The 56,076-nt window shown below is 72.6% G+C and carries 51 protein-coding genes, 1 tRNA gene and 1 pseudogene (1 of these 53 only partly in view); 29 read left to right on the plus strand and 24 right to left on the minus strand.

All coding sequences use genetic code 11. From position 1 onward, the window contains the following. Positions 1-240: 240 nt before the first annotated feature. Complete coding sequence (locus tag IE330_RS12385; RefSeq protein WP_190135995.1) at positions 241-681, plus strand: hypothetical protein; 441 nt, start codon at positions 241-243, stop codon at positions 679-681. Between the two features lie 105 nt (positions 682-786). Here the strand turns inward: IE330_RS12385 and pgl are convergent, their stop codons facing one another. The 5 genes and pseudogenes from pgl to tkt all read right to left on the minus strand — a co-directional run bounded on the left by pgl (position 787) and on the right by tkt (position 7,707). Continuing rightward, positions 787-1,611, minus strand: coding sequence for a 6-phosphogluconolactonase (gene pgl, locus IE330_RS12390; RefSeq protein WP_190135996.1), 825 nt, complete (start codon positions 1,609-1,611; stop codon positions 787-789). Positions 1,612-2,008: 397 nt separating this feature from the next. Further along, positions 2,009-2,933, minus strand: a pseudogene (gene opcA, locus IE330_RS12395) (glucose-6-phosphate dehydrogenase assembly protein OpcA); the annotation flags it as partial. Further along, positions 2,930-4,462 carry a glucose-6-phosphate dehydrogenase gene (gene zwf, locus IE330_RS12400; RefSeq protein ID WP_190135998.1) on the minus strand — a complete coding sequence of 511 codons (1,533 nt, stop codon included), beginning with the start codon at positions 4,460-4,462 and terminating at the stop codon, positions 2,930-2,932. The gene zwf and the pseudogene opcA, both read right to left, overlap by 4 nt. Positions 4,463-4,467: 5 nt before the next feature. Continuing rightward, positions 4,468-5,586, minus strand: coding sequence for a transaldolase (tal, locus tag IE330_RS12405; RefSeq protein WP_190135999.1), 1,119 nt, complete (start codon positions 5,584-5,586; stop codon positions 4,468-4,470). A gap of 33 nt (positions 5,587-5,619) precedes the next feature. Further along, a complete protein-coding gene (gene tkt / locus IE330_RS12410; protein WP_190136000.1) occupies positions 5,620-7,707 on the minus strand; it encodes a transketolase in 2,088 nt (695 codons plus the stop codon). Between the two features lie 394 nt (positions 7,708-8,101). On the opposite strand from tkt, the gene IE330_RS12415 reads away from it, so the two are divergent. Then, positions 8,102-9,052: a heme o synthase gene (locus IE330_RS12415; protein WP_190136051.1), complete on the plus strand. Its 951-nt coding sequence runs from the start codon at positions 8,102-8,104 to the stop codon at positions 9,050-9,052. A 35-nt stretch (positions 9,053-9,087) separates the two neighbouring features. On the opposite strand, the gene IE330_RS12420 is transcribed toward IE330_RS12415, so the two are convergent. Next, the gene (locus IE330_RS12420) at positions 9,088-10,314 is read right to left on the minus strand and encodes a class I adenylate-forming enzyme family protein (protein ID WP_190136001.1); all 1,227 of its coding nucleotides are present in this window, start codon (positions 10,312-10,314) and stop codon (positions 9,088-9,090) included. Positions 10,315-10,437: 123 nt separating this feature from the next. On the opposite strand from IE330_RS12420, the gene IE330_RS12425 reads away from it, so the two are divergent. Continuing rightward, on the plus strand, positions 10,438-10,857 hold the full coding sequence (locus IE330_RS12425; protein ID WP_229925586.1) for a hypothetical protein: 420 nt from the start codon (positions 10,438-10,440) through the stop codon (positions 10,855-10,857). A gap of 99 nt (positions 10,858-10,956) precedes the next feature. Further along, the gene (locus tag IE330_RS12430) at positions 10,957-12,045 is read left to right on the plus strand and encodes an amidohydrolase family protein (RefSeq protein ID WP_190136002.1); all 1,089 of its coding nucleotides are present in this window, start codon (positions 10,957-10,959) and stop codon (positions 12,043-12,045) included. A gap of 75 nt (positions 12,046-12,120) precedes the next feature. Here IE330_RS12430 and IE330_RS12435 read toward each other — a convergent pair whose 3' ends face one another. The 4 genes from IE330_RS12435 to IE330_RS12450 all read right to left on the minus strand — a co-directional run bounded on the left by IE330_RS12435 (position 12,121) and on the right by IE330_RS12450 (position 15,908). Then, complete coding sequence (locus tag IE330_RS12435) at positions 12,121-13,140, minus strand: COX15/CtaA family protein (protein ID WP_190136003.1); 1,020 nt, start codon at positions 13,138-13,140, stop codon at positions 12,121-12,123. 96 nt (positions 13,141-13,236) lie between these two features. Then, positions 13,237-13,953 carry an ABC transporter permease gene (locus tag IE330_RS12440; RefSeq protein ID WP_190136053.1) on the minus strand — a complete coding sequence of 239 codons (717 nt, stop codon included), beginning with the start codon at positions 13,951-13,953 and terminating at the stop codon, positions 13,237-13,239. 119 nt (positions 13,954-14,072) lie between these two features. Further along, a complete protein-coding gene (locus IE330_RS12445; RefSeq protein WP_190136004.1) occupies positions 14,073-14,999 on the minus strand; it encodes an ABC transporter ATP-binding protein in 927 nt (308 codons plus the stop codon). A 102-nt stretch (positions 15,000-15,101) separates the two neighbouring features. Next, entirely contained in the window at positions 15,102-15,908 is an 807-nt protein-coding gene (locus IE330_RS12450) for an AAC(3) family N-acetyltransferase (RefSeq protein WP_190136005.1), read from the minus strand. A gap of 161 nt (positions 15,909-16,069) precedes the next feature. Here IE330_RS12450 and IE330_RS12455 point away from each other — a divergent pair, with 161 nt between their 5' ends. From IE330_RS12455 to IE330_RS12490, 8 genes are all read left to right on the plus strand, one after another. Next, complete coding sequence (locus IE330_RS12455; protein ID WP_190136006.1) at positions 16,070-16,849, plus strand: helix-turn-helix transcriptional regulator; 780 nt, start codon at positions 16,070-16,072, stop codon at positions 16,847-16,849. Then, the gene (sufB, locus tag IE330_RS12460; RefSeq protein WP_190136007.1) at positions 16,846-18,267 is read left to right on the plus strand and encodes a Fe-S cluster assembly protein SufB; all 1,422 of its coding nucleotides are present in this window, start codon (positions 16,846-16,848) and stop codon (positions 18,265-18,267) included. The genes IE330_RS12455 and sufB overlap by 4 nt, the downstream gene beginning before the upstream one ends. A 61-nt stretch (positions 18,268-18,328) precedes the next feature. After that, the gene (gene sufD / locus IE330_RS12465) at positions 18,329-19,513 is read left to right on the plus strand and encodes a Fe-S cluster assembly protein SufD (RefSeq protein WP_190136008.1); all 1,185 of its coding nucleotides are present in this window, start codon (positions 18,329-18,331) and stop codon (positions 19,511-19,513) included. Then, positions 19,510-19,839 carry a bifunctional 3-phenylpropionate/cinnamic acid dioxygenase ferredoxin subunit gene (locus tag IE330_RS12470; RefSeq protein ID WP_190136009.1) on the plus strand — a complete coding sequence of 110 codons (330 nt, stop codon included), beginning with the start codon at positions 19,510-19,512 and terminating at the stop codon, positions 19,837-19,839. Before sufD ends, IE330_RS12470 begins: the two co-directional genes overlap by 4 nt. 7 nt (positions 19,840-19,846) lie before the next feature. Then, positions 19,847-20,611 (plus strand): Fe-S cluster assembly ATPase SufC, encoded by a 765-nt coding sequence (sufC, locus tag IE330_RS12475; protein WP_190136010.1) that lies wholly within the window; start codon positions 19,847-19,849, stop codon positions 20,609-20,611. Further along, entirely contained in the window at positions 20,608-21,864 is a 1,257-nt protein-coding gene (locus IE330_RS12480; protein ID WP_190136011.1) for a cysteine desulfurase, read from the plus strand. The genes sufC and IE330_RS12480 overlap by 4 nt, the downstream gene beginning before the upstream one ends. A gap of 13 nt (positions 21,865-21,877) precedes the next feature. Continuing rightward, complete coding sequence (gene sufU, locus IE330_RS12485) at positions 21,878-22,348, plus strand: Fe-S cluster assembly sulfur transfer protein SufU (protein ID WP_190136012.1); 471 nt, start codon at positions 21,878-21,880, stop codon at positions 22,346-22,348. Next, the gene (locus IE330_RS12490) at positions 22,345-22,683 is read left to right on the plus strand and encodes a metal-sulfur cluster assembly factor (RefSeq protein WP_030687191.1); all 339 of its coding nucleotides are present in this window, start codon (positions 22,345-22,347) and stop codon (positions 22,681-22,683) included. Before sufU ends, IE330_RS12490 begins: the two co-directional genes overlap by 4 nt. 45 nt (positions 22,684-22,728) lie before the next feature. Here the strand turns inward: IE330_RS12490 and IE330_RS12495 are convergent, their stop codons facing one another. Together IE330_RS12495 and IE330_RS12500 are read right to left on the minus strand one after the other, a co-directional pair. After that, the gene (locus IE330_RS12495; RefSeq protein WP_190136013.1) at positions 22,729-22,887 is read right to left on the minus strand and encodes a hypothetical protein; all 159 of its coding nucleotides are present in this window, start codon (positions 22,885-22,887) and stop codon (positions 22,729-22,731) included. Between the two features lie 158 nt (positions 22,888-23,045). Beyond that, positions 23,046-25,349, minus strand: coding sequence for a sel1 repeat family protein (locus IE330_RS12500; RefSeq protein ID WP_190136014.1), 2,304 nt, complete (start codon positions 25,347-25,349; stop codon positions 23,046-23,048). 100 nt (positions 25,350-25,449) lie between these two features. Here IE330_RS12500 and IE330_RS12505 point away from each other — a divergent pair, with 100 nt between their 5' ends. The 9 genes from IE330_RS12505 to IE330_RS12545 all read left to right on the plus strand — a co-directional run bounded on the left by IE330_RS12505 (position 25,450) and on the right by IE330_RS12545 (position 32,583). Next, a complete protein-coding gene (locus tag IE330_RS12505) occupies positions 25,450-25,770 on the plus strand; it encodes a DMT family transporter (protein WP_190136015.1) in 321 nt (106 codons plus the stop codon). Beyond that, positions 25,770-26,360, plus strand: coding sequence for a TetR/AcrR family transcriptional regulator (locus IE330_RS12510; RefSeq protein ID WP_190136016.1), 591 nt, complete (start codon positions 25,770-25,772; stop codon positions 26,358-26,360). The genes IE330_RS12505 and IE330_RS12510 overlap by 1 nt, the downstream gene beginning before the upstream one ends. A 306-nt stretch (positions 26,361-26,666) precedes the next feature. Continuing rightward, positions 26,667-27,656 carry a 2,3,4,5-tetrahydropyridine-2,6-dicarboxylate N-succinyltransferase gene (gene dapD, locus IE330_RS12515; protein WP_190136017.1) on the plus strand — a complete coding sequence of 330 codons (990 nt, stop codon included), beginning with the start codon at positions 26,667-26,669 and terminating at the stop codon, positions 27,654-27,656. A 150-nt stretch (positions 27,657-27,806) separates the two neighbouring features. Further along, positions 27,807-28,364 carry a SigE family RNA polymerase sigma factor gene (locus tag IE330_RS12520; protein ID WP_190136018.1) on the plus strand — a complete coding sequence of 186 codons (558 nt, stop codon included), beginning with the start codon at positions 27,807-27,809 and terminating at the stop codon, positions 28,362-28,364. Beyond that, a complete protein-coding gene (locus tag IE330_RS12525) occupies positions 28,361-29,578 on the plus strand; it encodes a WD40 repeat domain-containing protein (protein WP_190136019.1) in 1,218 nt (405 codons plus the stop codon). The genes IE330_RS12520 and IE330_RS12525 overlap by 4 nt, the downstream gene beginning before the upstream one ends. Positions 29,579-29,824: 246 nt before the next feature. Beyond that, entirely contained in the window at positions 29,825-29,971 is a 147-nt protein-coding gene (locus tag IE330_RS12530; RefSeq protein WP_190136020.1) for a hypothetical protein, read from the plus strand. Then, positions 29,968-30,630, plus strand: coding sequence for a hypothetical protein (locus tag IE330_RS12535; protein ID WP_190136021.1), 663 nt, complete (start codon positions 29,968-29,970; stop codon positions 30,628-30,630). The genes IE330_RS12530 and IE330_RS12535 overlap by 4 nt, the downstream gene beginning before the upstream one ends. Before the next feature lie 192 nt (positions 30,631-30,822). Then, a complete protein-coding gene (locus IE330_RS12540; protein WP_190136022.1) occupies positions 30,823-31,611 on the plus strand; it encodes an SGNH/GDSL hydrolase family protein in 789 nt (262 codons plus the stop codon). 339 nt (positions 31,612-31,950) lie between these two features. Then, complete coding sequence (locus IE330_RS12545) at positions 31,951-32,583, plus strand: antibiotic biosynthesis monooxygenase (RefSeq protein ID WP_190136023.1); 633 nt, start codon at positions 31,951-31,953, stop codon at positions 32,581-32,583. Positions 32,584-32,605: 22 nt separating this feature from the next. On the opposite strand, the gene IE330_RS12550 is transcribed toward IE330_RS12545, so the two are convergent. Continuing rightward, positions 32,606-34,444, minus strand: a complete 1,839-nt coding sequence (locus IE330_RS12550) for a DUF8508 domain-containing protein (RefSeq protein WP_190136024.1) — start codon at positions 34,442-34,444, stop codon at positions 32,606-32,608. Between the two features lie 382 nt (positions 34,445-34,826). Here IE330_RS12550 and IE330_RS12555 point away from each other — a divergent pair, with 382 nt between their 5' ends. Then, complete coding sequence (locus IE330_RS12555; RefSeq protein WP_190136025.1) at positions 34,827-36,332, plus strand: hypothetical protein; 1,506 nt, start codon at positions 34,827-34,829, stop codon at positions 36,330-36,332. A gap of 2,206 nt (positions 36,333-38,538) precedes the next feature. Here the strand turns inward: IE330_RS12555 and IE330_RS12560 are convergent. The 4 genes from IE330_RS12560 to IE330_RS12575 all read right to left on the minus strand — a co-directional run bounded on the left by IE330_RS12560 (position 38,539) and on the right by IE330_RS12575 (position 41,475). Next, a complete protein-coding gene (locus IE330_RS12560) occupies positions 38,539-38,991 on the minus strand; it encodes a hypothetical protein (RefSeq protein WP_190136026.1) in 453 nt (150 codons plus the stop codon). A 25-nt stretch (positions 38,992-39,016) separates the two neighbouring features. Beyond that, complete coding sequence (locus IE330_RS12565) at positions 39,017-40,162, minus strand: chymotrypsin family serine protease (RefSeq protein WP_190136054.1); 1,146 nt, start codon at positions 40,160-40,162, stop codon at positions 39,017-39,019. A gap of 70 nt (positions 40,163-40,232) precedes the next feature. Further along, a complete protein-coding gene (locus IE330_RS12570; RefSeq protein ID WP_229925588.1) occupies positions 40,233-40,469 on the minus strand; it encodes a hypothetical protein in 237 nt (78 codons plus the stop codon). A gap of 238 nt (positions 40,470-40,707) precedes the next feature. Further along, positions 40,708-41,475 (minus strand): SDR family NAD(P)-dependent oxidoreductase, encoded by a 768-nt coding sequence (locus tag IE330_RS12575; RefSeq protein WP_190136027.1) that lies wholly within the window; start codon positions 41,473-41,475, stop codon positions 40,708-40,710. Between the two features lie 393 nt (positions 41,476-41,868). Between IE330_RS12575 and IE330_RS12580 the strand changes: the two genes are divergently transcribed. From IE330_RS12580 to IE330_RS12610, 7 genes are all read left to right on the plus strand, one after another. Next, positions 41,869-43,329 (plus strand): alkaline phosphatase PhoX, encoded by a 1,461-nt coding sequence (locus tag IE330_RS12580; RefSeq protein WP_190136028.1) that lies wholly within the window; start codon positions 41,869-41,871, stop codon positions 43,327-43,329. A gap of 111 nt (positions 43,330-43,440) precedes the next feature. Further along, positions 43,441-43,520 (plus strand) — tRNA-Ser (locus tag IE330_RS12585). Positions 43,521-43,696: 176 nt separating this feature from the next. After that, positions 43,697-45,277, plus strand: coding sequence for a TROVE domain-containing protein (locus tag IE330_RS12590; RefSeq protein ID WP_190136029.1), 1,581 nt, complete (start codon positions 43,697-43,699; stop codon positions 45,275-45,277). 211 nt (positions 45,278-45,488) lie between these two features. Beyond that, complete coding sequence (locus IE330_RS12595; protein WP_190136030.1) at positions 45,489-46,229, plus strand: DUF6879 family protein; 741 nt, start codon at positions 45,489-45,491, stop codon at positions 46,227-46,229. Next, entirely contained in the window at positions 46,226-47,074 is an 849-nt protein-coding gene (locus IE330_RS12600; protein WP_190136031.1) for a helix-turn-helix domain-containing protein, read from the plus strand. The genes IE330_RS12595 and IE330_RS12600 overlap by 4 nt, the downstream gene beginning before the upstream one ends. A gap of 297 nt (positions 47,075-47,371) precedes the next feature. Beyond that, positions 47,372-47,560, plus strand: a complete 189-nt coding sequence (locus IE330_RS12605; RefSeq protein WP_190136032.1) for a hypothetical protein — start codon at positions 47,372-47,374, stop codon at positions 47,558-47,560. Further along, positions 47,557-47,901, plus strand: coding sequence for a DUF6415 family natural product biosynthesis protein (locus tag IE330_RS12610; RefSeq protein WP_190136033.1), 345 nt, complete (start codon positions 47,557-47,559; stop codon positions 47,899-47,901). The genes IE330_RS12605 and IE330_RS12610 overlap by 4 nt, the downstream gene beginning before the upstream one ends. A gap of 354 nt (positions 47,902-48,255) precedes the next feature. Here IE330_RS12610 and IE330_RS12615 read toward each other — a convergent pair whose 3' ends face one another. The 7 genes from IE330_RS12615 to IE330_RS12645 all read right to left on the minus strand — a co-directional run. Beyond that, a complete protein-coding gene (locus IE330_RS12615; protein WP_190136056.1) occupies positions 48,256-49,479 on the minus strand; it encodes a TerD family protein in 1,224 nt (407 codons plus the stop codon). A 175-nt stretch (positions 49,480-49,654) separates the two neighbouring features. After that, positions 49,655-50,644, minus strand: a complete 990-nt coding sequence (locus IE330_RS12620) for a zinc-dependent alcohol dehydrogenase family protein (RefSeq protein ID WP_190136034.1) — start codon at positions 50,642-50,644, stop codon at positions 49,655-49,657. After that, a complete protein-coding gene (locus tag IE330_RS12625) occupies positions 50,641-51,498 on the minus strand; it encodes a carbohydrate ABC transporter permease (RefSeq protein ID WP_190136035.1) in 858 nt (285 codons plus the stop codon). Before IE330_RS12625 ends, IE330_RS12620 begins: the two co-directional genes overlap by 4 nt. Further along, positions 51,495-52,448: a carbohydrate ABC transporter permease gene (locus IE330_RS12630; protein ID WP_190136036.1), complete on the minus strand. Its 954-nt coding sequence runs from the start codon at positions 52,446-52,448 to the stop codon at positions 51,495-51,497. Before IE330_RS12630 ends, IE330_RS12625 begins: the two co-directional genes overlap by 4 nt. Then, entirely contained in the window at positions 52,445-53,815 is a 1,371-nt protein-coding gene (locus tag IE330_RS12635) for an ABC transporter substrate-binding protein (protein ID WP_190136037.1), read from the minus strand. Before IE330_RS12635 ends, IE330_RS12630 begins: the two co-directional genes overlap by 4 nt. Positions 53,816-53,910: 95 nt before the next feature. Then, positions 53,911-54,672 carry a DeoR/GlpR family DNA-binding transcription regulator gene (locus tag IE330_RS12640; protein WP_190136038.1) on the minus strand — a complete coding sequence of 254 codons (762 nt, stop codon included), beginning with the start codon at positions 54,670-54,672 and terminating at the stop codon, positions 53,911-53,913. 294 nt (positions 54,673-54,966) lie between these two features. Continuing rightward, a protein-coding gene (locus IE330_RS12645) for an alpha/beta hydrolase family protein (RefSeq protein WP_190136039.1) crosses the window boundary here: on the minus strand, positions 54,967-56,076 show its 3' portion. 75 nt of this gene lie beyond the right edge of the window; 1,110 of the gene's 1,185 nt are visible here — the last part of the coding sequence; its start codon lies off the right edge, out of view — the gene reads right to left on this strand; it ends in the stop codon at positions 54,967-54,969.

Consider the following 56,076-nt stretch of genomic DNA (forward strand, 5'->3'; position numbering starts at 1 on the left):
GTCGAACCGGCCCTGACCGAGGGTGCCGACGTCCCCGGCCTGGACCCCTCCACCACCGCACTGGTGAACAAGTACCGGGAGCTGCGGGGGCGTTGAGCCGGAGCGGGGCCGGGCGCCCGCGTCCGTACACGGGCGCCCCACTCGCCATCGGTGTCGCGTCAACACCTGCCGTCACCCGTTCGGCTGAGTCGCCGACGGTCCGGGTGATGCACGTGCCTGCTCCGCTGAAGCATGACGGACATGACACAACAGCAGGGCTGGGCCGCCCCCGTACCGCCGCCGCAGACGAAGAAGCGCCGAAAGTGGCCCTGGGTCCTCCTGGTGCTGGCTCTGCTGATGGTCGGTGGCTGTGCGGCACTGATCGCGAGTATCGGACACGAGGTCGACAAGGAGTCGAAGCGCGAGATCGTCGTCCGGTACGAGGTCACGGGCGACGCGAAGGGCGTCACGGTCACGTACTCCGCGTACAGCGACGACGACCTCTCGCAGAACCAGGTCAGCGACGTCGACCTGCCCTGGCGCAAGGAGGAGAAGGCGAAGGGCTTCGTCAAGGGCGGGACGCTCGTCGTCACCACCGGAGCCTCCGGCGGGACCGTTCGGTGCAAGGTCACGGCCGACGGCACGACCCACACCGCCACGGCCGACGGCCGCTTCGCCACCGCCACCTGCGACGGCTTCTGACGGCGATGCGCCGGTGATCCACCACGCGGACGGGCCCCGGACGTGAGAACGTCCGGGGCCCGTCCGCGTGCGCGGGCAGCCGAGATCCGTGAGCCGGTCCCGGCGTCAGGGAGACGCCGGCGGATACAGGTCGCGCGGCAGTTGCGACGCCGCCGCCGCGTCCAGGAGCCACAGGGTGCGGGAGCGGCCGCGGGCGCCCGCCGCGGGGGCCTGGACCTCGCCCGCCCCGGACAGGGCGATCGCCACCGCCTTCGCCTTGTCCTCGCCCGCCGCGAGCAGCCACACCTCACGGGCGGAGCGGATCGCGGGGAGCGTCAGCGAGACGCGCGTGGGCGGCGGCTTCGGCGCGCCGTGGACGCCCACCACCATGCGCTCCGTCTCGCGGACCGCGGGCAGCTCCGGGAAGAGCGAGGCCACGTGCGTGTCCGGGCCGACGCCCAGCATGAGCACGTCGAACGCGGGCACCGGGCCGCCCGCGTCGGCGGTCGCCGAGCGGTAGTGCTCGGTCCCGGCCGCCGCGGCCAGCTCGGCGGCGTACGCCTCGGCGGCCGCGTCCGCGCCGTCCCCGGCGGAGCCGACGGCGTAGGGGCCGTCGGAGGCGGGCATCGGGTGCACCCGCGCCGGATCCAGCGGGACGGCGTCGAGCAGGGCCTCGCGGGCCTGCGTGTAGTTGCGCTCGGGGTGGCCCTCGGGCAGGAACCGCTCGTCGCCCCACCACAGGTCGAGCCGCGACCAGTCCACCGCGTCGCGGGCGGGGGCCGAGTGCAGCGCCGCGAGCAGGCCGTTGCCGTTGCGGCCGCCCGTGAGGACCACGGAGGCGGAGCCGCGGGCGGCCTGCGCGTCGACGATCTTCGTGATGAGCCGGGCCGCGGCGGCCTGGGCCATCAGCTCCTTGTCGCGGTGGACGACGAGCTGGGGAGGCGTGGTCACTTCGCGGCCGCCTTCTTCGCCGTGGCCTTCTTCGTCGCCTTCTTCGCCGGGGCCCTGTCCGATGACGACTTGTCCGGCGACGAGTTGTCCGGCGACGCGTTGCCCGACGACGACTTGTCCGATGACGCGTTGCCCGACGCCGACTTGTCCGACGCCGACTCGCCCAGCGACTTGTCCGACGACGGCTCGTCCGCCGTGGCCTTCCTCGCGGGGGCCTTCCTGGCGGGAGCCTTCTTCTCGGCCTTGCCGCCGGAGGAAGCCGCCTTCGCCTCGGAAGGCGCCTCGGAGGCTGCCTCCGAGCCGTTGTCCCGCGCTCCGACGCCCTGCTCCCCGGCCCCGGGGGCCGAGCCCTCGTCCCCCGACCGCCGCAGCGACGACGACGTGTCCGCCCGTGTCGCCTCGCCCAGCCGGTCCACGCCGTACCGCAGCGCCGACGCGTACGTGTCGTCCGGGTCCAGGCGCCGCAGCTCCTCCGCGATCAGCTCCGACGTCTCGCGGCGCTTGAGCGCCACCGCGCGGTCGGGCTGGCCCTGGATGGAGAGCGTGGCGAGCGAGCCGTCCGCGCGGTCGAGCACGATCGGGCCGCAGGTGGTCTCCATGCGGACGCCGGTCAGGCCGGGCCCGGTGGACAGGGTGCGCTCGACCGGCACGGAGAGCCGGTCGGCGAGCCACATCGCGAGCAGCTCGACGCTCGGGTTGAACTCCTCGCCCTCCACCTCGGCGGCGGTGACCTCGCAGGTGACCTGGTCCAGGGCGGCCGCGAGCATGGAGCGCCACGGCGTGATCCGGGTCCAGGACAGGTCGGTGTCGCCGGGGTGGTAGGCCTCGGCGCGCGCGGTCAGCTCCTCGATCGGCCGCTCGGCGGCGTACGTGTCGGTGACGCGGCGCTGGGCCAGCGTGCCCAGGGGGTCCTGGGCCGGGTCGAGCGGGGCGTTCACCGGCCACCACACCACGGTCGGGGCGTCCGGCAGGAGCAGCGGGAGCACCACCGACTGGGCGTGGTTCACGACCTCGCCGTACAGCCGGAGCACCACCGTCTCGCCGGTGCCCGCGTCGGCGCCCACGCGCACCTCGGCGTCCAGGCGCGAGGACGTGCGGTCGCGCGGGGAGCGCGAGACGCGCTTGATGACGACGAGCGTGCGCGAGGGGTGCTCGCGCGAGGCCTCGCTGGCCGCCTTCAGGGCGTCGTAGGCGTTCTCCTCGTCGGTGACGATGACGAGGGTGAGGACCATGCCGACCGCCGGGGTGCCGATCGCGCGGCGGCCCTGCACGAGCGCCTTGTTGATCTTGCTGGCGGTGGTGTCCGTAAGGTCGATCTTCATGGCCGGCGCCAGCTCCGTCCGTCTCGTGCGAGCATCTCGTCCGCCTCGACCGGGCCCCACGTGCCGGCGGGGTACTGCGCGGGCGTGCCGTTGGCGTCCCAGTACTCCTCGATCGGGTCGAGGATCTTCCAGGACAGCTCGACCTCCTCCGTGCGCGGGAAGAGGTTGGCGTCGCCGAGCAGGACGTCCAGGATCAGCCGTTCGTACGCCTCCGGGCTGGACTCCGTGAACGACTCGCCGTACGCGAAGTCCATCGACACGTCCCGGATCTCCATCGACGTGCCCGGGACCTTGGAGCCGAAGCGGACCGTGATGCCCTCGTCGGGCTGGACGCGGATGACGATGGCGTTCTGCCCGAGCTCCTCCGTCGCCGTGTGGTCGAAGGGGGAGTGCGGGGCGCGCTGGAAGACGACGGCGATCTCGGTGACGCGGCGGCCCAGGCGCTTGCCGGTGCGCAGGTAGAAGGGGACGCCCGCCCAGCGGCGGTTGTCCACCTCCAGTTTGACGGCGGCGTAGGTGTCGGTCTTCGACTGCGGGTCGATGCCCTCTTCCTGGAGGTAGCCGACGGCCTTCTCGCCGCCCTGCCACCCGGCGGAGTACTGTCCGCGCACGGTGTCGCGGCCCAGGTCCTTCGGCAGCCGTACGGCGCCGAGCACCTTGGCCTTCTCCGCGACCAGGGCGTCCGCGTCGAAGGAGGCGGGCTCCTCCATGGCGGTGAGGGCCATGAGCTGGAGCAGGTGGTTCTGGATGACGTCGCGGGCGGCGCCGATGCCGTCGTAGTAGCCCGCGCGGCCGCCGATGCCGATGTCCTCGGCCATGGTGATCTGCACGTGGTCCACGAAGGACCGGTTCCAGATCGGCTCGAACATCTGGTTGGCGAAGCGGAGCGCCAGGATGTTCTGGACGGTCTCCTTGCCCAGGTAGTGGTCGATCCGGAACACCTGGTCCGGGGCGAACACCTCGTGGACGATCGCGTTCAGCTCGTGGGCCGACTTCAGGTCGTGGCCGAAGGGCTTCTCGATGACGGCCCGGCGCCAGGAGCCCGCGGGCGCGTCCGCGAGCTCGTGCTTCTTGAGCTGCTGGACGACCTGGGGGAAGAACTTGGGGGGCACGGAGAGGTAGAAGGCGAAGTTGCCGCCCGTGCCCTGCTGCTTGTCGAGGTCCTGGATGGTGGCCTTGAGCTGCTCGAAGGCCTCGTCGTCGTCGAAGTTGCCCTGGACGAAGCGCATGCCCTGGATGAGCTGCTGCCAGACCTCCTCGCGGAAGGGGGTGCGCGCGTGCTGCTTGACCGCGTCGTGCACCTCCTGCGCGAAGTCCTCGTCCTGCCACTCGCGGCGGGCGAAGCCGATCAGGGCGAAGCCCGGTGGCAGCAGGCCGCGGTTGGCCAGGTCGTACACGGCGGGCATCAGCTTTTTTCGGGACAAATCGCCCGTAACGCCGAAAATGACCAGGCCCGACGGCCCCGCGATACGCGGGAGCCGTCGGTCCGCGGCGTCACGCAGCGGATTCGCACCTTGAAGTGCGCTCACTGGTGTCAGCCCTCCGAAGGGGTCAGTCGCTTGAGCTCGGCCTCGGTCGACTTCAGCAGGTCGTTCCAGGACGCCTCGAACTTCTCCACGCCCTCGTCCTCGAGGAGCTGCACGACCTCGTCGTAGGAGATCCCGAACCGCGCCAGCGCGTCGATGTCGGCGCGCGCCTGCTCGTACTGGCCGGCGATGGTGTTGCCGGTGATCTGCCCGTGGTCGGCGGTGGCCTCCAGCGTGGCCTCCGGCATGGTGTTCACCGTGCCCGGCGCGACCAGCTCGTCGACGTACATCGTGTCCTTGTACGCCTTGTCCTTGACGCCCGTCGACGCCCACAGCGGGCGCTGCTTGTTGGCGTGCGCCTTGTCGAGGGCGGCCCAGCGGTCGGAGCCGAAGACCTCCTCGTACGCCTGGTAGGCGAGCCGGGCGTTGGCGAGGGCGGCCTTGCCGCGCAGCGCCTTGGCCTCGTCGGTGCCGAGCGCGTCGATGCGCTTGTCGATCTCGGTGTCCACGCGGGACACGAAGAACGACGCCACCGAGTGGATCTTCGAGAGGTCCAGGCCGCGCTCCTTGGCCTTCTCCAGGCCCGCCAGGTAGGCGTCCATGACCGCGCGGTAGCGCTCCAGGGAGAAGATCAGCGTGACGTTGACGCTGATGCCGAGGCCGATGACCTCGGTGATCGCCGGCAGGCCCGCCTTGGTGGCCGGGATCTTGATGAGGGTGTTGGGCCGGTCCACCAGCCACGCGAGCTGCTTGGCCTCGGCCACCGTGGCGCGCGTGTCGTGCGCGAGTCGCGGGTCGACCTCGATGGACACCCGGCCGTCCTGGCCGTCGGTCGCGTCGAAGACCGGCCGCAGGATGTCGGCGGCGTCACGGACGTCCGCCGTCGTGATCATGCGGATGGCCTCTTCGACGGTCACCCTGCGCGCGGCGAGGTCGGTGAGCTGCGTGTCGTAGCCGTCGCCCTCCGAGATCGCCTTCTGGAAGATCGACGGGTTGGTCGTGACGCCCACGACGTGCTGCTGGTCGATCAGCTCGGCGAGGTTGCCGGACGTGATCCGCTTGCGCGACAGGTCGTCCAGCCAGATCGCGACGCCTTCGTCGGAGAGGCGCTTGAGTGCGTCTGTCATGGAATTACATCTCCTACTCGTCTGGTACGGGCGTCAGCGCTGCGCGGCGGCGAGCGAGTCCCGGGCCGCCGCGGCCACCGCGTCGGCAGTGAAGCCGAACTCGCGGAAGAGGACCTTGCCGTCCGCCGAAGCGCCGAAGTGCTCCAGCGAGACGATGCGGCCCGCGTCCCCGACGTACTTGTGCCAGGTCAGGCCGATGCCCGCCTCGACGGCCACGCGGGCCTTGACGGACGGCGGCAGCACGCTGTCGCGGTACCCCTGGTCCTGCTCCTCGAACCACTCGACCGACGGCATCGAGACCACCCGCGTCGGCACGCCCGCCGCCTGGAGCTGCTCGCGCGCCTCCACGGCGAGCTGCACCTCGGAGCCGGTGCCGATGAGCACGACCTGCGGCTCCCCGCCGTCGGCCTCGAACAGCACGTAGCCGCCCTTCGCGGCGTCCTCGTTCGCCTCGTACGTCGGCACGCCCTGACGGGTCAGCGCGAGGCCGTGCGGGGCGCCCTTGCCGAACTCCTTGGTCCAGCGGCGCAGGATCTCGCGCCAGGCGATGGCCGTCTCGTTGGCGTCCGCCGGACGGACCACGTTCAGGCCGGGGATGGCCCGCAGCGACGCGAGGTGCTCGACCGGCTGGTGGGTCGGGCCGTCCTCGCCGAGGCCGATGGAGTCGTGCGTCCACACGTACGTCACCGGCAGGTGCATCAGCGCGGACAGGCGCACGGCGTTGCGCATGTAGTCCGAGAACACCAGGAACGTACCGCCGTAGATGCGCGTGTTGCCGTGCAGCGCGATGCCGTTCATCTCCGCGGCCATGGAGTGCTCGCGGATGCCGTAGTGGATCGTGCGGCCGTACGGGTCCGCCTCCGGCAGCGGGTTGCCCGCGGGCAGGAACGACGACGTCTTGTCGATCGTGGTGTTGTTCGAGCCCGCCAGGTCCGCGGAGCCGCCCCACAGCTCGGGGATGACCCCGCCGAGCGCCTGGAGGACCTTGCCGGACGCGGCGCGCGTCGCGACGGCCTTGCCCGTCTCGAAGACCGGGAGCTTCTCCTCCCAGCCGGCGGGCAGCTCGCCCGCGGCGATGCGGTCGAACTCCGCGGCGCGCTCGGCGTTGGCGCTCCGCCACTCCTGGAACGACTTCTCCCACGCGTCCCGCGCCGCGCGGCCGCGCTCGTGCGCGCCCCGCGTGTGCTTCAGGACCTCCTCGGAGACCTCGAAGCTCTGCTCCGGGTCGAAGCCGAGGACGCGCTTGGTGGCCGCGACCTCCTCGTCGCCGAGCGCCGAGCCGTGCGCGGCCTCGGTGTTCTGCGCGTTCGGCGCCGGCCAGGCGATGATCGAGCGCATCGCGATGAAGGACGGCTTGTCGGTGACCGCCTTGGCCTGCTGGATCGCCTCGAACAGGGCCCGCGGGTCGAGGTCGCCGTTCTCCTTCGGCTCCACGCGCTGGACGTGCCAGCCGTAGGCCTCGTACCGCTTCATGGTGTCTTCGGAGACGGCGGTCTCGGTGTCGCCCTCGATCGAGATGTGGTTGTCGTCCCACAGCAGGATGAGGTTGCCGAGCTGCTGGTGCCCGGCCATCGACGATGCCTCGGCGGAGATGCCCTCCTGGAGGCAGCCGTCGCCGGCGATCGCGTAGATGTAGTGGTCGAACGGGGAGGTGCCGGGGGCCGCCTCCGGGTCGAACAGACCGCGCTCGTACCGGGCGGCCATCGCCATGCCCACGGCGTTGGCCACGCCCTGGCCCAGCGGGCCCGTCGTCGTCTCGACGCCGACCGTGTGGCCGTACTCCGGGTGGCCCGGGGTCTTCGAGCCCCAGGTGCGGAACGCCTTCAGGTCGTCCAGCTCCAGGCCGAAGCCGGCCAGGTAGAGCTGGATGTACAGGGTCAGTGACGAGTGGCCCGCGGAGAGCACGAATCGGTCACGGCCGGTCCAGTCGGCGTCCGCCGGGTCGTGCCGCATCACCTTCTGGAAGAGGGTGTACGCGGCGGGCGCGAGGCTCATGGCCGTACCGGGATGGCCGTTGCCGACCTTCTGTACGGCGTCCATGGCCAGGACCCGGACGGTGTCGACGGCCCGCTGGTCCAGTTCGGTCCACTCGAGGTCTGTGGTGGTCGGCTTGGTGCTCACCCTGGGTCAGGGCTCCTCTCCACATGTCGAATGCCGGCGGCGTAGGAATCGCCCCGGCCGTTGTCGAGCCTACCCTTGTAAGAACGTGCGTTTTTTCGAGTCATTCCAGACTGCCGGGACCCGTTGGGATCCGCCTCCTGAACGCTCCGCGCCGCTTTCACCATGTGAATACGGGACCGCTCATCTGGGTGTCCTTCCGAGGCGTGATTCGGCTCGTTCTCTCCGTGTGCCCGACCTGCCCGCCAACACCCCTCGTCTGGCCGCCCAACACGAACCCACCCCCGCGAAGGGCCAGGTATGGGCAACGTCTACAGTGGCGTGGTACGCGTGAGCCTTTACCGGAACTTCATGTCTGAAGGTCTGCCGTGGGCTCGCTGGGATGTCTCTGTCAGGGGTGTGCGTGACGGCCGTTGAATCCCGTCCAGTGGGGACGCTTGGGAGCCGGAGCCCGAGCCACCGGCCGTTCGGGGCCCGAGTCAAGGCGTTCGTGGCGCTGACGAAGCCGCGGATCATCGAGCTGCTGCTGATCACCACCGTTCCGGTGATGTTCCTCGCCGAGCAGGGGGTGCCGGACCTCAAGCTGGTGCTGCTCACCTGCGTCGGCGGCTACCTCTCCGCCGGCGGGGCCAACGCGCTCAACATGTACATCGACCGCGACATCGACGCCCTCATGGAGCGCACGTCGCAGCGGCCGCTCGTCACCGGCATGGTCAGTCCCCGCGAGTGCCTGGTCTTCGGCATCACCCTCGCCGTCGTCTCCACGCTGCTCTTCGGCCTCGCCGTCAACTGGCTCTCGGCCTGGCTCTCGCTCGGCGCCCTGCTGTTCTACGTGGTCGTCTACACGATGATCCTCAAGCGGCGCACCTCCCAGAACATCGTCTGGGGCGGCATCGCCGGCTGCCTGCCCGTCCTCATCGGCTGGTCGTCCGTGACCAACTCGATGTCGTGGGCTCCCGTCATCCTCTTCCTGGTGATGTTCTTCTGGACGCCGCCGCACTACTGGCCGCTGTCCATGCGGGTCAAGGAGGACTACGCGCGCGTGGGCGTGCCGATGCTGCCGGTCATCGCCTCCAACAAGGTCGTCGCCCGGCAGATCGTCCTCTATAGCTGGGTCATGGTCGCCGTCTCGCTGCTCCTGCAGCCGCTCGGCTACACCGGCTGGTTCTACACCGTCGTGGCCCTCGCCACGGGCGGCTGGTGGCTGTGGGAGGCGCACGCGCTGCAGAACCGCGCCAAGGCCGAGGCCACCGGCACCAAGCTCAAGGAGATGCGCCTCTTCCACTGGTCCATCACCTATGTGTCGCTGCTGTTCGTGGCCATCGCGGTGGACCCCTTCCTGCGCTGACCCGGCAGCCCGCCGTACGGAGCGGCCCCGTCGCCTCAGGGTGACGGGGCCGCTCCGCGTTCGCGTTCCGCCCGGCGGCGCCCGGTGAGGTACAGGTAGCCGTCCTCGTCGCGCCGCGCCGCGCGGCCGGTGCGGTACCAGCCGTCGCGCAGGGCCGCGTCCGTGGCCCTCTTGTCCCGGAAGTACCCGTCGAACAGCAGGGGCCCGCGCACCCACAGCTCCCCGCGCGCGAGCCGGACCCGCACCCCCGGCACGGGCGTTCCGCAGGTGCCGGCCCGGGCCCGGACGTCGGCGGGCTCCCACGCGGTGAGGTCGCCCGTCTCCGGCGTAGCGAAGACGGCGCGGACCCGCGCCCCCGGCGTCGCCGTGCGGATCGCCTCCAGGAGACGCGGGGGAGCGGCGCCGGGCTCCGCGGTCTCCACGTCGGCGCAGCGCAGGGCCGCGAGGTGGTGCGGTGCCGTGTCCAGGACGCCCTCCCATACGCGGGGCGTGCCCAGGAGGCGCGCGGCCCGGTGCTCGCGCACGGCCGCGCAGACCGCCGCCGGACCCGGCTCCTGCGGCAGGACCACGGTGCCCCGGGCCTGCCACTGCCGCAGCACGGCGGTCCAGGCGCCCCAGTGCCCCGCCGGCAGGCCGCACACCAGGACGCCCGGCGGCTCCGGCCGGGCCCCGCAGTGGGCCCGCAGGACAGCCGCGCGCTGGGAGACGACCACGCCGCGGGCGCGGCCGGGCCCGGTGAACAGCAGGAGGTGCGGGTCGCCCTCCGCGGGGGCGGGCTCCGCGGGGGTGCCCTGCTCGGGGGCGGGCTCCGCGAGGACAGGCTCCGGCGGGGCGGCGGCTCGGGGCTCGGCCGATGCCGGAGCCGGAGCGTGGGCGAGGGCCGGTGTCAAGGCCGCAGCCGAGGCCGGGGCCAGGGCCGGGGCCGGGCACACCTCCGCCAGCTCCGCCTCCGTCAGGACCAGGCACGGTGCCACCGCCCCGGGCGGGCGCGCCGGGGCGGTCGCCCGCTCCAGCGGTACGAACACCGCGCCCGCGCGCGCGGCCCCGATGTACACCGGCAGGGCCGCGGCCAGGCTCCGCGCGGGGCACGCCACGCGGTCGCCGCGCCGGACGCGCCGCGCGGCGAGGAGGCGCCCCGCCCGGTCCCAGGCGGCGTCCAGCTCCGCGAAGGTGAGCGCCCGTGCGCCGTGGACGAGCGCGGTGCGGCGCGGGGCGGCCTCGGCGGCGGACCGGACGACCTCGCCGATCAGGAGACCCGACATGTCCACGTCCTACCACGGCGCGGCGTGGGGCGGAACGGGCGTGCGAGGCACGGCGGGACCGTGGCCGAGACCACGCCCCCCGGCCGTCGCCGAATGATCTACCCGTCGGTAGCATCCTGTGCCATGGCAGACACGGAGCAGGGCACCGACGGCACGGCGGCGCCGGGCGAGCAGGCGTCGCACGGCGAGCAGGCATCGCACGGCGAGCAGGCGGCGACGGCGGCCAAGGACGCCGCGCGCGCCGAGCGCAGGGCCGCCAAGCTGGCCAAGCACATCACCGGGTTCGCCCGGGCCCACGGCGGCGCCGAGGGACAGCTCGCGTACCTCGGGCAGCGGGGCACCCGGATCGTGCTCGTCGGCGAGGACGGCGGCTGGGGCGACCTCGTCGCGCCCACCCACGCGATCGCGCTGAGCGCCGTCGAGAAGGCCGGGATCACCGTCCGCGAGGCCTTCGACGGCGACCTCGCCGCCAAGGTGCGGACCGGTCCGTACGAGTGGTCCCGCATGGCGGGCATCCAGATCGGCGGCTCCGCGCGCGGATGAGACACGCCCGGGGCGGGCACGGGTGACAAGGCGAGCAACACCTGACGCCGGGGTCACCCGTTAGGACCGTGGAAGAGCGGTCCACACAGGGGAGCGAGGATGATCGAGACGCCGTCCCTGGTGGACCAGCACTGCCACGGGGTGCTCCGTACGGAGCTGGGCCTCGGCACCTTCGAGGCGCATCTGGGCCGCAGCGAGGGCCCGCCCGCTCCCGGCACCACCTTCTTCGACACCCAGACCGGGTTCGCGGTGCGCCGCTGGTGCCCGCCGCTGCTCGGCCTGGAACCGCACTGCCCGCCCGCCCGCTACCTGGCCCGCCGCCGCGAGCTGGGCGTCCTGGAGGCCGGGCGGCGCCTGCTGCGCGGCAGCGGCATCACCACGTACCTCGTCGACACCGGGCTGCCCGGTGACCTCACCGGGCCGGGGGAGCTGGCCTCGGCCGGAGCCGCCGAGGCGCACGAGATCGTCCGCCTGGAGTTACTGGCCGAGCAGGTCGCCGACACCTCCGGCACCGTCGACTCCTTCCTCGCCAACCTCGCGGAGTCCGTGCACGGGGCCGCGGCCGGGGCGGTCGCGTTCACCTCGGTCGCGGGCCTGCGCCAGGACCGGCCGCTGCCCGCGGAGCCGCCGGGGCCGGGCGAGGTGCGCGGCGCCGCGGGCCGCTGGCTCGCCGGACGCGAGGTGGGCGGCGAGCTCACCGACCCGCTGCTGCTGCGCCACCTGCTGTGGATCGCCGTGGCCTCCGGGCTGCCGCTGCAACTGCACACCGGGTCCGCCGACCCGCAGCGGTCCTTCGGCGCCTTCGCCCGCGCGACCGCAGGCCTCGGCACCGACCTCGTACTCCTGCACGGCTACCCCCACCACCGCGCCGCGGCCCACCTCGCGGGCATCTTCCCGCACGTGTACGCCGATCTGGGGCCCGCCCTGGTGCGCACCGGGGCCCGGGCGGCCGCCGTCCTCGCGGAGATCCTGGAGCTGGCCCCCTTCGGCAAGCTCCTCTTCTCCAGCGGCGCCCACGGCCTGCCGGAGCTGCACGTGATCGGCGCCCACCTGTTCCGCGAGGCGCTCGGCCGGGTGCTCGCCACCTGGGTGGCCGAGGGCGCGTGGTCCCTCACGGACGCGCAGCGGGTGGCGGGGATGATCGCCGCGGAGAACGCGTGCCGGGTGTACGGGCTGGCGGAGGAGTAGCGCTGAGGCGAGGCCCGCCGGACCCCAGACCCCAGACCCCAGACCCAAGACCCCGGACCCCCGTACCCGAGGCGCTCAGACCGCGGACAGCTCCGCGTCGGTCCGCGCGGGGACCTCGGAGGCCGTCGCCGGACGCTCGCGCAGCGAGAGCGCCACCCGCAGCACCGCGATCCACACCAGGCACGAGCCCAGCATGTGGGCCGCGACCAGCGCCTCCGGCAGGTCCGTGAAGTACTGGACGTAGCCGATGACGCCCTGGGCCAGCAGCACCAGGAACAGGTCGCGGGTGCGGGCCAGCGGGCCGCGCGGGGCGTCGACCGCCTTGAGGACGAACCACAGGGCGAACGTCAGCGTCACCACGATCCACGCGAGCACGGCGTGCAGCTTGCTGACGCCCTCCCAGTCGAGGCCCACCGCGCCCACGTCCATGCGCGGCACGTCGCTGGAGTCGCCCGCGTGCGGCCCCGCGCCGGTCACGACCGTGCCGACCGCGATGAGCAGGACCGTCACCCCGGTGAGGACCCAGACGAGCTGCGCCACCGACTTGCCGACCAGGGGGCGCGTGGGGGCGTCGCCCTCGCGGGTGCGCTGCCACGTCGCCGTGGCGACCGCGATCAGGGCGGTGGAGAGCAGGAAGTGCGCCGCGACCGTGTACGGGTTCAGGCCGACGAGCACGACGATGCCGCCGAGCACGGCGTTGCCCATGACGATCCAGAACTGCGCCCAGCCGTACCGCGTCAGGCTGCGCCGCCACGGCTTCTGCGAGCGCGCGGCGATGATCGCGAACCCGACGGCCGCGCACAGGACGTACGTCAGCAGCCGGTTGCCGAACTCGACGACGCCGTGGAAGCCCATCTCGCTGGTCGCGGTGAGCGAGTCGTCGGTGCACTTGGGCCAGGTCGGGCAGCCGAGGCCCGAGCCCGTGAGCCGGACGGCGCCGCCGGTGACCACGATGACGACGGTCATCACCAGCGAGACGAGCGCCGCGGTCCGGACGGTCCGCTGCGTCGGGGTCCAGCGCTCGGCGATGTAGGCGAGCGGGTTGCGCGCGAAGTGAGCGACATCGGCTCGGGTCACGTTTGGCACGGGCCCCATCGTAGGGGGCCGCTTGTGCACGGCTTCACGAGGGGGACGTATCCGCTCCAACTGTGACGGCGGTTACGTCCCGCGGCCCGCCGCGGTGGGGCCCGCTCACTCCCAGCGGAAGAACCGCGCCGCCGCGCCGAGCCCGAGCACCGCCCAGACCGCGAGGATGCCGAGGTCCCCCCAGGGCATCGCGGCGCCGTCCCGGAGCACGTCCCGCAGGCCGTCCGAGAGGGCCGAGACGGGCAGCAGGGCGAGCGCGGCCTCCACGCCGCCGGGGAACTTGTCGAGCGGCACGATGACGCCGCCGCCGACGAGGAGGAGCAGGAAGACGAGGTTCGCGGCGGCCAGTGTGGCCTCCGCCTTGAGGGTGCCCGCCATCAGCAGGCCGAGCCCGGAGAACGCCGCCGTACCGAGGACGAGGAGCAGCAGCACGGCCAGCGGATTGCCGTGCGGCGACCAGCCGAGCGCCAGCGCGATCACGGTGAGCAGGAGGACCTGGAGCACCTCGGTGACGAGGACCGACAGCGTCTTGGCGGCCATCAGGGCCCAGCGCGGCAGCGGCGAGGCACCGAGGCGCTTGAGGACGCCGTAGCGCCGCTCGAAGCCGGTGGCGATGGCCTGCCCGGTGAAGGCCGTCGACAGGACGGCGAGCGCCAGGACGCCGGGCGTGAGGAAGTCCACGGCCTTCCCCTCGCCGGTGTCGACGACGTCGACGGCGCTGAACAGGACGAGCAGCAGCGTCGGGATGACCACGGTGAGCAGGAGCTGCTCGCCGTTGCGCAGCAGCATCTTCGTCTCCAGGACGGCCTGCGCGCGGATCATGCGGGGCAGCGGCGCGGCCCCCGGCCTCGGGCTGTACGTGCCGGGCGTGCCGGGCGTGCCGGGAGTGCCGGGACTGTTCGATGTGCCCGACGTGCCGGACGTACCGCCGGTGGTGCTGGTCACGACCGCAGCTCCTTACCCGTGAGCTCCAAGAAGACGTCCTCCAGGGTGTGCCGTTCCACGGAGATCCGGTCCGGCATGACGCCGTGCTGCGCGCACCAGGAGGTGACGGTGGCGAGCAGTTGCGGGTCGACGGTGCCGCTCACGCGGTACGCGCCCGGGGTGACCTCGGCGGCCGCGGAGTCCGGGGGCAGCGCCTTGAGCAGCGAGCCGACGTCGAGGCCGGGGCGGCCGGTGAAGCGCAGGGTGTTCTCGGCGCCGCCGCGGCACAGCTCCTCGGGGCTGCCCTGGGCGACCACCTTGCCGGCGTCGATGATGGCGACGTCGTCGGCCAGCTCCTCGGCCTCGTCCATGGCGTGCGTGGTGAGGACGACGCCGACCCCGTCGGCGCGCAGGTCGCGCACGAGGCCCCAGGTGGCGTGGCGGGCCTGCGGGTCGAGCCCGGCGGTCGGCTCGTCGAGGAAGACCAGCTCGGGGCGGCCGACGACGGCCAGGGCGAGCGCGAGGCGCTGCTGCTGGCCGCCGGAGAGGCGGCGGTAGGTGGTGCGGCCGCAGGAGCCGAGCCCGAGCCGTTCGACGAGGGCGTCAACGTCGAGCGGGTGGGCGTGCAGCGTGGCGACGTGCCGCAGCATCTCCTCGGCGCGGGCGCCGGAGTAGACGCCGCCGGACTGGAGCATCACGCCGATGCGCGGGCGCAGCGCGGCGGCCTGGGCGACCGGGTCGAGGCCGAGGACGCGGACCGTGCCCGCGTCGGGCGTGCGGTAGCCCTCGCAGGTCTCGACGGTGGTGGTCTTCCCGGCGCCGTTCGGGCCGAGCACGGCGGTGACGGTGCCTGCGCGGACGTCCAGGTCGAGGCCGTCCACCGCGGTCTTCGCCCCGTACCGCTTGACCAGGCCCCTGACCTGGACGACGGACTCATTTCCCATGACGGGAAGTCTAGAGAGGGCCGGAGGGGGCCCGGCCTCCGGGCTCGAAGGCCGCCCGGCCCCCGCTCGCGAAGGCCCCCGGTCGCCGGGAAGGGAGCGCGCTCAGGCGCCCGCCGGAGGCCGGTGTTCCGCCAGCCACCCCCCGGCGTACGCGACGGCGTCCGGCAGCGCGAAGAGGCGGGCCGTGGCGGCCCCGACCGCCCCGCGCGTGACCGGGCGGTCCCGCTCGAAGGCCGCGCCCAGCTCGTCGAAGCGGTCCTCGCTGATCGCGGGCTCGCGCACGGTCGTCCAGCGGCGGCCGTGCTCGGTCAGCACCGCGAAGGAGTTCTCCACCAGCGGCGCGGGCAGGCGGTACTCCGCCAGGTGGAAGGCCGTGCAGGAGTCGAAGCCCGCGCCCAGGAGCAGCACGCGCGCGCCCGCCTCCTCCAGCCGGGCCAGCGGGCTGCGCTCGCCCAGGCGGCAGTCCAGGGCGTGGCCGGCCATCAGCTCCCGCGCGCGGGGGCCCACGGCAGCGAACGACGTCTGCGGATGGGCGCTGCGGACGGCTCCGGGCCAGGTGCGGACGGTCTCCGGGACCACGCCGACACCGCGGGTGCGCGCGGTGCGCGGGTCGTACGCCGGCATCGTCTTGCGGATCACCGGCCACCACTCCTCGGGCACGGGAGGGTGCTGCCACTCCGCCGGGTCGGAGTTGTCGGAGGACTGGGTAGGCACGACGAGGGTGCCCTCGTCGCCGAGGGCGTCGAGCAGCGCGAGGACCACCGTTTCGGCGCCGCCGCAGACCCAGCCGAGGGAGCTGAGCGAGGTGTGCGCGAGGAGCGTGTCACCCTGTCGCACGCCGAGGGCGCGCAGTTCTTCCGCGAGGGTCGCGCGCGTGCACAAAGGGCCGGTCACAGGGGGTGTCGACATGGTCCCGGAGTCTTCTGCACCGCCTACGGGGGCGCCACCGATTTGTTGGGCCGGTGATCGTTTCCGCAGGTCAGCTTAGGTTTGCCTAAGTGATGCACGGCACCGCCGGGTGATCCGGACGTGGCTTGTCAGGCTCTGAGGAATTACGCAACAATGGCGTTGTGAAAAACGTCGGCGAGGCTCAGGAGACCCCCACCGGGGCTCCTCAGGAAGAGCTCGCGACCGGTGAGCGGTCCACGCGCAACCGCGTCGCGCGCTCCATCCTGGACCACGGCCCCTCGACGGTGGCCGACCTCGCGGGCCGCCTCGGCCTCACCCAGGCCGCCGTCCGCCGCCACCTCGACGCCCTCGTCCAGGAGAACGTGGTGGAGCCCCGCGAGAAGCGGGTCTACGGCGCCCGGGGGCGCGGCCGCCCCGCCAAGGTCTTCGCGCTCACCGACTGCGGCCGGGACGCCTTCGACCAGTCGTACGACAAGCTGGCCGCCGAAGCCCTGCGCTGGATCGGGCAGACCCACGGCGAGGAGGCGGTCGCCGCGTTCGCCCGCGCCCGCGTCGCCGAGCAGGCGAAGGCCTACCGCGCGGCCGTGGAGGCGGCGTCCCCCGAGAACCGCACCCGGGCGCTGGCGAAGGCGTTGACCGCCGACGGGTACGCTGCTACGGCGCGTAGCGCACCCCCGCCGCGCAGCGGCGAGCAGCTCTGCCAGCACCACTGCCCGGTCGCCCACGTCGCCGAGCAGTATCCGCAGCTCTGCGAGGCGGAGACGGAGATCTTCTCCGAGCTGCTCGGGACGCACGTCCAGCGGCTCGCCACCATCGCGCACGGCGACGGCGTCTGCACGACGTTCATCCCGCGCGGCGAGGTCCCGCAGGGCACCCCGCAGACCACCCCACGAACCGCCAACCACGCATCAGCAAGCACGGCCGGGAGGAACCCCGCATGACTCTCCCCACGGAGACTGCCCACCCTGAGCTCGAGGGCCTGGGCAATTACGAGTACGGCTGGGCCGACTCCGACGAGGCCGGTGCCGCCGCCAAGCGCGGCCTGAGCGAGGACGTCGTCCGCGACATCTCGGGCAAGAAGTCCGAGCCGGAGTGGATGACGAAGCTGCGCCTCAAGGGCCTGAAGCTCTTCGAGAAGAAGCCCATGCCGAACTGGGGCTCGGACCTGTCGGGCATCGACTTCGACAACATCAAGTACTTCGTGCGGTCCACCGAGAAGCAGGCCGAGTCCTGGGAGGACCTGCCGGAGGACATCAAGAACACGTACGACAAGCTCGGCATCCCCGAGGCGGAGAAGCAGCGCCTGGTCGCCGGCGTCGCCGCGCAGTACGAGTCCGAGGTCGTCTACCACCAGATCCGCGAGGACCTGGAGGAGCAGGGCGTCATCTTCCTGGACACCGACACCGCGCTCAAGGAGCACCCGGAGCTCTTCAAGGAGTACTTCGGGACCGTCATCCCCGCCGGTGACAACAAGTTCGCCGCGCTGAACACGGCCGTCTGGTCCGGCGGATCGTTCATCTACGTCCCCAAGGGCGTGCACGTCGAGATCCCGCTCCAGGCCTACTTCCGCATCAACACGGAGAACATGGGCCAGTTCGAGCGGACGCTGATCATCGTCGACGAGGACGCCTACGTCCACTACGTCGAGGGCTGTACCGCCCCGATCTACAAGTCGGACTCGCTGCACTCCGCCGTCGTCGAGATCATCGTCAAGAAGGGCGGCCGCTGCCGCTACACGACGATCCAGAACTGGTCGAACAACGTCTACAACCTGGTCACCAAGCGCGCCGTGGCGTACGAGGGCGCGACCATGGAGTGGATCGACGGCAACATCGGCTCCAAGGTCACCATGAAGTACCCGGCCGTCTACCTGATGGGCGAGCACGCCAAGGGCGAGACCCTGTCCATCGCCTTCGCGGGCGAGGGCCAGCACCAGGACGCGGGCGCCAAGATGGTCCACATGGCGCCGAACACGTCGTCCAACATCGTCTCGAAGTCCGTGGCCCGCGGCGGCGGCCGGACGTCGTACCGCGGCCTGATCGAGATCGGCGAGGGCGCGCCGGGCGCGAAGTCCAACGTGCTCTGCGACGCGCTGCTCGTCGACACGATCTCCCGCTCGGACACGTACCCGTACGTGGACGTCCGCGAGGACGACGTGTCCATGGGGCACGAGGCCACCGTCTCCAAGGTCTCCGAGGACCAGCTCTTCTACCTGATGAGCCGCGGTCTGACCGAGTTCGAGGCGATGGCGATGATCGTGCGCGGCTTCGTCGAGCCGATCGCCAAGGAGCTCCCCATGGAGTACGCCCTGGAGCTGAACCGGCTGATCGAGCTGCAGATGGAAGGCGCCGTCGGCTAGTACCGCCCCGCCACCGACGCAGCGACCGACTGACACGCAGAGAGAGAGCACGACGACAGCCATGGCTGAGGCCCAGAACATCCCGGTGGGGTCGACCACCGCCGGTTCCATCGCGGTGGCAGCGGAGTCCACCGTCGCCACGCGCATGAGCGCGCCGCCGTCCTTCGACGTGGCGGACTTCCCGGTGCCGCACGGCCGCGAGGAGGAGTGGCGCTTCACCCCGCTGGAGCGCCTGCGCGGGCTGCACGACGGCACGGCCGTCGCCACCGGCGAGGGCGTCAAGGTCGAGGTGGAGGCGCCCGAGGGCGTCACCGTGGAGACCGTCGGCCGCGACGACGCCCGGCTCGGCAGGGCCGGCACCCCGGTGGACCGCGTGGCCGCGCAGGCGTACTCGGCCTTCGAGAAGGCCTCGGTCGTGACCGTCCCCAAGGAGACGGTGCTCGCCGAGCCGATCCGCATCGCCGTGCACGGCGACGGCGGCACCGCCTTCGGCCACCAGGTCATCGAGCTGGGCGCGTTCGCCGAGGCCGTCGTCGTCATCGACCACTCCGGTGACGCGGTCCTCGCCGCCAACGTCGACTACGTCCTCGGCGACGGCGCCAAGCTGACCGTCGTCTCCGTGCAGGACTGGGACGACAAGGCCGTGCACGTGGCGCAGCACAACGCGCTCGTGGGCCGCGACGCCTCCTTCAAGTCCGTCGTGGTGACCTTCGGCGGCGACGTCGTCCGCATCCACCCGCGCGTGGCCTACGCCGGCCCGGGCGGCGAGGCGGAGCTGTTCGGCCTGTACTTCACCGACGCCGGCCAGCACCAGGAGCACCGCCTTCTGGTCGACCACAACGTCCCGCACTGCAAGTCCAACGTCGTCTACAAGGGCGCGCTCCAGGGCGAGCAGGCGCACGCCGTGTGGATCGGCGACGTCCTCATCGAGGCCAAGGCCGAGGGCACCGACACCTACGAGATGAACCGGAACCTGGTCCTGACGGACGGCGCCCGGGTCGACTCGGTGCCGAACCTCGAGATCGAGACCGGCGAGATCGTCGGCGCCGGTCACGCCTCGGCGACCGGCCGCTTCGACGACGAGCAGCTCTTCTACCTGATGGCCCGCGGCATCCCGGAGCGCGAGGCCCGCCGCCTCGTGGTCCGCGGCTTCTTCGCGGAGCTCGTCCAGCAGATCGGTGTCGACGACATCCAGGAGCGGCTCATCGCGAAGATCGAAGAGGAGCTGGAGGCGTCCGTCGCATGACGTACGTACGCGCCTGTGGGCTGGGCGAGCTGGAGGAGGACACCCCGAAGCGGGTGGAACTCGACGGCACGCCGGTCTCGCTCGTCCACACCGAGGGCGAGGTGTTCGCGATCCACGACATCTGCTCGCACGCGAACGTCTCCCTCTCCGAGGGCGAGGTGGAGGACTGCCAGATCGAGTGCTGGCTGCACGGCTCCGCCTTCGACCTCCGCACCGGCAAGCCGTCCGGCCTTCCCGCGACGCGCCCCGTCCCCGTATACCCCGTAAAGATCGAAGGGGGCGACGTCCTTGTCGACGTACGCGCCTCCGTCACCCAGGAGTCCTGAGGCACCCATGGCAACGCTTGAAATCCGCGACCTGCACGTGACCGTCGAGGTCGAGAACGGCACCAAGGAAATCCTCAAGGGTGTCGACCTGACCGTGAAGCAGGGCGAGACGCACGCCATCATGGGCCCCAACGGCTCCGGCAAGTCGACCCTCGCCTACTCCATCGCGGGCCACCCCAAGTACACGATCACGCAGGGCACCGTCACTCTCGACGGCGAGGACGTCCTGGCGATGGAGGTCGACGAGCGTGCCCGCGCGGGCATGTTCCTCGCCATGCAGTACCCCGTCGAGGTCCCTGGCGTCTCCGTCTCCAACTTCCTGCGCACGTCGGCGACGGCGATCCGCGGCGAGGCCCCCAAGCTGCGCACCTGGGTGAAGGAGGTCAAGGAGTCGATGGCCGGGCTCCAGATGGACCCGTCCTTCGCCGAGCGCAACGTGAACGAGGGCTTCTCCGGCGGTGAGAAGAAGCGCCACGAGATCCTGCAGATGGAGCTCCTCAAGCCGAAGATCGCGATCCTCGACGAGACCGACTCCGGCCTGGACGTCGACGCCCTGCGCGTCGTCTCCGAGGGCGTCAACCGCGTCCGCGAGACGGGCGAGGTGGGCACCCTGCTCATCACGCACTACACGCGCATCCTGCGCTACATCAAGCCCGACTACGTCCACGTCTTCGCGAACGGCCGCATCGCCGAGTCCGGCGGCCCCGAGCTCGCCGACAAGCTGGAGAACGAGGGCTACGAGGCGTACGTGAAGGGAGGCGCGTCCGCGTGACAGCACTGCCGGGCCTCCTCGACACCGAGACGCTCCGCAAGGACTTCCCGATCCTGGAGCGCGCGCTCCACGACGGCAAGAAGCTCGTCTACCTGGACAACGCGGCGACCTCGCAGACGCCGCGCCAGGTCATCGACGTGCTCAGCGAGTACTACGAGCAGCACAACGCCAACGTCCACCGCGGCGTGCACGTCCTCGCCGAGGAGGCCACGGCGCTGTACGAGGGCGCCCGTGACAAGGTCGCGGAGTTCATCAACGCGCCCAGCCGCGACGAGGTGATCTTCACCAAGAACGCCTCAGAGTCGCTCAACCTCGTGGCCAACATGCTCGGCTGGGCCGACGAGCCCTACCGCGTGGACCACGAGACCGAGATCGTCATCACGGAGATGGAGCACCACTCCAACATCGTGCCGTGGCAGTTGCTCTCGCAGCGCACGGGCGCGAAGCTGAAGTGGTTCGGCCTCACCGACGACGGCCGCCTCGACCTGTCGAACATCGACGAGGTCATCACGGAGAAGACGAAGATCGTCTCCTTCGTCCTGGTCTCCAACATCCTCGGCACGCACAACCCGGTCGAGGCCATCGTGCGCCGCGCCCAGGAGGTCGGCGCGCTGGTCCTGGTCGACGCCTCGCAGGCCGCGCCGCACATGCCGCTGGACGTGCAGGCGCTCCAGGCCGACTTCGTAGCCTTCACCGGCCACAAGATGTGCGGCCCGACGGGCATCGGCGTGCTCTGGGGCCGCCAGGAGCTCCTGGAGGACCTGCCCCCGTTCCTCGGCGGCGGCGAGATGATCGAGACGGTGTCCATGCACTCCTCGACCTACGCGCCCGCGCCGCACAAGTTCGAGGCGGGCACCCCGCCGGTCGCGCAGGCCGTCGGCCTCGGCGCGGCGGTGGACTACCTGACCGCCATCGGCATGGACAAGATCGCCCAGCACGAGCACGCGATCACCGAGTACGCGGTGAAGCGGCTCCTGGAGGTCCCTGACCTGCGGATCATCGGCCCCGGCACGGCCGAGGACCGGGGCGCGGCGATCTCCTTCACGCTCGGGGACATCCACCCGCACGACGTGGGCCAGGTCCTCGACGAACAGGGCATCGCGGTACGGGTCGGCCACCACTGCGCCCGCCCCGTGTGCCTCAGGTACGGAATTCCCGCGACCACGCGAGCGTCGTTCTATCTGTACTCCACGCCCGGCGAGATCGACGCCCTCGTCGACGGCCTGGAGCACGTCCGGAACTTCTTCGGCTGAGGGGCTGCTCGCAGTGAAGCTGGATTCGATGTACCAGGAAGTGATCCTGGACCACTACAAGCATCCGCACGGCCGCGGTCTGCGCCCGGGCGACGCGGAGGTGCACCACGTCAACCCGACGTGCGGTGACGAGATCACACTGCGCGTGAAGTACGACGGCTCCCGCATCGAGGACGTCAGCTACGAGGGCCAGGGCTGCTCCATCAGCCAGGCCAGCGCGTCCGTCCTGAACGACCTCCTGGTCGGCAAGGACCTGGCCGAGGCGCAGAAGATCCAGGAGGTGTTCCTGGAGCTGATGCAGTCCAAGGGCAAGCTGGAGCCGGACGACGCGATGGAGGAGGTCCTGGAGGACGCGGTCGCGTTCGCCGGGGTCTCCAAGTACCCCGCCCGCGTCAAGTGCGCCCTGCTGAGCTGGATGGCGTGGAAGGACGCGACGGCGCAGGCCCTGGGGGCCGGCACCGACGCCGAAAGGAAGACGGCATGAGCGAGAACGAGACTCTCACGACGAAGCCCGCATCGGAGGAGGAGGTCCGCGAGGCGCTCTACGACGTCGTCGACCCCGAGCTGGGCATCGACGTGGTCAACCTCGGCCTGATCTACGGCATCCACGTCGACGACGCCAACATCGCCACCATCGACATGACGCTCACCTCGGCGGCCTGCCCGCTGACCGACGTCATCGAGGACCAGGCGAAGTCCGCGACGGACGGCATCGTCAACGAACTCAGGATCAACTGGGTCTGGATGCCGCCGTGGGGCCCCGACAAGATCACCGACGACGGCCGCGAGCAGCTCCGGGCGCTGGGGTTCAACGTCTGACAGGTCTACATGAAGGGCCCGGCGCGCAGCGCCGGGCCCTTCGCATTACCGGCGGCGCCTCACCGCGTCGGTGAAGACCTGGAAGGCGGCCACGCGTTGACCGCCCCGCAAACCTCGCAGGGTCGCGAGGTGCCCGATGAGCAGTATGAGGCTGAGGGCCAGCGGGATGCCTGCGAGGAGGAGTAGTTCGTGGGTGAAGGGCATGGAGAGGGCCTTCCGTCGTAGGGCAGTTGCCGCGATCGCGTGGCACCACGTAACCGAACCCTGTGCCGACGCGGCCACCAGGCTTGCGGTGCTGATGCACGATTCTCCAGGTCACGGCACGTGAGCGGGCTTTCCCGGCGGGACGGCGGGACGGAGGCTCAGCGGCGAAATCCTCGCTCCGGGTCGCGTGCGGTCTCTTTGTAGAAGGGTTTGAACCAGTCCTCCGCCTCAAGGTTCGCGATACCCATGAACTGGTTGAGGTGGTGGTCGGAGTCCTCGATGCCCTGGGACCAGGGCTCGTACAGGAACAGCACATCGGTGTCTTCCAGAAGGACATCCAGACAAAGGTCCCAGTCCCAGTCGTCGTGGTGCGCCGGGAGTCCCTCTATCAATGAGGTGACCAGCTCGGAGTCGTCGATCACCATGCTTGATGCGTGATCTACGGCTATGTGCAGGGCCATCTCCTCGCCTGTACAGGTGGGCCTTGGCCACTTCCCGGCCCTGATGTCATCGGCCAAGTCATCGAAACAGCGCGTCATTCGTCGACGCCAATGACTGTTCTGTCGCCACGTCAGGACCGGGAGGTCGCTGAAGGTGAAGGCGTAGTTGTCACCGAGATCGACTGGTCGGTCGCCGATCTCTTCGAGTGTGTCGTATGAATAGTCAGCCAGGATGTCGCAAGCCGCTCCCAGTACCTTCAGCGTGCGAGCAGTCGGACCGTAGTCCCGGTCTTCGTCCCAGTCCGCTTCTTCGTCCGCCTCGTTTTCGGGCGCGGGCGGTGGAGCCAACTCGTCCGGGACGGCTCTGCGGTCCACGCCCGGATAGTTGTAGTACGACTCGGAAACCTCGTCTCCTGCTTCCGCTGCCTGCCTGTACCACTCGCTCGCGGTCTGGCGGTCCTGCGCCCGGAAATGGAGATTGCCCATGAGGCGGAGGGACAGGACGTCTCCGGCATCGATGGCGCGCTGAAGCCACCGGATCGCTTCCTGTGCGTCGCTCCGCTCGTAGAGGAGTCCCAGCGCGCGGAAGGTGTCCACATCTCCCGTCTCAGCGAGGGGCAGCAAGGCGCGTCTGCCGATGTCCATCCGGTCGTTGGCGTGAGCGGCCAGAGCGATGCCGAAGCGCTGATGCTTGCGGGAGCCCTGTGCGAGGGCGACTTCCCAAATCTCGTCAGGGATGAGTTCCGGTGATGGGCCTCGATCTCTCAGGTGGGCGTCCAAGAGGTAGTCGAACGGCCTGAGGCCCTCCTCCTCGGGGATCAGCAGCCTTGTCACGGCATCCCGGGGGCTTGTCGCCCAGGACAGTGCGGTGTCAAAGGGCTCCGGGGAGATCAGCTGCTTGTTGCGCCCCGGCAGATACTGCTCGTGCAGTTCCTTGAGCAGTTCCACGGGCAATGGATCGGTGAGTCCCGCCAGCGCCAAGTCGATCGCGGCCCAGACCAGCGCGGCTCCCCTGGGGTTGCCATTCACCACTGACGCGCTGCGCAGCTCCCGCCATAGCTGGGGGCCTGTGGCAAGTGTCTCCGCGATGCCGAAGTCGTCTGCCTGGTCGAGAGCCAGCCGTAGCCGTTCGTCGCGGCGGGCCCGAAGCTGCTCGCGAGCGCGTTCGAGTTCCTTTGAGGACCACAGCCGCCCGACCTCGAACTCTTCGGCAAGGCGCACCAGTTCGTGGGAAGGGAGGTCATTGCGGATGCGGGAACGCATCGTGCCGAGCACTACGGTTCGCGCCGCGCGCAGGGCGCGTATGTCGTTGAGTGCCAGCCCTTCCGGCCCCAGGTACTGCTCCATGTCGTTGAGCCACAGGACGCAGGGTGTTCCCGTCTTCGCTGCACGAACCGCTTCGCTGACCGCGTTCGGAAGGTCGGTGACATGGTGAGGCACGATCAGGCTGTGATCCGGCAACGTTGCCGTCATCGCCTCATAGGCACACCGCGTCTTACCGGCCGTGGAGGGGCCGGTGAGGAGGATGACGCCACCGTCGTCGCCCATCCGGGACAAGGCATCGCGCACCGCGGAGTCGATATCGCGGGGAATGTACACAGGGAGGGCGTTACCGTCCGCTGTGGTGCGTGCTCGGTGCACCTTGAGTTCGAGAGGGTCGGCGTCCCGCACGAGAAACATCGCCACTCCTGGGTGCTCAGAGGCGACGGGTTCTCTTTGCGCTTTCGTGTAGAGCCGCTCCCAGGAGCGTCGGTCGAACTTTCCCCTGGGCAGCGAAGCCGCCTTCTCCAAGGCGCTGAGAAAGGATTCCAGCACGGACCAGGAGGAGGGGACGCGTTGTCCCGTCTTCCATGCGCTGATCGCCGACGTGCTGATGCTCGGGCGATCGCCTCCCTGGCTGGCATGGGCGATCTTCTGCAACGTAGGCCTTGTGCTGCCCTCGCGAGCCGCCTCGGCCATGGCTGACTGGATGGCTCGCGCGAAGTCCGCTCTGACATCCGATTCATGTGCGGAGTGCTCCATGCCGCGATGATGCCTGACAGTACTGACAGTAGAGGCCGTCGCGCCTTGCCACCGGTCGCTGTGTGTACACCCGTACGCATCGTTGTGTACGCTAGTACGCATGGGATACGGACTGCTGGCCGCGGCCATCGCGGCGGAGGTGGCCGGGACGACGGCCATGAAGTACAGCGAGGGGTTCAGCAAGCTGTGGCCCTCGCTGGTCACCGTCGTGGGGTACGTGCTGGCCTTCACGCTCCTCGCGCAGACGCTCAAGACGCTCTCGGTGGGCACCGCCTACGCCATCTGGGCCGGGGTCGGGACCGCCGCCGTCGCCGCCATCGGGATGGTGTTCCTGGGGGAGTCGACGAGCCTGGTGAAGGTGGCGGGGATCCTGCTGGTCATCGTCGGCGTCGTCGTGCTCAACCTGGGCGGTGCCCACTAGTGGCCCGGCGCTACGACCCCGAGCGGCGGCAGCGGATCATCGACGCGGCGCTGCGGGTCGCGGGCGAGAAGGGCATAGCGGGCCTCAGCCACCGGTCCGTGGCGGCCGAGGCCGATGTGCCGCTGGGCTCGACGACGTACCACTTCAAGACGCTCGACGACCTGCTCGTGGCCGCCCTGCGGCAGGCCAACGAGGGGTTCGCGCAGCTCGTACGGGAGCGCGGGGTGCTGGACGACCCGGACGCCGACCTGGCCGCCGAGCTCGCGGCGCTGCTCGGCGAGTGGGCCGCCCGGGGGCGCGAGGGGGTCGAGCTGGAGTACGAGCTGTATCTGGCCGCGCTGCGCCGCCCCGCGCTGCGGCCGGTCGCCGCCGAGTGGTGCGAGGGCGTCGGCGCGGTGCTGCGGGAGCGGACGGACCCCGCCACCGCGCGGGGCCTGGTCGCGCTGATGGACGGCATCTGCCTGCAGGCGCTGCTCACGGGGGGCGAGTACGACGAGGCGTACACGCGGGAGATGCTCGGCAGGGTGCTGGGCGCCGGCTCCGGCGCTGGCTCCGGCTCCGGTTCTGGCTCCGGTTCCGGGGGGCGTTGACGGGTCCGGGGCGGGGGTGTCCGCCCTTCGCCGGGCGCGCGGCTTCCGCTTCTGCCCGAGCGCGCGGCCCCGAGCATGTGGACCTGTGCGCGCGGCCTCTGCTGCGAGGCACTGCTCCGGGCGGGCCGGGGAGCGGCAGGGTGGGTGCCGGTAGGCCGGGGACCCGTGGGGTTGGGGACCGGCAGGGTTCGGGGCTGTGGGGTGGGGGCCCAGTAGGCCCGGGGGCAGGGCGGGCGGCGGTGGGTGAGGGCTGTGGGGCGGGTGCCGGTTGGCTTCCGTGTCGTCGGCCCGGTTAGGTTTTCACCCATGACCGATACGACTGCTTCCCGCACCACCGGCGCCGTTGCCGCCGGGCTCGCCACCATCGCCGCCGACGGCACCGTGCTCGACACCTGGTTCCCCGCTCCCGAGCTCGCCGACGGGCCCGGCCCCGCGGGCACCGAGCGGCTGGGCGCCGAGCGTGCCGTGGAGCTGCTCGGCGAGGGTGCCGCGAAGGCGATCGGGCCGGACGCCCGCCGGGGCGTGGAGGTCGTCGCCGTCCGCACGGTCGTCGGCTCGCTGGACGAGAAGCCGGTGGACGCCCACGACGTCTACCTGCGCCTGCACCTGCTCAGCCACCGCCTGATCAAGCCGCACGGCGCCAACCTGGACGGCATGTTCGGCTTCCTCGCCAACGTCGCGTGGACCTCGCTCGGCCCGGTCGCCGTGGACGACCTGGAGAAGGTGCGCCTGAACGCCCGCGCCGAGGGCCTGCACCTCCAGGTGACCTCCGTGGACAAGTTCCCGCGCATGACGGACTACGTCGCGCCCAAGGGCGTCCGCATCGGCGACGCCGACCGGGTGCGGCTCGGCGCGCACCTCGCCGAGGGCACCACGGTGATGCACGAGGGCTTCGTGAACTTCAACGCCGGCACGCTCGGCACCTCCATGGTCGAGGGCCGCATCTCCGCCGGCGTCGTCGTCGGCGACGGCTCGGACATCGGCGGCGGCGCCTCCACCATGGGCACCCTCTCCGGCGGCGGCAACGTCCGCATCGTCATCGGCGAGCGCTGCCTGATCGGCGCCGAGGCCGGCGTCGGCATCGCGCTCGGCGACGAGTGCGTCGTCGAGGCGGGCCTGTACGTCACGGCCGGTACGCGCGTGACGATGCCCGACGGGCAGATCGTCAAGGCCCGGGAGCTGTCCGGCGCCTCGAACATCCTCTTCCGCCGCAACTCGGTCACCGGCACCGTCGAGGCCCGCCCGAACAACGCGGTCTGGGGCGGCCTGAACGACATCCTGCACAGCCACAACTAGCACCACCCGCCTCGTGGGGCGCCTCTCCCGGACCGCCGGGACAGGCGCCCCACGCGTGTCTCCGCCCGCCACCAGGCATAGCGGCACGGGTCCGCGCACGTCATCCGGGACAGAGGGGGCGACAAGGCCGCCGGAGAAGAGAAGGTGACGATGGATGCCGAGAGCCAGGAACGCTTCCGGGAGTTCGTGGAGAGCAGGTCCTCCGCCCTGCTGAGGACCGCCGTGCTGCTGTGCGGCGGCGACCGGCACGCCGCCGAGGACCAGCTCCAGAACGCGCTGGTCAAGGTGGCGGACAGATGGCGCGGGATCGACGACCCGGAGGCGTACGCCCGGCAGGTCCTGTACCGGCAGCAGATCAGCAGATGGCGGCTGAAGTGGCCGCGCCGCGAGGTCGCCGTGGCCGAGCCGCCCGAGCGGGCGAGCGACGGCGAGCAGGGCGCCGCCGAGCTGCGCGTCCTGATGCGCGGCGCGCTCGCCCGGCTCACCCCGCGCCAGCGCACGGTGCTCGTCCTGCGGTACTTCGAGGACCTGCCGGAGGCGGACGTCGCCCGCGTCCTCGGCTGCTCCGTCGGCACGGTCCGCAGCACCACGCACCGCTCCCTCGCCCGGCTGCGCCGGCTCGCGCCCGAACTCGCGGCCCTCGCCCCGGCCGCCGCCCGGCCGGCGGCACCGTCCCGTGACATCTCGCCCGTGGAGGTACGACCGTGAACGTTGACCAACTGGTGCGCCGGACGCTCCAGGAACAGGCCGCCGAGCACGTCCGGGCACCCGGCGACCTCGCGGACCGGGTGCTGCGGACCCGACGGCACCGCCGTACCGCCCGCGGCCTCGCCGGCGGCGCCGTCGCCGTGGCCGCCGTGGTCGCCACCGCGGTGACCGTGACGGTCTCCGACCCCAGGGGCGTCCAGGCGACGCCCGCCAGCGAGACCCGCACCGCCGACGTCGAGGCGCACCCCGACCAGTCGCCGCCGCGCGAGCTGATCGCGGCCGGGAACGCCGCGGTGTCCGGGTTCTACACCGGCCGCACCGTCAAGGAGGACGACGGCGACGAGCTGTTCCTGCGCCGGTACCACCTCCTCGACCAGAAGACCGGCGGATACGCGCCCGCCGACGAGAAGTGGGCCTGGGTGGACGTCGCCCCCGGCCTGCGCACCGCCGCCGTCCTGGAGGGTGAGCTGCCCGCGTCCCGCATCGGCCTGCTCGACCTCATGACGGGCCGGGTGACGCGCTGGATCACCGTGGAGCGCCCGGTGGCGGCCGTCACGTGGTCCCCCGACGGGCGCAGGCTCGTCGCGACCGCGTACAGCAGGAACCCGGACCGGCTGATCGACCGGCCGGACGACCACCCGGCGAACGGGCCGCGGCAGCACAGCAGCCGCACCGGCTTCTACGTGATCGACGCCGCCACGGGGGACGTCGGCCCCTTCCGCGCCCTGCCGCGGTCCGAGCCCGACACCTGGGGCGCCCCCCTCGGCGTCAGCCGCACGGACCTGGTGTGGGGGCGCGACGGGACCGTGCTGTACGCCGAGAAGAGCGACGGGACCCGCGACTGGTACACCCCGGACGGCGAGAAGACCCGGACACCGGCGGGGGAGCGGTACGCGGGCGCGTCCCGGGCCGGGCTCTCGCCGGACGGCGCGTACGCCGCGGCCGACGGCGACGTGAACGGCTCGCCCGTCGTGGACGCGCGCACCGGCAAGAAGGTCGCCACGGTCCCCGGCATGCAGCCGCTCGCCTGGGCGGACGGCAAACGGCTCATCGCCCTCGGCTGCGACCCCAAGAAGTGCGGCGGCCGGAACGAGTTCCGCACCCAGCTCCTCCTCGTCACGGTCGGCAGCGGCAAGGCCGTGCCGCTGAGCGGCTTCCGCAAGGGCGCCGAGGGGGGCGCCGGGCGCTGGGTCCCGATGGTCACGGGCCGCTGAGCCCGCCCCGGCCGGTGCCCGCTCCGCGGGGCACCGGCCCCGGCACGCCACCAGGCGCGGCGGCGGACAGGGAAAGAAACGCGGACACCGGTGTCAACTCCGCCCGGAATGCGTCACCATGGCGGGAGCCGGGCGCACCGCGCGCCGGGCCCTGTCGCACGTACCGTCCGTCGTTTCTGTCCGTTCTGTCCGTCGTTCCGTCCCTCGGCCGGCTGGTCCGCCGACGGGCCGTTCACAGGAGGCAGCATGAGGCTGGGCAAGGCACTCGCCACCGGAATCGCCGAGGAGGAGCCGCGCGACACCGCCGCGGCCGACGACCTCACCATCGAACGCGTCCTGGAGACCGAGGAGTCGGAGCCCCGCGCTCCGCTCGAGGTGCCCGTCGGCCGATGAGTCTCCGGCTTCCCTCGGAACGCCCGGAGGAGCCGCCGACCGGATACAAGATCGCCCACCCGATGCTGTCCCAGGACGGCACCCGGGCCGGCTTCACCGGCGTCTCCCTGGGCGGCAGCCTGCCCTACGGCGTGCTCGACGCGGCCCGCTGCGCCTACGGCAGACGGCACCGCGCGCCGCACCGCCGCTGCGACTGCGGCTTCCACTGCGTGCACGCGCGCGCCGAGGCCGAAGGGCTGCTGTGCACCGCCGAGCACCGCACGGCCGCGCTCCTGGAGGTGACGGTGCTCGGCGCGTACATCCGCTTCGAGCGCGGTTTCCGCTACGCCCGGCAGCGGGTCCGCTCGGTGACCGTGCAGCCTTGCGGCTGCGGCGCCGCGGCCACGGGCCTCGCCGACGCGGGCTGGGGCAGGCCCGGCTGGCGCGCCCTCGAAGGGGTGTGCGGCGCGTGCGGGCGCGGCACCGGGCGCCGGGCCTTGGCGCTCGGCCGGTTCGCGGCGGTGGCCGGGGAGGGGTTGCGGCTCACCGCGGCCGCCGCGGTGGCGGCCGGGACACCCACCGGCCTCGGACTGCCGGAGCTCGCCGCCGAGGCGGCGCTGCTCCAGGCCCGGCTCGACTGGTTCCAGAGCGAGTTGGGGCGGCTGCGGGACCGGGGCTAGCGCCCCGCGGCGGGCCCGGCGCGGGCGGGTCCGGACCCGGGCCTGATGGGGCCCGCCCGGGCCCGCCGCGGTGCCGTTCGGTGGCGCGCGGAGGGGGCAGGGGCGCGTGACGGGGCGCGGTGTGGCCGGAGTGCGCCTCGGGGCGCCGACGCCTCGTTGACGGAGGGCTTGCCTCCGCAGGACCCTCGGGCCATGACCTCGCATCCGTACGCGCGGTACGTCGCGGTCGGAGACAGCCGGACCGAAGGGCTCGGCGACGGTGACGAGCACCGCGGCTACCGCGGCTGGGCCGACCGGCTCGCGGAGATCCTCGCCGCAGGACACCCGGACTTCACCTACGCCAACCTCGCGGTGCGCGGCCGCGTCGCGGAGCAGGTCAAGGACGAGCAACTGGGCCCCGCCCTGGACCTCAAGCCCGACCTGGCGACCGTCGTGGCCGGGGTCGAGGACCTGATGGGGCCGGGCTACGACGCGGCGCGCACGGCACGTGCCATGGAGGAGATGTTCGCCGAACTCACCGGCGCGGGGGCGCGCGTAGCCACCGTCACGATCCCGGACATCGGCCGCATCGCCCCGCTGGCGCGGCGTGCGCAGCCCCGCGTCATCGACCTGAACGCCCGCATCCGCGCGGCGGCCGACCGGCACGGCGTCGTCGTCCTCGACCTGTTCCCGCGGCGGATCGCCGCCGACCCGCGGCTGTGGAGCCGCGACCGGATGCACGCCAGCCCGGTCGGGCACGCCCGGGTCGCCGCCGGTGTGGCCGACGCGCTCGGCGTCCCCGGGTACGCCGACTGGGCCCGGCCGCTGCCGCCGCTCGCCCCGGTCTCCGCGCTGGGCGGCGCGGCGCAGGAGGTGTGGTGGCTGGCGGGGGCGGCGGGGCCCTGGGTGCGGCGCCGGACCCCGTGGTGGCCGGCGCGGCACGACGGGCACACGGCGAAGCGGCCGGGCCTGGTCGCGGTGACGCTGCCGGAAGGGGCGTGAGGGCTCGACGGAAGGGGCGGGTTCAACGGGCCCGGCGGAAGGGGCGGGTGCAACGAGCTCGACGGGACGGGCTCAGCGCCGTGACGGGCCCGGCGGCCTTGACGGGCTCAGCGGCCGTGACGGTGACGGGCGCTACGGCCTTGACGGGCTCAGGGGCCGTGACGGGCTCGACGGCCGTGACGGGCGTGACGGACCGGACGTGAAGGACTGAGCGGCCGTCACGGGCGTGGCGGACTCGACGGGCTTGACTTCAACCTTGGTTCACCTTGGAGCGTGGGACGCGTACGGCGCCGCCGCGCGGCGAGCCGCGTACCGTCCCGCGATCCTTGGAGCACTGCCATGCCGAAGCCGACCCAGCGCCTCACCACGCCCCCCGCCCCGCTCGCCGGTGACGCGGGCCTCACCTTCTTCAGCACCTGGCGCGTGGGCACGCCCGAGCGGCAGCAGGCCGCGGTCGACGCCATCGCCCGTGCCTGGGAGAGCCGGCCCTGGCCGCACGAGGGGCTGCTGTCGTACAGCGTGTACGAGGGCGTCGACGGCTCCACCCTGATGCACCACTCGCAGTGGCGCGACGAGCAGGCGTACCAGGACTTCTTCGCGCGGGGGCGCGACGAGCGGAACGCCGAGATCGACGCGGCGGTGCCCGGCGTGGAACGCCTCGGTCTGATGAGGACCGGCCACTACCGGAGCGTGGCTCCCGGGGCCTCGGGGGCCGGAGTGCCCCGGGTCTACACGACGGTGGAGCTCGCCGCCCCCGGGGCCGGGGGCGGCGAGGCCGCGGCGGACGAGGTGCTGTCGGCCTGGGCGGGGGCGTCCGGGCTCGTCGCGGCCCATGCCTACCTGGGTACGGACGGGGGCCGGGTGTTCGTGTACGGGGAATGGGAGGACGGGGACGGGGACGGGGAGGCGGTGCCTGCTGTGGAGGGTGCCGAGCGGCGGTACCGGTTCGCCTTCGGCGTGGGTCCGCGCTGAGCACCGCTCCCCGCCGGGCCGGTTACGGGCGGAAGCGTACGACCTGGGGGTCGTGGTCGCTGTTCTGGTCGGCGAACTCGGCGTTCACGTGGACGCTGTCGTAGGAGAAGCGGCCGACGCCGGGGCTGAGCAGGATTTGGTCGAGCACCTGGGAGTTGCCCTGGAAGACGTACGAGTAGCGCTCGGCGCGCGGCAGGGACGTGATGCCCGCGCGCAGGGCGCCGCCCGCCTCCAGGGCCTTGGTGGCCGGTGAGAACTCGAAGTCGTTGATGTCACCGGCGACGACCACGGCCGCGTTCTTCTCGGCGGCGCGGATCTTCCGTACGAAGGAGTTGACCGCCTCGGCCTGCTTGACCCGCTGCACCTCGGAGGGGCGCGACGGCGGCTGGTGGTGGGAGGTCAGGGACTCGTCGCCGCCCTTGGACGCGAAGTGGTTGGCGACGACGAAGACGGTCCGGCCGCGGAAGGTGAACTCGCCCGCGAGCGGCTTGCGGCTGTTGGTCCACGCGGCGTTCGCCGGGTCGAGCCGGCCCGGGGAGTGGGTGAGCGCGGCGCGCCCGCCCTGCCGCACGACCTCCGTCGGCGTCGTGGCGCCGCCGGCCCCGCGGTCGGTGAACGACACCCGCTCGGGGTTGAAGAGGAACACCTGGCGGATGTTGCCGCCGGGCTCGCCGCCGTCCTTGTTGTTCTCCGGGTCGACGGAGCGCCACGCGTAGCGCGGGCCGCCCGCCGCCACGATCGCGTCCGTGAACTTCCGCAGGGTCTGGTCGGCGGCGACCGTGCCGTCGTTCTTCGCGCCGCTGTTGTCCTGGATCTCCTCCAGGGCCACGATGTCCGGCGACGCCAGGTTGGTGACGACGGCCCCGGCGAGGGCGTCGAACTTGGCCTGCGGGTCGCCCGGGTCCAGGTTCTCCACGTTGTACGTCGCCACGGCGAGCTCCCGCGCGCGCTGCGGGCGGGTCCGCTCCCGCTCCAGGCCCTTGCGCACGACCTCGCCGAGGGAGCGCGCGGTGAGGGTGTAGCCGCCGTACTGGTTGAAGTCCAGCGGGCCCTCGGTGGAGCCGGTCAGCACGTCCCCGACGTCCGCCGTGGGGAACGGCCGCTCGGAGAGGGGCGTGAGCTGCTGGATCTGGAGCCGCCCGGTGTTCTGCGACTCGTACGAGCCGTAGCGCGCGCCCCCGCGCCGGGTGGTGTTCTCGTGCGGCTTCACGGTCACCCACAGCTCGGCGTGCGGGTCGGTGGCGCCGACGACGCGCGAGGTGCCGACGCGGACGTTCATGCCCTCCAGGGACTCGTACAGGTCCAGGGCGTACGAGCGGGGCTTCAGCGGCAGCCCGTTGACGCTGCCGCCCTGCGCCGGGTCGCCGGCCGGCGCGTACCGGGACGGCACCGTCTTCGCGTTGATCGTGACGGGGGCGGGCAGCGGGTTGCCGGACGACTCGACGGTCACCGTCGGCTTGGTGAGCTGCGTCAGGGACTGGTTGCCGGAGTTGGCGCCGCCGGGGACGTACTCGGTGACGGTGCCGGAGACGCGCACCGCGTCGCCCGCGCGCACCGTCGGGGCCGCCCCGGTGTAGACGAAGACGCCCTCGCTGGTGGCCCGGTCCCCGTCGGCCTTCGGGTCCTGGATCCAGAAGCCCTTCGAGCCGTACGTCCGCACGCCCGTGACGATGCCCGGTACGTCGGCGACCTCGCGGCCCGCCAGCGGTGACAGGCGCGTGGTGCCCTGGATGTCGTGCACGCGCACCTGGCCGTCGGCGGCGGTCGCCGGGCCGGACGCGGCGAGCAGGCCGGCGGCGAGGGCGGTGGCGACGAGGGCGCTCACGGCGGTGGACCGGGACGTGCGGGATATGTGGGGCATCGAGGGCTCCGGGTACTCGGGAATCCGGGGATTCGAGGGTTCGAGGGTTGGGGGGCTCGGGACGTTCGGGACGTTCGAGGGGTTCGGGGGGCGGGGGGTTCAAGGGGTTCGGCAAGGGGGTGGCAGGGCGTCACGGCCCCTGCGAGGGGTGCGCTCTACGCGCGTCAATCTCTGGCCTGAGCAGGGCAGTTGTCAAGGTTGTGCCGGTGTTCTCCGGCTGTACGTTTTCTGACAGGGACATGAACCCCGGCAAAGAGGGGCAAGCCCGGAGCGCCCCGGGCCGGGGTGACGGAGGCCGAGCGGGGGGCGGCGGGCGCCCGAACCCGTCTAGGCTTCACGCAGCAGACCCGTACACCGTCAGGCCCGTCAGGAGAACCAGCCGATGTCCCAAAGCCCCGCCACCCTGCCGCCGGTGCTGCTGCACTCAGACGCGGAGCTCGCGCGGGACGCGCTCGCCACGCCCCTGCTCAGCCGCGCGGTGCGGCTCGCCCGCTGGGCCGGGCCGGGGACGCGGGTGGGCGCGGGCGGCGAACTCGTCGACGAGCAGCTCCCCGCGGCGGCGGCCGAGCTCGGGCTCGTCGACGGCGAGGACGGCCTGGAGCCCGGGGACGCGGCGGCGTACGCGAGCGAGGCCTGGCGGGTCGCCGTCGACACGGGCCTCGTCGAGGTGGCGGACCCCGACGACGCGGCGGACGGCGCGGAGGAAGGTGGGGAGGAGGGCACCGTCACCACCGGTGAGGAGCTCGCGCTCATCACCTCCGGCGCCCCGCAGGACGTCCTCGGCATCTGGCTCGGCGCCCTGGACGCCGTCTTCGCCGACGCGACGGTGCCCGACCTGGACGACCTCGTCGACGCCCTCCAGGAGGGCGGCGAGATCGACTTCGCCGAGCTCGGCTGGGACCCGCAGGCCGAGGCGGAGTTCCTGGAGGGCGTCCTCGGCAACCTGTACCTGCTGACCGTCGGCGAGGGCGCGCCCGACGACGGCGCGGTGCCGCTGCCCGCGCTCGCCGCGTCCATGATCGTGCCGGACGACATGGGCGAGCCCACCGACGACATCCTGGAGCAGGTCTCCGACGCGATGATGCGGCTCGACGACCAGTTCCGGATGCTGGAGCCCATCGGGCTCGTCGCGTACCAGCCCGTCGACGAGGCGCTGATGGCGGACATCGACGAGACCGCCGATGCCGCTGCCGGCGCGGAGTCCGAGTCGCCGGTCGACGACGAGGACGTCACGCGGTACGGCATGGTCAGGCTGACGCCGCTCGGGCTGTACGGGGTACGGGCGCGGATGCTGGAGGCCGGGGTGGACGCGCCCGCCGTCGGCGACCTCGCGGACAAGGGCGCCGATACGCTGCTCGACGCCACCGGGGCGTTCCCGCGGGCCGCCGCGCAGGCCGAGATCGAGGGGTGGCTGGCGCGGCGCGAACCGCTGGAGGCCGCGCGGGAGTTGCTGTCCGCCGCCCGTGGCGGGGACGAGGGCGCGCCGCTGCGGCGGCTGCGCTGTCAGCAGGCTCTTTCGCTGGTCGGCGTCAGCGCGGAGCCCGCGCTGCGGGAGGTCCTCGACGACGCCGAGCTGGGCGGCCTCGCCCGGGTCTGGCTGGCCGAGCACGGGGCCACGGACGTGCCCGCGCCCTCCGAGGGCATGGTCTTCTGGCTGACCATCGACACGCTCGCCGCGCAGCTCGCCGCCGAGGGCAACTCCGAGGAGCTGCGGGCGCTGGTCGAGGGGCTCGCCGCCCAGCACAGCGGGTTCTTCGCCGCGGCGTGGCGGGTCGGGCACCCCGCGACGGCGGAGGTCCTGGAGGCGATGGGGCGGCTGCACTCCGACAAGAGGGTGGCGAAGGAGGCCCGTAAGGCGGCCTTCAAGGCGCGCTCGCAGCAGCCCTGAGGCCCCCCGAGGCGGGCCGAACCACTCGGGCCCTGGCCGACCCGCCCGCTCAGGCCGGCCCCCCGCCGGCCTGGCCCGAACCACTCAGGCTGGTCCCTCGCTGGCCTGGCCCGAACCACTCAGGCTGGTCCCTCGCTGGCCTGGGCTGTACCGCTCAGGGCGGGCCGCCGTCGGTGTGGGCTGTGCCGCTCAGGGCGGTCCGCCGTCGGTGTGGGCTGTGCCGCTCAGGGCGCTCCCCGCTGGCCTGGCCTGTATCGCTCAGGGCGGGCCCCTGCTGGCCTGGCCTGTGCTGCTCAGGCCGGTTCACCGTCGGTCTGGCCCGTACCCCTCAGGCCGGGCCGCCGCTGGCCCGGCCTCGGCCTTACCGCTCACCTGGTCTCCTGGCCCGTGCCGGGACCCTCGGCCTCACCGCGTGCCCGGGGCATCCGCCCCCGGCCCCGCCGTCCGCCTGGGGCATCCGCCTGTGGCGGGCGTTCGCCGGTTCCGGGTGTCTCGGGCTCCGGGGCCATTCGCGGGGGCAGGGCTACCGCCGGGGGCCCGTGGTCGGGGTGGGCCTGTCACTGGGGTGGGTTCGTCACCGGGGTGTTCCCACCCACCCACCTACCCCCTACCTGCTGGGATGGGGCAACCGCTGGGGCGGGCCCACCGCCCCGGGGCGTCCTAACGCTGGGGCGGGGCTACCGCCCGGGTGGCCCCACCTGCCCCGCTGCCATCACCAGGACAGGCCCGCCTCTGGCTTGGGCCCGTCTCGGGGGTGGGTTCGTCACCGGGGCGTTCCCACCCACCCGCCCCTGCTCGTCGGAGCCACCTGCCCGTTCCGGCATCTGCCCGCCCTGCCGGGCCTTGGGCTCTGGGCCCCACCATCGGGGCGGGTGTATTGCCGGGGTGGGGCCTACTGCCGGGGTGGGTGTACCTCGGGCGGTCCCACGACCGGGGCTGGTGTACCTCGGGGTGGGTGTGCGCCTGGGCGGTCCCACGACTGGGGTGGTCCTATCCACCGCCCTCACCTCTGGGGCGGGTCCACTGTTGGGGTCGGGCGTACTGCAGCGGGCCTACCACCGGGGCGGATCCCATGCCTGCCCGCGCCACTGCGGCGGGCCTGTCGTCGGGGTGGGTCTACCGCGAGGGTGGGTGTACCCCTGGGCGGTCCCACGACCGGGGTGGTCCCACACGCCGCCCCCGCGCCGGTGGAGGGCCTACTGCCGGGGCGGGTGTAACTCCGGGCGGGCCTATCGCTGGGGTGGGTGTGTCCCCGGGCGGTCCACGACTGGGGTTGTTTCACCCGTTGCCCCCACCGCCCGGGCGGCTCTACCGCCAGGTGGGTGTACCTCGGGGCGGTCCATGACTGGGGTGGTCCACCCACCCGCCTGGCCCCGCCGCTTGGGCGGGGCTACCCAGAGGTCGACGTACCCCGTGGCGGTCCTAACACCGGGGCGTTCCATCTGCCTGCCTGTACTACTGGGGCGGGCCTATCGTCGGGGTGGGCCTACCGCTGAGGTAGGTGTGTCCCCGGGCGGTCCACGACTTGGGTGGTCCCACCCGCTGCCCCCGCCGCCCGGGCAGGTCTACCTCCGGGGTGGACGTACCCAGGGCGGTTCACGACCGGGGTGGTCCCCCGCCTGAACTCACCGCCGGAGCCGGGCTACCGCCGGGGTGGTCCCACCCGCCTGCCCCACTGGCGAGTGCAGGCGCACACTCACCCCCGGCGTGCAGCAGTGGCGCAGCCGACGAACCCAACCACGCGTCCGTCGCCGGGCCGGGGCAGCCCCAGGTCAACCACCGTGGGTGGAGGGGAGGTCCCGCCGCGACAGCGGCGATGACAGTCGACGAACCATGTGAGGGCCACCGGGCCGGGGCTGCGCGGGGAAACTGCCTTGTAAGGGTGGGGGCTTCCGCCGCGGTAGCGGTGGCGCCTGATCGCCCACGTGTGAGCCGCTAGGTCGGGGCCGGGCCGGGTCCCCGGGCCGTACGGGTGGGCGGGTGGGAGGTCCCGCCGCGGTAGCGGGGGCGCGCCCGCCCACTCGCCTGCGAGCCGCCAGGCCGCGCCCGGACCGGGTCACCGCGCCGCACGGGCGGGTGGGCGGGTAAGGGACCGGCCTCCCCGAGCAGGGCCCCCGCGCCGCACGGGTGGGCGGGTGGGAGACCAGGCCCCCGGGGCGGCCCCGCCCCGCTCACCAGAGCCCCGCACCCCCAGCCGGCCCGAGGCCTAGCACTCGTACCGCGTAGTGTGCCGGAACGAGGACGTGGCGCCCTCGAACCCGTACGTCCCGCGGTACGCGGGCGGGTTCTGGTACTGCCCGACGATCGTGATCGTCGAGGCGCACGACCCCTGCCCCGCCCGCTTCGCGTCGAGGCGGAGGGTGTCACCGATGTGGCCGCCGGTGATGTCCCAGGGCGCGCCGCAGATGCCGGAGGTGATGCGCCCGCCGATGACGACGTGCGGGTAGGTGTTGGGGTTGTACGACACCTCCATGGCGAAGGTGACCTGGCCGTTGTGGAGCGTGAGCTTGCACTCCGTGGCGACGGCCTGGGACGAGACGTCCTGCTGGGCGGGCGCGGCGAACGCCTCGTCGCGCGTCTTGACCTCGGCGCCCTGGGGGTTGAAGAAGTGGTGCTCCGCGCGCGAGCCGGACTTCTGCTTGCGTGTGTGCGTGGTCATGGGGTGGGCCCTCCCTTCCCGGCCGTCAGGCCAACTGCTCCGCTACCTCGACGCGCAGCAGCGCGCGGACGTTCTCGATGTGGTTGATGACGGTCACCGTCGACGACCCGGCGAAGAGCAGCCCGAGCGCGACGTTGTCGAAGGAGGTCACCAGGGACCCGGAGTCGCCGCCCGCGGAGATGTTCGTGGTGAGGATCTGGTCCTTGAACCGGGCGGTGCCGGCCGTGCCGTAGTTGACGTCGATGGTCGCGTCGACGGAGATGATCCGGCCGAAGCTGATGTTGGTGGTGCGGCCGGACTTCTTCACCCGGTCGCCCACGGCCACGTTGGTCTTGCGCCGCCAGGCGCGCGGCGCCCCGCTGAAGTACTGCTCGCGCGTGGCGTCCTGGAACTCCACGGCGCCGAGGGCCGCGTCGACCACGTTGTTGTGCCGGTCGAGCGGGATCTGCGGGGCGAACTGGATGGTGACGAAGCGCTCCAGCGTCGCGATACGGTCGGCGGGATCCTGGCCGCCGTCGAAGACGCCGGGCTGCACGATGGGGCTGCCGAGCTGTGCCCGGTTGGAGTCGGCGAGCACGTGGTTGTTGGACAGGATGAAGAACTTCGCGGGTACGCCGAGGCCCGCCGCGGGCGGGTCGACGGAGGCGCCGGGCAGGAAGTCGTACACGACGCTGCCGAGGGTGCCCGCGGTCACGCGGACGTTGCCGACGGAGAAGCCCGAGGGGCACGGCCGCATCCGCCGCTTGAGCAACTGCGGCTCGAACGCGCCGAGGCCGCCGGGCTCCTCCAGGCGCCCGGTGCCGATACCGATGCCGGCGAGCTGGTCGCCGGCCACGCCGTCGGTGTCGTAGGCGAGCTGCCCGCGCTCGTCGGCCCGTACGGCGGTGCGCTGCCGGCGCTGGGCGGCGACGTGGCCGACGGCGACGATGTCCGTGGGCGTGCCGTCGTCCATCTGCCGGGGGATCACGTCCCGTTCGGGCAGCAGCGACTCGGGCACCTTCTGGGTCACGAAGACCAGGACGGCCGGCTCGCCGGTGGGCTGCCCGTCGGTCCACTTCACGCCGTGCCCGAAGCCGACGACGTTCGCGAGCGGCTCCTCGCGGCGCAGGAAGTCGCCGAGCGCCTGCTGTCGGGAGCTGTCACTGAGCGTGCCGCCGGTGGGTCCTCGCATCCATTCGGACTGGCTCACGCCAGACCACCTCTTCCCCTGGTGTAGCGGGTCCGGGGCCCGGAGCGCGCCGTCAGGGGCCGCCCTGCGCGCCGACGTCACCGACCGCCAGCACGCGTACGGGGATGCCTTCCAGCGTGTCCGGGACCACGTCTTCGTCCCGGAGCCGGTCGCGGGGCACACGGCGGGCGACGAAGACGACGATCACGTCCGCGCCCGAGTGCTCGTCCCTGCCGACGCCGACCCCGGTCACATTGGCCAGCCTCATCAGCCGGTCCTCGTGCAGGTGGCGTGCCTGGCGTGCGTCCACTCCGGCTCACCTCCCGCGTGGGTGGTGCAGGTAGGGAGGTGTCTATTGCCGGGCCCGGCGACGGTCAAGGCGGTCTGCGGTAAATCATGGCTTTGGCGCCGGTCCGCGCCTGTTGACCTTGTTTACGAAGCTCCTTCCGACCAGTTACGTGCCCGTCATCTTCGTACACCTGAACGTCGTACGCGCGCTCCCGTGCGGAGGGCTCACGTCCGCGCGCGTCCGCGCTCATCCGGAGGGCTCACGTCCGCAGGTACGAGGCCCCGTTGAGGTCCAGGACCGCGCCGGACGCCCACTCCGCCCGCGGCGAGGCCAGCCACAGGACGGCCTCCGCGATCTCCGCCGCCGTGCCCGCGCGCCCGAACGGGCTCTGCGCGCGGATCGCCGCGCCCTCCGCGCCGTTCAGCCGGTGCGCGACCCGCTCCGTCTCGAAGAAGCCCGGCGCGACCGACGCCACCGCGATGCCGTGCGGGGCGAGCGCCACCGCGAGGGACTGGCCGAGCGCGTGCACCGCCGCCTTCGTCGCGCCGTACGCCGGGTGGTCGGGCTCGCCCCGGAAGGCGCCGCGGGAGCCGATGTTGACGATCCGTCCGGGCGTGCCCTGGTCGATCATGCGGTGCGCGGCGAGGTGGCTGAGGTGCGCCGTGGCGAGCAGGTTGACGGCCGTGTGCCGCTGCCACAGCACGGCCCACTCCTCGTACGAGGTGGTCACGGGCGGGTGCGGCAGGTTCACGGCGGCGTTGTTGACCAGTACGTCGAGGCCGCCGAGCGCCTCCGCGGCCCGGTCCGCGACGTCCTTGGCCCCGGCGGGGTCCGACAGGTCGCCGCCGACCAGCGCGTGCCCCTCCCCGGCCAGCGCGCCGAGCGTCTCCCGCGCCTCCTCCGCTCGCGTGCCGAAGTGCACCGCCACCCGGTCGCCGTTGTCCGCGAAGGCCCGGGCCAGGGCCCGGCCGAGCCCTCGTGAGGCGCCAGTGACCAGAACGCGGCGGCCGGTGTCCGGCAGAGTCATGGGGTTCTCCTGACGCGGGAAACGAGGACGACCAACGGAAAGCACAGTTGCCGGCGGTTGTCAGCGGTTGTCAGCGGTTGTCAGCGGTTGTCAGTGGCTGTCAGCGGCTGTCGGTCGGAACCGCTGCGGAAACCGCTGCCGGAACCGCTGCCGGAACCACTGCCGGAACCGCCGTCGGAACCCCCCGTCGGAACGAGGTGCTCCGGAAGCCGCCCGCCGAAGTCGGACGGCGTTCAACCGCCGTTTATACGTGAGCGGAAATCTGTCGCCGACACCAGGTCCGGCCGTACGCGCCCCGCGCACGGCCCGTCCGTCCACGTGGCCCCGCCGCGCTCGACCGCGGTCCTCCGCCCGAGCGCCCCCGTCCGCTCCCGCACGCCCCGAGGAGAAACCATGTCGTCGCTCACCCGCAGGGACTTCGCCAGACGGTCCGCGCTCACCGGCGCGGGGGTCGCCCTGGCCGGCAGCGTCGGCGCGCTCGCCACCGCGCCCGGCGCGCTGGCCGCGCCGGACCTCGACGTGGACGCGGTGGACGGCCACGGCCACGGCCACGGTCACGGCGGGCCCGGCTACGGCCCGCTCGTGCCCGACCCCAAGGGCCTGCTCGCGCTGCCCGCCGGGTTCTCGTACCGCGTCCTGACGCACAGCGGCCGGACCCGGCTCGAGTCGGGCGAGTTCACGCCGTCGAACCACGACGGCACCGCCGCGTTCGCGGGGCCGCGCGGCGTCACGCTGCTCGTCAACAACCACGAGCTGAGCGGCCCCCGCTCCAAGTGGAAGCACCCGGTACCGCTCACCGAGGGGCTGGTGTACGACCCGGCCGCGTCCGGTGGCTGCACGGTCGTGGAGCACCGGCGTGGCGGCGAGGTCGCGGAGTGGGTGGGCATCGCGGGTACCGCCACCAACTGCGCGGGCGGCTCCACCCCGTGGGGTACCTGGCTGACCTGCGAGGAGACCGAGGACAAGGCCGGCCAGAACGGCATGACCAAGGACCACGGCTACGTCTTCGAGGTCGACCCCCGCGACCGGCGCGCCAACCGCGACCCCCAGCCCCTCAAGGCGCTCGGCCGCTACGCCCACGAGGCCGTCGTCGTCGACCCCAAGCGCGGCCACCTCTACCTCACCGAGGACGCCTCGGGGCCGAACGGCCTGTTCTACCGCTGGAGTCCGCCGCGAGGCTTCCGCCACGGCCGCGGGCAGCTCCGCACCCTCGCCGACGACGCGGGCGTCCTGCAGGCGCCCAAGTGCTTCGACTCCGGCGGCCGCTTCGTCGACGACCTGTCCCGCGCCACCCGGACCGGCACCGTGTACGGCGTCGACTGGGTGGACGTACCCGACCGCGACGCCCGCACCGTCCCCGTGCGCAAGCAGTTCACCACCGGCGAGGTCACCCGCGCCCGCAAGCTCGAAGGCATGTGGTGGGGCGACGGCGGCGCGTACATCGTGTCCTCGTACGCGCGGGAGGAGAGCCCCGGGGCGCAGCACGACGGGCAGGTGTGGTTCTACCACCCCGGCCGCCGCACGCTGACCCTGAAGGTGCTGCTCGGCGTCAACCCCGACCCCGGCAAGGACGGTGCCCTCGACGGCCCGGACAACATCACCGTCTCGCCGTACGGGGGCCTGATCCTCGCCGAGGACGGCGACGGCATCCAGCACCTGTTCGGTGCCACCGAGCGCGGCCGCACGTACCCGATCGCCCGCAACGAACTCAACGCGGGCACGCCCGAGAAGCCGTCCTTCAGCGAGTTCGCGGGCGTCACCTTCTCGCCGGACGGCAAGACGCTGTACGCCAGCATCCAGTCGCCGGGCATCCTGTTCGCGATCACCGGGCCGTGGCGGCGCCGGCACCCCTGACCGGGCCCGCGGGCGTGGGGGCCGCCGGACACGGGCGGGGCGCCGGACCGCGGCGCCCGGCCCGCTCGCCGAAAAAGCCGTGGCGTCCCGTGCGATCGCCCTCCTAAGGTGAGGGGTGTGTCCAGGTGCGCAGGCAGGACTTACTTCCGCTGCTAACGGGGAGGCCGCGGGTTCGAGTCCCGCCACCGGTACTCAGGCCGGTGTAGCTCAGGGGTGAGAGCGCCATACGTCAGTTCCGCCGCTTCGATCTCTGGACACGCACAGACTTGTCGTGCCTCCCGGTGCGCGGGCTGCGGCTCCTTCCCTTCCTGAAACGACGCCGCCGCCGAGGAGACCTCGGGAGGCCTCGCTTCCGGGGGAATCCAGCATGGCCCGCTTCAACGTCAAGGCCGCCAAGGCGCCGCCCGCCTCGCCCGTGCGCACGACCGGCCAGGTCACCCGCACGCACCAGGGCGGCCGCGGACACCTGCGCGACGCGCGCTCCGAACTCTTCCTGCTCGCGGTGGCGAACTTCGTGACGCAGGAGACGTACTACGAGAGCGGCGAGGCCCGCGACGACCGGTTCGCGGCACTCGTGCGCGAGCTCGCGGTCGAGGACCCGCAGTGGACGGCCGGCCTGCTCGGCTGGCTGCGCGGCGAGGGCAACATGCGGACGGCGTCCCTGGTCGGCGCGGCCGAGTACGTGCGGGCGCGGCTGACGGCGGGCGCCACCGACGGGCCCGCCAACCGCCAGGTCGTCGCCTCCGTCCTGCGCCGCCCGGACGAGCCCGGCGAACTGCTCGGCTACTGGACGAGCCGGTACGGCCGCGCGATACCGAAGCCCGTGAAGCGCGGCATCGCCGACGCCGTGCGCCGCCTCTACAGCGAGCGCGCCCTCCTGAAGTACGACACGGCGTCCAAGGGCTACCGCTTCGGCGACGTCCTGAACCTCGTGCACGCGGCGCCCGACCCGGCCAAGCCGTGGCAGGGCGAACTGTTCCGGTACGCGCTCGACCGGCGCCACCACCCCGAGACCGCGGCCGTGCCCTCCTCGCTGACCACGCTCGCCGCGCACCGCGACCTGATGGCGCTGCGCGTCGCCAAGCGGCGCAAGGTCGTCACCGGGGCGGGCGGCGCCGAGCGGCTCGCCGCCGCGGGCATGACCTGGGAGGCGCTCGCGGGCTGGCTCCAGGGGCCGATGGACAAGGCGGCCTGGGAGGCCGTGATCCCGTCCATGGGCGCGATGGCGCTCCTGCGCAACCTGCGGAACTTCGACGAGGCGGGGGTGAGCGACGAGGTCGCGGCCCGGGTCGCGGCGAAGCTCGCCGACCCCGATGAGGTCGCGCGGTCCCGGCAGTTCCCGTTCCGCTACCTCGCCGCGTACCAGCACGCGCCGTCGCTGCGCTGGGCGTACGCGCTGGAGCGGGCGCTCGGCCACTCGCTGGGCAACGTGCCCGCGCTGCCCGGCCGTTCGCTGATCCTGGTGGACCGCTCGGGCTCGATGTGGGCGCCGCTGTCGGAGCGCTCGCAGCTCAACCGCGCGGACGCGGCGGCGGTCTTCGGCACGGCGCTCGCGCTGCGGGCGCACGACGCGGACCTCGTCGAGTTCGGCACGACCAGCGCGCCCGTGGCGTACCGCGCGGGGGAGTCCGTCCTGAAGGTCCTCGACCGCTTCGGGGACCTCGGCGGCACCGACACCACGGAGGCGGTGCGCCGCCACTACCGCGGGCACGACCGCGTCCTGATCGTCACCGACGAGCAGGCCGCGTACCACCACCACGGCGACCCCACCGCCCAGGTCCCGCCGCACGTCCCGGTCTACACCTGGAACCTGGCGGGCTACCGCACGGCCCACGGCCCCTCCGGCACCGCCGCCCGCCACACCTTCGGCGGCCTCTCGGACGCGGCCTTCCGCCTGGTGCCCCTGCTGGAAGCGGGCCGCGACGCGACTTGGCCGTGGGCGGCCTGACGCCTCCGCCGCGCCGGGGCGGCGGCCCCATGCGCGGGGTCACCGCCCCTGGCCGCCGCCCCGCTGTGCCCGGCGCCAGAGGGCGGGGGCGACGACCGATTGCGCGCAATCGCGGCAGGCCTACCGGGATCAGCAATCCAGCGCAATCCGCCCCCTTGCCCTAAGCGCCGCCTGCATGCTGGTCTCGCAACCGGCGCACACGGAGGGCCACATGCCGCTCAGGTTCATCGGTACCACCAGCGACGAGGGCGACTGCCCCACCCTCTACGAGATCGAAGGAACGGACGAGATCCTCGTCCAAGGCGAACTCGAGACCGACCCTCGCCGCCTCGCCACCCTCCGGGACGTAAGGGAGTCCGAGGCTTTCGTACGCGTACCGCGGTCGCTGCTCGTCCGGTACGCTCCGCGTGCCGATGCGCCTGAGCTGGCGCCGTTCAGCGACGTGAAGCACCTGTTCCGCGAGTTCCGCCACACCGCGTGGCGTCTGGAGACGCGCCGCGGTTATGCCAGCGACCGCAAGAGTCCGAAGTGGCAGCAGTTCCTGGCGGGGGAGGACATCGCGTCCGGCCCCGACAGCGCCTGGCTCGCGAACGTCCGCGAGCAGACCGGGCAGGGCAAGCGGTTCGAGCGAGTGCGGGTGGTCGATGAACCGCCCACCCAGGGCCAGGAGTTCCTGCTCGCGAGTGGACTCGGCAACGTCGCCGCGGGTGAGGACATCCGAAATCTGCCCCGTGCGGAGGCGGAACGCCTCCGGCTGCCGGACTTCGACTTCTGGTTGTTCGACTCGAAGGTTCTCGTGCGGTTCGCCTTCGACGACGAGGACACCACCCTGGGCGTGTACGTCACCGAGGACACCACCGAGGTCCTTGCTGCCTGCCAGGCCCGAGACACGGCCTGGCACCACGCCACCCGTACCGCCGAGTTCGTCAAGCAGGTACGTTCGCCCGCGTGAGCACGGATTTCCAGACAGCCAGGGAAGCCCTCGGCGCGCACCTTCGGGAGTTGCGCGTCGAGGCGGGTCTGGAAGGCAAGGATCTCGCCGCGCTGCTCGGCTGGCAGGCGTCGCGGGTCTCCCGACTCCAGAACGGCAAGCAGACCCCGACGCGCGAGGACCTCTCCGCATGGGCTCGCGCGGTCGGCCGCCCGGACGCCATCGACGAGCTGCACGGGCTGCTGGCAGCACTGGGCATGAGGGAACGGCACCGGTCCTGGCGGCGCCAGCTCGCGGGCGGGCTCCGTGGCCGGCAGGAGGTCGGGGTCAAGCTGACCGACGCGACGAGGCAGATCCGTGGCCTCGAGGTATCCCGGATCCCGGGGCTGTTCCAGACACCGGAGTACGCGCGCGTCGTCTTCGACGGCCTCGCGGAGTTCCGCGGCATCTCGCCGACGACCGAGGAGGCCGTAGAGGCGCGGATGCGTCGGCAGGAAGCGCTCTGGGACCCGGAGAAGAGCTTCCATTTCGTGCTCTGTGAAGCAGCCCTCCACCACCGCCCCTGCCCGGCGGACGTGATGGCCGAACAGTTGGACCGGCTGTACAACCTCGTCGGCCAGCGCCGCGTTGCCCTGGGGATCATTCCTTTCGGCGTCCAACTGCGCCGTACGGCCCCGCACGCCTTCTGGCTCTACGACCGCCGCCTCGTCATCGTCGAGACCATCAGCGAGGAGCTGTGGCTCACGGGGGATGACGACATCGCGGTGTACGAACGGGCCTGGGACTGGCTGGCGGAGTCGGCTCAGTACGGCTCCCCTGCCCGGCGGCTGATCGGCCGCGCACGGGCAGCACTCGACGTTTCTTGAGCAACCCGCTGTAACCGGCCTGGCGATATGCGCAATGACGCGCAATCGATCGACGGGACAGCAAGGCACAGCTCTACCGTCCCAGCCATGGACGCACCGATGCGCGCCGCCCCTCGTGACGCGGCTGACGCCTGGCTGGCCGCCTGCTCCCCCAGCGGACTTCCTACGCCTGTGGAGGCATGCGGATGACCGTGCACCGCGACTACACCCCGCCCGCTCCCGGGCCTGAGCCCGCGCCCGTCGAGGAGCGTCTGCGGGTCTGGGCCACCGGAGGACTCCGACCGGATACCGGTGACCATGGTCATGCACGAGCAGGAGCTACTGGCCAGGCTGCCCGGGCAGCGCGTCCTGGTCGCCCAGACCGACGACGGCATCCGCGCGGACTGGACGCGCCTTCCGCTGGGCGAGCGGCGTCTGGCCGTCGTCCTGCGGGCGCTCGCCGCGTGGGCAGGCTCGGACACCATCGCAGTGGGGACACGCTCATGACGACCACCAGGCAGCTCGACGAACTGCTCGCGGCGGCCAGCGAGGCCGGCAGGACGCTGCCTCCTCCTGCGGAGACCGCCGAGGTGCACCGGCGCCTCGTCGCCGAGATCCGGCTGCGTCTGCCCGGGGCGGAGCGGGCGGCCGCCGCGGCGCCGGTCCGCAGTCGGGAGTGGTACCAGCACCTCAAGGTCATGGACGACGCGCGTGCGGCTTTGGCGGCGAAGGGTGAGGAGCCCGACCTGTGCGTCGGGCCGATGGCCGCAGCCCTTCGGGTGGGAGAGCTCGCCCGTCATCTGCGCGAGCTGGCCGCGTATCCGGCCGAGGGTGAGGTGGGGGTGTGAGTGCGGGTGCGCTGCTGTGCTGGCGCTGCGATCGGCCGATCCGGCCCGGCGAGCCGGTCGCCTCCTGCGCGAAGGACTCGCCGTCCGGGGCCGGCGTCCGTGTGGTGTGGCATGCGGGGCCGTGTCCGCGCGAGGGGCCGCCGGTCGGCGGGCCAGGGCCGCGGGCGGGGCGTCGCAGGCGTCGGCGATGAGTGGGGGGTGAGGGTGGGTGCGCTCTGGGCGTTTTGGGGCAGCCCCAGGTGGCGGCCTCCGCCCCGGTTCGCGGGCAGGCGACCGCGGCCCTGCCGGACTGTGACCCCCGGCAGGGCCGCGCGTGTGCTCGCCGGTGCGCGATCCGCCCCGGCGACGAGACCGCTACAGGGCCTGGGCCGCGGGCTTGACCATGCCGCGGACCGTGCGGGACTTGACGAAGTCGCCCATGGCCGTCATCTCCCACTCGCCGGAGAACTGGCGGATCAGCTTCGCCATCATCACGCCCGTCTGCGCCTCGGCGTTCGTGAGGTCGAAGCGGACCAGCTCCTCGCCGGTCGCGCCGTCGAGCAGGCGGCAGTACGCCTTGGCCACCTCCGTGAACTTCTGGCCCGAGAAGGAGTTCACCGTGAAGACCAGGCCCGTGACGTCCTGCGGGAGCGCGCCGAGGTCGACCGTGATGACCTCGTCGTCACCGCCGCCCTCACCCGTCAGGTTGTCGCCGGAGTGCTTGACGGCGCCCTTGAGGATCTTCAGCTTGCCGAAGTAACAACTGTCGATGTGGTTGCGCTGCGGGCCGTACGCGATGACCGAGGCGTCCAGGTCGATGTCCTTGCCGCGGAACGCGGGCTCCCAGCCCAGGCCCATCTTGACCTGCGAGAGCAGCGGGCGGCCGCCCTTGACCAGGGACACCGTCTGGTTCTTCTGGAGGTTGACGCGGCCCTTGTCCAGGTTGATCTTCCCGGCTCCGGGGGCCGGGGCCGCGGGGGCCTGCGGGGCGGCGGCCGCGGCGGGCGGGGGCGGGCCCTGGACCGGAGGGCCGGCCGGGGGCGCCATGGGGGCCGCGGGCTGCGGGGCCGGCGCCGGGGCGGCGGCCGGGGCGGCGGCGGGCGCGGGCTCCTCCACCGTGACGCCGAAGTCCGTCGCGATGCCCGCGAGGCCGTTGGCGTACCCCTGGCCGACGGCGCGGGCCTTCCAGGCGCCGTTGCGCAGGTAGATCTCCACGACGACCAGGGCCGTCTCCGTGCCGAGCTGCGGGGGCGTGAACGTGGCGAGCACCGCGCCGTCGTCCGCGTTGCGGATCGTGGCGGTGGGCTCGACGCCCTGGAAGGTCTGGCCCGCCGCGTCCGGGCTCGCGGTGACGACGATCTTCTCGATGCCGGGCGGCACGGCGGTGGTGTCCACCGTGATCGCGTCCGGCGTCGTGCCGCCGCCGGAGCGGTAGGTCACGCCGGGGCCCGCGGGCTGGTTGTAGAAGATGAAGTCGTCGTCGGAGCGCACCTTGCCGTCGGCGGTGAGCAGCAGGCCCGAAACGTCAAGCCTCACGGGGGCGGAGACGTCCACCGCCACGCGGGTCGCGGTCAGGGGGATGTTCGAGCCGGGGGTCATAGCTGTCATGCCAGCAGTAACGAGCGGGGGGACTTTGCCGTTCCCTTACCGGTCCGCTTTCCTTCGCGGGGCGCCCCACTGTGTGGGTTTCGGGAAAGGGGCGCCCGCGCGCGGAGCGCGCTCATGGGCAGCCCGTCCGGCGCTTGAGGACGAGGCCGAAGGCCGATCGACCCGCTCAGGGCAGCACCACGATCTTGCGGCCCTGGCCCGCCGCGAACCGCTCCAGCGCCTCCGGGTAGCGGTCCAGGGGCAGGCGGTCGCTGATGAAGACGTCGGGGTCGAGGACGCCCCCCGCGAAGAGTTCGGCGGCCCGTTCGTAGCTGTGGAGGACGGCCATGGAGCCGGTGATGGTGATCTCCTGGTTGTAGATCCGGTACGGGTCGATCGTCACGCGCGTGGCGTAGTCGGCCACCCCGAACTGGAGGAACGTGCCCGCCTTGGCCACCCTGTCCAGGCCGTCCTGGATGGCGGCCGCGTTGCCCGTCGCGTCGATGACGACGTCCCAGCCCTGCGGGCGGTCGAGCTCGTCGGGGGTCGCGCCGGCGGCGGACACCCCGAGCCGCCGGGCGGTGGCGAGCCGGTCCGGGTTCACGTCGACGACGTCCACGCTCGCGGCCCCGGTCCGCTTGGCCAGCTCCAGCATCATCAGGCCCATGGTCCCCGAGCCGTAGACCAGCACGTGCGCGCCCAGCCGGGCGCGCAGCACGTCGTAGCCGCGTACCGCGCAGGAGAGCGGCTCGATGAGGGCGGCGTCCTCGGTGCGTACGTGCTCGGGCAGCCGGACGCAGTTGGCGACGGGGGCCACCGCGTACTGCGCGGCGCCGCCGGAGCGGGTCACGCCGATCGCCGCCCAGCGCTCGCAGAGGTTGTTGTGGCCGGTGCGGCAGTAGCGGCACTCGTGGCAGTACAGGGAGGGATCGACGGCCACGCGGTCGCCCACGCGCACCTCGGTGACGTCCACGCCGGTGCCCACCACCGTCCCGGCGAACTCGTGCCCCGGCACGACCGGCAGCGCGGGCGCGAACTCGCCCTGGAGGATGTGCAGGTCGGTGCCGCACAGGCCGCACGCGGCGACTTCGACGACGACGTCGCGCGGCCCCGGCGTGGGGTCGGGCACCTCGCCGACCACCGCGGTGCCGACGGACTCGATGATGGCGGCCTTCACTTGACGGCTCCCAACGACAGGCCCTGGACCAGCTTGTCCTGGGCGGCGAACCCCGCGGCGAGCACCGGCAGGGAGATGACGAGCGACGCGGCGCACACCTTCGCCAGGAACAGGCCCTGGCTGGTGATGAAGCCGGTCAGGAACACGGGCGCGGTCTGGGCGACGACGCCGGTGAGCACCCGGGCGAAGAGCAGTTCGTTCCAACTGAAGATGAAGCAGATCAGGGCCGTCGCGGCGATGCCGGGCAGGGCGATGGGGGCGACGATCCGGGTCAGCACGGTGGGCAGGCGGGCACCGTCCACGTGCGCGGCCTCGATGACGGCGACCGGCACCTCGGCCAGGAACGACTGCATCATCCAGACGGCGATCGGCAGGTTCATCGAGGTGTAGAGGACGACCAGGAGCCAGATGTTGTCGAGGAGGCCGGTGTCCTTGGCGAAGAGGTAGATCGGCAGCAGGCCCGCGACGACCGGCAGCATCTTCGTGGAGAGGAAGAAGAAGAGGACGTCGGTCCACTTGCGGACGCGGCGGATCGACAGCGCGTACGCCGCGGGCAGCGCGAGCACCAGGACGAGCAGGGTGGACGCCGTCGACGCCACCAGGGAGTTGATCAGCGACGGCCAGGGGCTCGCGCCGCCGCCGGAGCCGAAGAACTCGCGGTAGCCGTCCAGGGTGAGGGAGGCGGCCACGGAGGGCGGGTTCGTCGCCGCGTCCTCCTCGGAGTGGAAGGAGGTCAGGGCCATCCAGGCGACCGGCAGGAAGAAGAGCAGCCCGGCCAGCCAGGCGGCCAGGCCCAGGCCCAGCCCCCGGGTGCGGACAACCGGGGCCGCGGGCGGGGTGCGTACGGGGCTCATGCGCGGGACGCCTCCTCGCGGAACAGGGACGACACCACGCGCAGGGCGAAGGTCGCGATGACGAGCGAGCCGATGACGACGAGGACGCCGGCGGCGGACGCCAGGCCGTTCTCGTGGGCCTGGTAGAAGCTCTGGTAGACGGTGTACGGCAGGTTGGCGGTGCCCAGGCCGCCGGAGGTGATCGTGAAGACGGCGTCGAAGTTCTGCACGATGTGGACGGAGCCGAGCAGGGCGCCGAGTTCGAGGTAGCGGCGCAGGTGGGGCAGGGTCAGATGGCGGAAGATCTGCCAGGTGCCCGCGCCGTCCATGCGGGCGGCCTCGATGAGCTCGGTGTCGCGGCTCTGCAGCCCGGCGAGCAGGATCAGCATCATGAACGGCGTCCACTGCCAGATCAGGGCCAGTTCGATCGCGAGCAGCGGGGTGCGGGAGATCCAGTCGGGCTGGGCCGCGCCGTCGCCGCCCACCCAGTGCAGCAGGCCGTTGAACAGGCCGTACTCGGGGTTGTAGAGGACGTGCTTCCACAGCAGGGCCGCGGCGACCGGCACCAGCAGGAACGGCGTGATGAGCAGGGTGCGGACCACGCCCCGGCCGCGGAACCTCCGGTCCAGGAGCAGCGCGAGCCCGAGCCCGATGACGAGGCTGGCGAGCACCACCGTGACGGTGAGCAGGATCGTCGTCCCCACGGATTCGCGCAGGTCGGCGTCGGTGAGGACCTCCTGGTAGTTGGCGAGGCCGGTGAAGGCGCGGGCGTCGGGGTAGAGCGCGTTCCAGTCGTAGAAGGAGATCACCAGGGTGGCCACGAACGGGAGCTGCGTCACGGCCACCATGAAGACCAGGGCGGGCAGCAGCGGGGCGCGGGTGGCCCAGGCGCGCAGCCGGCCGTGGGTGCGGCGGGGCGCGGTGGCGGGCACGCGCGTGCGGGCCGGGGCGGGGGTCGTGGTGGCGGTCATCGTCCCTCGTACTCCTCGGAGATCTCCTCGGCGAGGTCCTGGGACCGGGCCAGCGCCGACTCCACGGACGTGCGGCCGGCGATGGCGGCGCTGATCTCCTGGGAGACCTTCGTGCCGAGGTCGGTGAACTCGGGGATGCCGACGAACTGGATGCCGGGCGCGGGCCGGGGCTGCACGCCCGGGTCGCGCGGCCGGGCGCCCGCGATGGCGGCGCGCGTCACGCCCTGGAAGGCGGCGGCCTCCCGGCGGTAGCGCGGGTCGGCGTAGGTCGAGGCGCGTTTGCCCGCGGGCACGTTGGCCCAGCCGGTCTTCTCGCCGACCAGCCGCTCGTACTCCTTGCCGGACGCCCAGGAGATGAACTTCCAGGCCTTGTCGTGGTTGCGGGAGGCCTTCTGCACGCCCCACGCCCAGGTGTAGAGCCAGCCGGAGCTCTGCGTGCGCTCCACGGGCGCCGCGACGTAGCCGATCCTGCCCTTGACGGGGGAGCTGTCGGCCTCCAGGGAACCCGCGGCGGCCGTGGCGTCGTACCACATGGCGGTCTTGCCCTGGGTGAGGTTGTTGAGGCACTCCGCGTACCCGGACTGGGCCGCGCCGGACTGGCCGTGCTCGCGTACGAGGTCCACGTAGAAGCGGGTGGCCCGCTCGAAGGCGGGGGAGTCGAGGCGGGCCGTCCAGTCCTTGTCGAACCAGGTGCCGCCGAAGGTGTTCACCACGGTCGTCAGCGGCGCCATGACCTCGCCCCAGCCGGGCAGGCCGCGCAGGCAGATGCCCTTCATGCCCTTCTCGGCGCCGTCCACCTTCGCGGCGAGGTCCGCGACCTGGCGCCAGGTGGGGCGCTTCGGCATGGTGAGCCCGGCCTCGGCGAAGACGTCCTTGCGGTACATCAGGAACGACGACTCGCCGTAGAAGGGCTGGCCGTAGAGCTTGCCGTCGGCGCCGGTGAGGGAGTCGCGCATCGGTTTCAGGATGTCCCGCTGGTCGAAGGCGCGGTCCTTGCGCGCGTAGCCGCCGAGCTCGCGCAGCCAGCCGTTCCTGGCGTAGATCGGTATCTCGTAGTTGCTGAGCGTCGCGACGTCGTACTGGCCCGCCTGGTTGGCGAAGTCCTGGCTGATCTTGTCGCGGACGTCGTTCTCCGGCAGCACGGTGAAGCGCACCCTGATGCCGGTCCTCCGGGTGAAGTGCTCGGCCGTGAGCTTCTGCAACTGCACCATTTGCGGGTTGTTCACCATGAGGACGTTGACGGCGTCGCCGCCGGACCCGGACCCGCCCGCTCCGGCCCAGCAGCCGGACAGCGGCGGGGCGAGCAGCGTCCCTGCGGCGGCAGCGGCGAGCAGGGACCGCCGCCTCCGTCGGCTCTGGGTTCGCATGGTTCGCTCCTGGGATGAAAGGTGGCATTCGGGGCGTAAGGGGATGTGGCGGGGCGCGGCAGGGCGTGTTCGGGCCTCGGGGGACGCGGCGGAGTTCAGACGCGGATGACCTGCGGCCCCATCAGCGCGTAGCGGTGGGCCTCGGCGGCGGGCAGCCGGGTGCTGGTGACGATGGCCTCCAGATCGCCGACGCCCGCGAACCTGCAGAAGCTCGCGGCCCCGAACTTGGTGTGCACACCCGCGAACACCGCGCGCCGGGACGCCCGCAGTGCCTGCGCCTTGACCTCGCTGACCGCCGGGTCGGGGGTGGTGAGCCCGTGCTCGCGCGAGATGCCGTTGGCGCCGATGTAGGCGAGGTCGATGACGAAGCCCGCCAGCATGCGGGTCGTCCAGTGCTCGACGGTCGCGAGGGTCCCGGGGCGGACCCGGCCGCCGAGGAGCAGCACGGTGACGTGCTCCGCGGCGGCGAGGGCGCCGGCCGTGGCCAGGGAGGCGGTGACCACGGTCAGGTCGCGGTTGCGCGGCAGGGCCTCGGCGATGAGCTGCGGGGTGAAGCCCTCGTCGACGAACACGGTCTCGGCGTCGCCGAGCAGCTCGGCCGCCGCGGCGGCGACGCGCCGCTTCTCCGGCACGTGCATGGTGGTGCGGAACGCCAGCGTCGTCTCGAACCCGGAGCTCTCCACCGGGTAGGCGCCGCCGTGGGTGCGCCGGACCAGGCCGTGGTCCTCCAGGGCGCGCAGGTCGCGGCGTACGGTCTCCTTGGCGACGCCCAGTTCGGCGGCGAGCGCGCTGACGTCGACGGAGCCCGCCCGGCGGGCCGTGCGCACGATCTGCCGCTGACGCTCCTCCGCCGTCATGGCGCCACCTCTTCCCCTCGGCCTTGGCTCGATCGCGCTGCCCGTTCGGGCCCTGTGGGGAAGTTCTACAGCGCGGGCACGGGGCTGACCAGGCTCGGAGCCCGCCCGATGCTGCCCGTATGTGCCCGCTCGGTGCGGTCGTGGCCTGGGGAGCGGGCGGGGGGCACGCCCGTTCGCGGGGCGGGCGTGCCCGTTTGCCGCCCGTGTGGGGCGGTCACATCGGAGCCGGTTGGATCAGGGCGGTCGGATCAGGGCTGCCCGTGTGGGACCGCCGTTGCATGAGGGCCGGTTGGATCAGGGCCGGTGGAACGTCACCTCCGGGTGGGCCGGGGCCGGGCCGTCGAGCAGCGGGCTGTCGGTGCCGCGCAGGTGCCGGTCGAAGAACGCGCCGATGTAGGCGCGGGTGATCTCCGCCGCGCGCCGCCCGGAGAGCGTGGCCTCGGGGTCCTCGTCCGCGCCGAGCTGGTGGAGGACGACGGGCGCGTCGGTGAACGTGAAGTGCCCGGAGCCCGCGACCGTCAGCCAGCGCTTCCAGCCGTCGAGGAGCGGCCAGGCGGCGTCCCAGCCGTAGGGGCCGCCGGGCGTGGTGGTGAGCCGCGTGCCGAGCAGCAGGAAGGGGCGGCCGCGCAGGCCGTCGGGCGGGATCCGCATGCCGCCGTCCATGTTCATCCCGGCCCGCACCCGCCGGTCGGTGTTCATCAGGGCGGCGGTGGCGGCGCCGCCGATGGAGTGGCCGCCCGCCCCGACGCGCTTGCGGTCGATCATGCCCGAGCGGGCCCAGGCGGCCTTGCCGGTCCTGCCGCCGACGAGGCGGTCCAGGACGTACGACAGGTCCTGCGCCCGGTTGGCCGTGATGCGGTCGCCGGGCACGTCCGCGTCCGGGTCGCAGCCGACGCACGGCGGAATGCGGCCGCCCTCGAACTCCGCCCCGGCGGCCTCGTGGGCGTGGTCCACGGTCGCCACCACGTAACCCCGGCTGGCCAGGTCCTCGGCCAGGTGCGTGAGCGTCGAGCGCGGCGCGCCGAAGCCGGGCGAGAGCAGCACGAGCGGGAACCGGCCCCGCGCGGCGACCGCCCCGGTGCGGGCGTGGGTGCGCGTCGAGGCGTAGGCGTCGGGGGAGACGTCGAGGCCGTGCTGCGCGAGCATGGCGCGGGCGGCCTCGGTGGACGTGTACGCGGTGGAGCGCCCGCCCTGGCCCCGCGCCGGGTAGTACACCGACGCCATGAGCTCCCGCGGCCGGTCGGGGACCCACAGGTCGGGGCGGCCGGTGTCGACCAGGTGCAGGGTGTCGCGGCCCACGGCGTAGGGGCCGGTGGGGCGGGGCAGTTCGGGCCGGGTGGCGGGCGCCTCGGCGGTGGGGCCGCCGTCCGGCGAGGGCGCGGCGAAGGCGGTCGGCGCGCCGGC

The organism is Streptomyces longispororuber, from assembly GCF_014656095.1.
GTDB classification, from domain to species: domain Bacteria; phylum Actinomycetota; class Actinomycetes; order Streptomycetales; family Streptomycetaceae; genus Streptomyces; species Streptomyces longispororuber.

Excerpts from the sequence above, each read along its gene's own strand:
- IE330_RS12605 (WP_190136032.1), top strand. The coding sequence starts at position 47,372 with ATGGTCATGCACGAGCAGGAGCTACTGGCCAGGCTGCCCGGGCAGCGC.
- IE330_RS12580 (WP_190136028.1), top strand. The coding sequence starts at position 41,869 with ATGTCGTCGCTCACCCGCAGGGACTTCGCCAGACGGTCCGCGCTCACC.
- IE330_RS12470 (WP_190136009.1), top strand. The coding sequence starts at position 19,510 with ATGACGTACGTACGCGCCTGTGGGCTGGGCGAGCTGGAGGAGGACACC.
- IE330_RS12560 (WP_190136026.1), bottom strand. The coding sequence starts at position 38,991 with ATGACCACGCACACACGCAAGCAGAAGTCCGGCTCGCGCGCGGAGCAC.
- IE330_RS12590 (WP_190136029.1), top strand. The coding sequence starts at position 43,697 with ATGGCCCGCTTCAACGTCAAGGCCGCCAAGGCGCCGCCCGCCTCGCCC.
- dapD (WP_190136017.1), top strand. The coding sequence starts at position 26,667 with ATGACCGATACGACTGCTTCCCGCACCACCGGCGCCGTTGCCGCCGGG.
- tal (WP_190135999.1), bottom strand. The coding sequence starts at position 5,586 with ATGACAGACGCACTCAAGCGCCTCTCCGACGAAGGCGTCGCGATCTGG.
- IE330_RS12550 (WP_190136024.1), bottom strand. The coding sequence starts at position 34,444 with ATGCCCCACATATCCCGCACGTCCCGGTCCACCGCCGTGAGCGCCCTC.
- IE330_RS12640 (WP_190136038.1), bottom strand. The coding sequence starts at position 54,672 with ATGACGGCGGAGGAGCGTCAGCGGCAGATCGTGCGCACGGCCCGCCGG.
- IE330_RS12505 (WP_190136015.1), top strand. The coding sequence starts at position 25,450 with ATGGGATACGGACTGCTGGCCGCGGCCATCGCGGCGGAGGTGGCCGGG.
- IE330_RS12520 (WP_190136018.1), top strand. The coding sequence starts at position 27,807 with ATGGATGCCGAGAGCCAGGAACGCTTCCGGGAGTTCGTGGAGAGCAGG.
- IE330_RS12615 (WP_190136056.1), bottom strand. The coding sequence starts at position 49,479 with ATGACCCCCGGCTCGAACATCCCCCTGACCGCGACCCGCGTGGCGGTG.
- IE330_RS12425 (WP_229925586.1), top strand. The coding sequence starts at position 10,438 with ATGGCAGACACGGAGCAGGGCACCGACGGCACGGCGGCGCCGGGCGAG.
- IE330_RS12535 (WP_190136021.1), top strand. The coding sequence starts at position 29,968 with ATGAGTCTCCGGCTTCCCTCGGAACGCCCGGAGGAGCCGCCGACCGGA.
- sufC (WP_190136010.1), top strand. The coding sequence starts at position 19,847 with ATGGCAACGCTTGAAATCCGCGACCTGCACGTGACCGTCGAGGTCGAG.
- IE330_RS12530 (WP_190136020.1), top strand. The coding sequence starts at position 29,825 with ATGAGGCTGGGCAAGGCACTCGCCACCGGAATCGCCGAGGAGGAGCCG.
- IE330_RS12420 (WP_190136001.1), bottom strand. The coding sequence starts at position 10,314 with ATGTCGGGTCTCCTGATCGGCGAGGTCGTCCGGTCCGCCGCCGAGGCC.
- IE330_RS12440 (WP_190136053.1), bottom strand. The coding sequence starts at position 13,953 with ATGATCCGCGCGCAGGCCGTCCTGGAGACGAAGATGCTGCTGCGCAAC.
- IE330_RS12385 (WP_190135995.1), top strand. The coding sequence starts at position 241 with ATGACACAACAGCAGGGCTGGGCCGCCCCCGTACCGCCGCCGCAGACG.
- IE330_RS12595 (WP_190136030.1), top strand. The coding sequence starts at position 45,489 with ATGCCGCTCAGGTTCATCGGTACCACCAGCGACGAGGGCGACTGCCCC.
- IE330_RS12445 (WP_190136004.1), bottom strand. The coding sequence starts at position 14,999 with ATGGGAAATGAGTCCGTCGTCCAGGTCAGGGGCCTGGTCAAGCGGTAC.
- IE330_RS12575 (WP_190136027.1), bottom strand. The coding sequence starts at position 41,475 with ATGACTCTGCCGGACACCGGCCGCCGCGTTCTGGTCACTGGCGCCTCA.
- IE330_RS12635 (WP_190136037.1), bottom strand. The coding sequence starts at position 53,815 with ATGCGAACCCAGAGCCGACGGAGGCGGCGGTCCCTGCTCGCCGCTGCC.
- IE330_RS12500 (WP_190136014.1), bottom strand. The coding sequence starts at position 25,349 with ATGGAGCACTCCGCACATGAATCGGATGTCAGAGCGGACTTCGCGCGA.
- sufB (WP_190136007.1), top strand. The coding sequence starts at position 16,846 with ATGACTCTCCCCACGGAGACTGCCCACCCTGAGCTCGAGGGCCTGGGC.
- IE330_RS12555 (WP_190136025.1), top strand. The coding sequence starts at position 34,827 with ATGTCCCAAAGCCCCGCCACCCTGCCGCCGGTGCTGCTGCACTCAGAC.
- IE330_RS12490 (WP_030687191.1), top strand. The coding sequence starts at position 22,345 with ATGAGCGAGAACGAGACTCTCACGACGAAGCCCGCATCGGAGGAGGAG.
- IE330_RS12630 (WP_190136036.1), bottom strand. The coding sequence starts at position 52,448 with ATGACCGCCACCACGACCCCCGCCCCGGCCCGCACGCGCGTGCCCGCC.
- IE330_RS12430 (WP_190136002.1), top strand. The coding sequence starts at position 10,957 with ATGATCGAGACGCCGTCCCTGGTGGACCAGCACTGCCACGGGGTGCTC.
- IE330_RS12540 (WP_190136022.1), top strand. The coding sequence starts at position 30,823 with ATGACCTCGCATCCGTACGCGCGGTACGTCGCGGTCGGAGACAGCCGG.
- sufD (WP_190136008.1), top strand. The coding sequence starts at position 18,329 with ATGGCTGAGGCCCAGAACATCCCGGTGGGGTCGACCACCGCCGGTTCC.
- IE330_RS12450 (WP_190136005.1), bottom strand. The coding sequence starts at position 15,908 with ATGTCGACACCCCCTGTGACCGGCCCTTTGTGCACGCGCGCGACCCTC.
- IE330_RS12565 (WP_190136054.1), bottom strand. The coding sequence starts at position 40,162 with ATGCGAGGACCCACCGGCGGCACGCTCAGTGACAGCTCCCGACAGCAG.
- IE330_RS12625 (WP_190136035.1), bottom strand. The coding sequence starts at position 51,498 with ATGAGCCCCGTACGCACCCCGCCCGCGGCCCCGGTTGTCCGCACCCGG.
- IE330_RS12610 (WP_190136033.1), top strand. The coding sequence starts at position 47,557 with ATGACGACCACCAGGCAGCTCGACGAACTGCTCGCGGCGGCCAGCGAG.
- IE330_RS12545 (WP_190136023.1), top strand. The coding sequence starts at position 31,951 with ATGCCGAAGCCGACCCAGCGCCTCACCACGCCCCCCGCCCCGCTCGCC.
- IE330_RS12435 (WP_190136003.1), bottom strand. The coding sequence starts at position 13,140 with ATGGGGCCCGTGCCAAACGTGACCCGAGCCGATGTCGCTCACTTCGCG.
- IE330_RS12495 (WP_190136013.1), bottom strand. The coding sequence starts at position 22,887 with ATGCCCTTCACCCACGAACTACTCCTCCTCGCAGGCATCCCGCTGGCC.